This window comes from Pedobacter sp. BMA, from assembly GCF_001027745.1.
Classification (GTDB): Bacteria; Bacteroidota; Bacteroidia; order Sphingobacteriales; family Sphingobacteriaceae; genus Pedobacter.
Genome location: NZ_LECU01000005.1, coordinates 173,014 through 230,684 on the forward strand (window position 1 = coordinate 173,014; position 57,671 = coordinate 230,684).

General features: G+C 43.3%; 37 protein-coding genes (2 of these 37 only partly in view). 21 read left to right on the forward strand and 16 right to left on the reverse strand.

Annotated elements, in window-relative coordinates:
• The 6 genes from AB669_RS10260 to AB669_RS10285 form a co-directional block, all read right to left on the reverse strand.
• Nucleotides 1-1,417, reverse strand: the 5' portion of a protein-coding gene (locus tag AB669_RS10260; protein ID WP_197082393.1) for a glycoside hydrolase family 20 protein. It extends 884 nt beyond the left edge of the window; only the first 1,417 of its 2,301 coding nucleotides appear in the window; the start codon lies at nucleotides 1,415-1,417; its stop codon lies beyond the left edge, outside the window.
• An 18-nt stretch (nucleotides 1,418-1,435) separates the two neighbouring features.
• A complete protein-coding gene (locus tag AB669_RS10265) occupies nucleotides 1,436-3,070 on the reverse strand; it encodes an alpha-L-fucosidase (RefSeq protein WP_047799219.1) in 1,635 nt (544 codons plus the stop codon).
• 59 nt (nucleotides 3,071-3,129) lie between these two features.
• Complete coding sequence (locus AB669_RS10270; protein ID WP_047799220.1) at nucleotides 3,130-4,662, reverse strand: SusD/RagB family nutrient-binding outer membrane lipoprotein; 1,533 nt, start codon at nucleotides 4,660-4,662, stop codon at nucleotides 3,130-3,132.
• Nucleotides 4,663-4,671: 9 nt separating this feature from the next.
• On the reverse strand, nucleotides 4,672-8,085 hold the full coding sequence (locus tag AB669_RS10275; RefSeq protein WP_047799221.1) for a SusC/RagA family TonB-linked outer membrane protein: 3,414 nt from the start codon (nucleotides 8,083-8,085) through the stop codon (nucleotides 4,672-4,674).
• Nucleotides 8,086-8,172: 87 nt separating this feature from the next.
• Complete coding sequence (locus AB669_RS10280) at nucleotides 8,173-9,195, reverse strand: FecR family protein (protein ID WP_047799222.1); 1,023 nt, start codon at nucleotides 9,193-9,195, stop codon at nucleotides 8,173-8,175.
• A 68-nt stretch (nucleotides 9,196-9,263) separates the two neighbouring features.
• Nucleotides 9,264-9,890, reverse strand: coding sequence for an RNA polymerase sigma factor (locus AB669_RS10285; protein WP_047799223.1), 627 nt, complete (start codon nucleotides 9,888-9,890; stop codon nucleotides 9,264-9,266).
• A gap of 305 nt (nucleotides 9,891-10,195) precedes the next feature.
• Here AB669_RS10285 and AB669_RS10290 point away from each other — a divergent pair, with 305 nt between their 5' ends.
• Nucleotides 10,196-13,504, forward strand: coding sequence for a TonB-dependent receptor (locus tag AB669_RS10290; RefSeq protein WP_053058362.1), 3,309 nt, complete (start codon nucleotides 10,196-10,198; stop codon nucleotides 13,502-13,504).
• Between the two features lie 23 nt (nucleotides 13,505-13,527).
• Nucleotides 13,528-15,306, forward strand: a complete 1,779-nt coding sequence (locus AB669_RS10295) for a RagB/SusD family nutrient uptake outer membrane protein (RefSeq protein WP_047799224.1) — start codon at nucleotides 13,528-13,530, stop codon at nucleotides 15,304-15,306.
• Nucleotides 15,307-15,444: 138 nt separating this feature from the next.
• On the opposite strand, the gene AB669_RS10300 is transcribed toward AB669_RS10295, so the two are convergent.
• Nucleotides 15,445-17,703 (reverse strand): GH92 family glycosyl hydrolase, encoded by a 2,259-nt coding sequence (locus AB669_RS10300; protein WP_082120648.1) that lies wholly within the window; start codon nucleotides 17,701-17,703, stop codon nucleotides 15,445-15,447.
• A 356-nt stretch (nucleotides 17,704-18,059) separates the two neighbouring features.
• On the opposite strand from AB669_RS10300, the gene AB669_RS10305 reads away from it, so the two are divergent.
• The 11 genes from AB669_RS10305 (at nucleotide 18,060) to AB669_RS10355 (ending at nucleotide 38,160) form a co-directional block, all read left to right on the forward strand.
• Nucleotides 18,060-20,012, forward strand: coding sequence for a glycoside hydrolase family 97 protein (locus tag AB669_RS10305; RefSeq protein WP_047799225.1), 1,953 nt, complete (start codon nucleotides 18,060-18,062; stop codon nucleotides 20,010-20,012).
• Entirely contained in the window at nucleotides 19,987-24,060 is a 4,074-nt protein-coding gene (locus tag AB669_RS10310) for a two-component regulator propeller domain-containing protein (protein ID WP_156166725.1), read from the forward strand. The genes AB669_RS10305 and AB669_RS10310 overlap by 26 nt, the downstream gene beginning before the upstream one ends.
• A 248-nt stretch (nucleotides 24,061-24,308) precedes the next feature.
• Entirely contained in the window at nucleotides 24,309-27,440 is a 3,132-nt protein-coding gene (locus AB669_RS10315; protein ID WP_047799227.1) for a TonB-dependent receptor, read from the forward strand.
• 12 nt (nucleotides 27,441-27,452) lie between these two features.
• Nucleotides 27,453-29,285 carry a RagB/SusD family nutrient uptake outer membrane protein gene (locus tag AB669_RS10320; protein WP_047799228.1) on the forward strand — a complete coding sequence of 611 codons (1,833 nt, stop codon included), beginning with the start codon at nucleotides 27,453-27,455 and terminating at the stop codon, nucleotides 29,283-29,285.
• 8 nt (nucleotides 29,286-29,293) lie between these two features.
• Nucleotides 29,294-29,974, forward strand: a complete 681-nt coding sequence (locus tag AB669_RS10325) for a DUF3823 domain-containing protein (protein ID WP_053058363.1) — start codon at nucleotides 29,294-29,296, stop codon at nucleotides 29,972-29,974.
• 73 nt (nucleotides 29,975-30,047) lie between these two features.
• A complete protein-coding gene (locus tag AB669_RS10330) occupies nucleotides 30,048-31,970 on the forward strand; it encodes a family 43 glycosylhydrolase (protein ID WP_053058364.1) in 1,923 nt (640 codons plus the stop codon).
• A gap of 2 nt (nucleotides 31,971-31,972) precedes the next feature.
• A complete protein-coding gene (locus tag AB669_RS10335; RefSeq protein ID WP_053058365.1) occupies nucleotides 31,973-34,471 on the forward strand; it encodes a sugar-binding domain-containing protein in 2,499 nt (832 codons plus the stop codon).
• 146 nt (nucleotides 34,472-34,617) lie between these two features.
• Entirely contained in the window at nucleotides 34,618-35,421 is an 804-nt protein-coding gene (locus AB669_RS10340; RefSeq protein WP_047799230.1) for an SDR family oxidoreductase, read from the forward strand.
• 65 nt (nucleotides 35,422-35,486) lie between these two features.
• Nucleotides 35,487-36,398 carry an AraC family transcriptional regulator gene (locus AB669_RS10345; protein ID WP_047799231.1) on the forward strand — a complete coding sequence of 304 codons (912 nt, stop codon included), beginning with the start codon at nucleotides 35,487-35,489 and terminating at the stop codon, nucleotides 36,396-36,398.
• A 17-nt stretch (nucleotides 36,399-36,415) separates the two neighbouring features.
• Nucleotides 36,416-37,258: a helix-turn-helix domain-containing protein gene (locus AB669_RS10350; RefSeq protein WP_047799232.1), complete on the forward strand. Its 843-nt coding sequence runs from the start codon at nucleotides 36,416-36,418 to the stop codon at nucleotides 37,256-37,258.
• Nucleotides 37,259-37,368: 110 nt separating this feature from the next.
• Nucleotides 37,369-38,160, forward strand: coding sequence for an SDR family oxidoreductase (locus AB669_RS10355; RefSeq protein WP_047799233.1), 792 nt, complete (start codon nucleotides 37,369-37,371; stop codon nucleotides 38,158-38,160).
• A 424-nt stretch (nucleotides 38,161-38,584) separates the two neighbouring features.
• On the opposite strand, the gene AB669_RS10360 is transcribed toward AB669_RS10355, so the two are convergent.
• From AB669_RS10360 to AB669_RS10395, 8 genes are all read right to left on the reverse strand, one after another.
• Nucleotides 38,585-39,115 carry a GNAT family N-acetyltransferase gene (locus tag AB669_RS10360; protein ID WP_047799234.1) on the reverse strand — a complete coding sequence of 177 codons (531 nt, stop codon included), beginning with the start codon at nucleotides 39,113-39,115 and terminating at the stop codon, nucleotides 38,585-38,587.
• 80 nt (nucleotides 39,116-39,195) lie between these two features.
• The gene (locus AB669_RS10365; RefSeq protein ID WP_047799235.1) at nucleotides 39,196-39,669 is read right to left on the reverse strand and encodes a DinB family protein; all 474 of its coding nucleotides are present in this window, start codon (nucleotides 39,667-39,669) and stop codon (nucleotides 39,196-39,198) included.
• Between the two features lie 15 nt (nucleotides 39,670-39,684).
• The gene (locus tag AB669_RS10370; RefSeq protein WP_047799236.1) at nucleotides 39,685-40,656 is read right to left on the reverse strand and encodes an L-histidine N(alpha)-methyltransferase; all 972 of its coding nucleotides are present in this window, start codon (nucleotides 40,654-40,656) and stop codon (nucleotides 39,685-39,687) included.
• Nucleotides 40,657-40,702: 46 nt separating this feature from the next.
• Nucleotides 40,703-41,854 (reverse strand): ergothioneine biosynthesis protein EgtB, encoded by a 1,152-nt coding sequence (egtB, locus tag AB669_RS10375; protein ID WP_047799237.1) that lies wholly within the window; start codon nucleotides 41,852-41,854, stop codon nucleotides 40,703-40,705.
• Nucleotides 41,854-43,425, reverse strand: coding sequence for an ABC transporter permease/substrate-binding protein (locus AB669_RS10380; RefSeq protein WP_047799238.1), 1,572 nt, complete (start codon nucleotides 43,423-43,425; stop codon nucleotides 41,854-41,856). The genes egtB and AB669_RS10380 overlap by 1 nt, the downstream gene beginning before the upstream one ends.
• The gene (locus AB669_RS10385; protein ID WP_047799239.1) at nucleotides 43,418-44,377 is read right to left on the reverse strand and encodes an ABC transporter ATP-binding protein; all 960 of its coding nucleotides are present in this window, start codon (nucleotides 44,375-44,377) and stop codon (nucleotides 43,418-43,420) included. The genes AB669_RS10380 and AB669_RS10385 overlap by 8 nt, the downstream gene beginning before the upstream one ends.
• A 2-nt stretch (nucleotides 44,378-44,379) precedes the next feature.
• On the reverse strand, nucleotides 44,380-45,765 hold the full coding sequence (locus AB669_RS10390) for a mercuric reductase (protein WP_047799240.1): 1,386 nt from the start codon (nucleotides 45,763-45,765) through the stop codon (nucleotides 44,380-44,382).
• Nucleotides 45,766-45,860: 95 nt separating this feature from the next.
• Nucleotides 45,861-46,490 carry a TetR/AcrR family transcriptional regulator gene (locus AB669_RS10395; protein ID WP_047799241.1) on the reverse strand — a complete coding sequence of 210 codons (630 nt, stop codon included), beginning with the start codon at nucleotides 46,488-46,490 and terminating at the stop codon, nucleotides 45,861-45,863.
• A gap of 142 nt (nucleotides 46,491-46,632) precedes the next feature.
• Between AB669_RS10395 and AB669_RS10400 the strand changes: the two genes are divergently transcribed.
• The 4 genes from AB669_RS10400 (at nucleotide 46,633) to AB669_RS10415 (ending at nucleotide 49,225) form a co-directional block, all read left to right on the forward strand.
• Nucleotides 46,633-46,878, forward strand: coding sequence for a hypothetical protein (locus AB669_RS10400; RefSeq protein ID WP_047799242.1), 246 nt, complete (start codon nucleotides 46,633-46,635; stop codon nucleotides 46,876-46,878).
• Between the two features lie 7 nt (nucleotides 46,879-46,885).
• Nucleotides 46,886-47,635, forward strand: coding sequence for a DUF3667 domain-containing protein (locus AB669_RS10405; protein ID WP_053058366.1), 750 nt, complete (start codon nucleotides 46,886-46,888; stop codon nucleotides 47,633-47,635).
• A 163-nt stretch (nucleotides 47,636-47,798) separates the two neighbouring features.
• A complete protein-coding gene (locus AB669_RS10410) occupies nucleotides 47,799-48,491 on the forward strand; it encodes a hypothetical protein (RefSeq protein ID WP_047799244.1) in 693 nt (230 codons plus the stop codon).
• Between the two features lie 2 nt (nucleotides 48,492-48,493).
• The gene (locus tag AB669_RS10415; RefSeq protein ID WP_047799245.1) at nucleotides 48,494-49,225 is read left to right on the forward strand and encodes a hypothetical protein; all 732 of its coding nucleotides are present in this window, start codon (nucleotides 48,494-48,496) and stop codon (nucleotides 49,223-49,225) included.
• A 60-nt stretch (nucleotides 49,226-49,285) separates the two neighbouring features.
• On the opposite strand, the gene AB669_RS10420 is transcribed toward AB669_RS10415, so the two are convergent.
• On the reverse strand, nucleotides 49,286-49,528 hold the full coding sequence (locus AB669_RS10420; RefSeq protein ID WP_047799246.1) for a hypothetical protein: 243 nt from the start codon (nucleotides 49,526-49,528) through the stop codon (nucleotides 49,286-49,288).
• Nucleotides 49,529-49,861: 333 nt separating this feature from the next.
• On the opposite strand from AB669_RS10420, the gene AB669_RS21535 reads away from it, so the two are divergent.
• The 4 genes from AB669_RS21535 to AB669_RS10445 form a co-directional block, all read left to right on the forward strand.
• Nucleotides 49,862-52,444 carry a PAS domain S-box protein gene (locus tag AB669_RS21535; protein ID WP_053058367.1) on the forward strand — a complete coding sequence of 861 codons (2,583 nt, stop codon included), beginning with the start codon at nucleotides 49,862-49,864 and terminating at the stop codon, nucleotides 52,442-52,444.
• 130 nt (nucleotides 52,445-52,574) lie between these two features.
• A complete protein-coding gene (locus AB669_RS10435) occupies nucleotides 52,575-53,966 on the forward strand; it encodes a TolC family protein (protein WP_047799248.1) in 1,392 nt (463 codons plus the stop codon).
• Between the two features lie 12 nt (nucleotides 53,967-53,978).
• On the forward strand, nucleotides 53,979-57,263 hold the full coding sequence (locus tag AB669_RS10440; RefSeq protein ID WP_047799249.1) for an efflux RND transporter permease subunit: 3,285 nt from the start codon (nucleotides 53,979-53,981) through the stop codon (nucleotides 57,261-57,263).
• 12 nt (nucleotides 57,264-57,275) lie between these two features.
• Nucleotides 57,276-57,671, forward strand: the start of a protein-coding gene (locus AB669_RS10445) for an efflux RND transporter periplasmic adaptor subunit (RefSeq protein WP_047799250.1). The gene runs 702 nt beyond the window's last position; the window shows 396 of its 1,098 coding nt (coding positions 1-396); the start codon lies at nucleotides 57,276-57,278; the stop codon falls past the right edge of the window.

Sequence of the window (57,671 nt, forward strand, 5' to 3'; positions counted from 1 at the left end):
GCTGTTCTTCTGCATTCAATTCGGCAGGCATGGGTTCGTAATCATAAACCTTCCGTAGGGGCAGATAGCCACCTGCAGCAATTTGTTCACTTTTGTTGAGCGACTGATAGTAATCGAGATAAAGAAACTTTTCAGGCGTCATAATCACATCGTGTTTCAGTTTGGCGGCAGCAATGCCACCTTCCAATCCCCTCCAGCTCATTACGGTAGCATCGGGTGCCAGTCCACCTTCCAGAATTTCGTCCCAGCCAATAATCTTTTTCCCCTTAGCATTCAGGTATCGCTCCATACGGGCGATAAAATACGATTGCAATCCATGCTCGTCTTTAAGCTTCTCCTCTTTAATTCTTTTCTGGCATTTCGGGCAACCATGCCAGCGGGTTTTCGGACACTCATCGCCACCTATATGAATGTAGGCCGATGGAAACAACGGGATGACTTCGTCCAGCACCCCCTCAAGAAAGTGAAAGGTTTCTTCATTGCCTGCACAAAAAACATCGTCAAAAACACCCCAGTAAGTTGCGGTTTGATAAGGGCCTCCGGTACAACCCAGGTTGGGATAGGCCGCTAATACTGCCTGAGCATGTCCCGGCATTTCAATCTCCGGAATGGTCGTAATCTGGCGTGCAGCGGCATAACCAACAATGTCTTTTATTTCTTCCTGCGTATAGTAGCCACCATATCTTTTACCATCAAAACGGTGCGGATTAGCCCTTTTATGTCCGATAAGGGTCTCATTGCGATAGGCCGACCGGCTTTGAAGTAAGGGATATTTTTTAATCTCAATCCGCCAGCCCTGGTCATCGGTTAAATGCCAGTGAAAAGTATTGATCTTGTAGAAAGCCAGTACGTCCAGCCATTTTTTAATGACTTCAACACTGAAAAAATGCCGTGCCACATCCAGATGCATACCCCGGTAAGCAAAACGAGGTGCGTCCTCAATGTGATATCCCGGTACGGTAATAACCTTCCCTTCATTTCTGATTAGCTGCACCAGCGACTGTAAACCATAAAAGAGACCTCTTTCATCAATCGCTTTTATGGTAATATTTTGACTGGAAACATCGAGCAGGTACGCCTCAGACTTCAACTTCAATCCCGCATCAACGATCAGGTTGATACCCTTAGGCTCCGCTTTATTGCTTCGCAACAATGAAAAACCCGATAGATCTTCAAGGTACTGATCAAAAAATGAAGTACTCAGCTTCGTAGCACCGGCAACATACAACCGGGTTGTTTTCTGAATCAAAAAGCTACCCGACTGTCTCAGCTCAACAACAGGCTTAGGGATAATTCCTGAACCGCTAAATACTTGTGCACTTACCCGGGCTGTGAAAACCTGAACCCACAAAACCAAAAGCCAGGCCATGCATTTCACTTTATTCACCAGAAATTGATTCAGAAGGTACTTCATCATAAAACCTTTTACTACCACCTAAGGTAAGTTTAAAACTTTGTTTTCACCTTCTATAATTACATTTTGCTGTTCCACAATGGCTTTATATTCGTAAGCACCTTTCGGTAATGTGAGCGTTCCGGAGAAAGTTCCATCCGCCTTAATATTCACCCACGGGCTCATTTTCCAGTCGCCCGCATAAAGTGTTTCTACCTGCCCAAGATAAGGCCGGTAATAAAATCTTGCCCGCTGGGGTTTAATTTTAGTATAATTAAGCACCTTGCCATTTAGCGTTGCAGTACCTGCAGCAACCTTGTAGTCACCACTCTGAACCATCGCTGCGTCCGCAAAAACGGGTTCAACATTTTCCAGTTTAATCACAACCGGATTCGGCCACCGGTGATCATCGTAAATACGTTGTGCCTTCACCACAGAAAGCTCAAGTCCATTTGCTGTTTGTTTAAATCTTGAGGACACATCCAGATCGGGTTTATATTCTATAATCCGGCTGTTTTGCCCCAATACGCTAATCCTGGTTTCATTAGTGGCCTTTGCAGACTTCAGCAGAAAAGTCCTACGTTCGCCCTCTTTCCAGTTTTTAGCGTCCATCACAATGGCAAATAATGTTCCAGGTGCTTTTTGTGTAAAATAAATATTCTGCTCTTTACTCACCACCCAGCTGCGTACATCGTCCATAGCTTCATGGTTAATGAAATACCATCCCCCCATTTCACGCAAACGGTCCTCCTGCTCATTTGCTAAAGCACCATTTGCCTTGGGCCCAACATTCAGTAACAATGAACCACCTTTCGACCGGGCTTCAATCAGTAACTCAATTAATTGTGAACCCGACTTATACCGTTCGTTGGTGGGCTGGTACTGCCAGGCAGTACCGATGGTAATCGGCGATAACCAGGGTTGAGTAATCTTGGCGCCTGGCAGGGTTTGCTCCGGGGTTAAAATTGCACCACGGGTAATCAGAATATCAGGTTGCATTTTCCATGCAGTTTCCTTTACCGTTTCCTTGGGATCACCATCAATAAACAATACATCTATCTTACCATAATTCTGCATCAGCTCTTCCGTTTGTTTACGGTTGTATTCTGCATATTCTTTCTTTATACCTGCGTCAAGGTTGGTAATATTTCTGCTGATAGGAATCTTATGCTTATAAAGAAAATTGAAATCTTCCGGAGAAAAATAAAAGCCTACATCCAGTCCGGCTTCCCGTGTAGCTTTTACAAACTCTTTCAGCAGGTCTTTTTTATAGGGTGTATTGGTAATTTTAAAGTCTGTGGTTTTGGTATCCCAGAAACAGAAACCTGCATGGTGCTTAGTGGTAAACACAATGTATTTCATACCAGCCAGTTTGGCCAGTTCGGCAATTTCTTTAGGATTAAAAGATGAGGGATCAAAAGTTTTAGGCAGCTCGCTGAAATAACGATCCGTGTAATCATCAGAGGCGCCAACCAGTGAGTGACTGATCACTACACCCAGCTGGGCATCAACATTAAAGTGGATAAATAAACCTGCGCCGGTGTTGCGCAACCATTCCTCACGCTCAGGTTTGTTTAAATTATAACTGCTCGAGGTTTCATCTTCCACCACATCATTACGCTGCGCAGAAACCGTACCCGCAAAAAACAGGCAGATTAAAAATATTCGGTATATCATTCGGATGTTTTAATCAATCCGGCAGCGCCTGTAAAGCCCTGCCGGATATCATGAATATATTACAGTTTATCCCACCAGATGCGGGTCATAAAATCATCAGCTCCCTGACGGGCGATAGCAGCATCAAGCGATGCGCGGTTTAAATTCTGCTCAGAAAGCGGGTATAACATTCTTCTGAAGATCCTGCCTCCCGTTGCATTACCTACATACACAACCGGTACCAAAGCCGGGTAACCGGTTCTTCTGTAACTGGCAAAAGCCTCCTGCGCATCCGGAAAGGCAGCCAGCCAATACTCGGTGTAAATCTGCTGCATTTTAGCCTCAAAAGTTCCCGCTGTATTGAACGGATGGTATTTGATATAGGTATTGATCTGCAAATCGCTGATGATGCCATCCGCCGGTGCGATAATCGACCATTGCTTCATGGCAGCCCGGATACCTGTTTCATATAGCGTAGCTGCAACACCTCCGGTATACCAGCCCCGTAAAACAGCCTCTGCCAAAAGGAAATTGGTTTCAGCGGTGGTATAAATCAGTTTTGCACCACCCTGGGCGAGCACTGTTTTCTGGTTGGGCTCAGAATAAGTCACGAAATCAGCAGGTTTGGCACTTAAGGTAGCCGGCATTCCCTTTTGTACCGCCAGTGAAGTATCTGGAACACCATTTACATAAACAACCGATAGTATACCTAAACGCGGATCCTTGTTGTTTTTCATATAGGTAATAAATGTATTCTGGTATTTCCCACCCTCCGCATTGCTCACACCATCAGCCTTAATATAATCACTGTTATACAAACTTAAAGCAATCGGGTTTTTGTTAATATCCTGCCCGGCACTCATATAGGTAATTTTAGCAATGTCAGCATCATCAGTAATCACACCGCCAGCTATCGCTTTCTTCACCCAGGTTTCAGCTAAGGCAACATCTACTTTGGTTAAACGCATGCCTAAACGAAGCATCATTGAATAAGCAAATTTTTTCCATTTAACGGTATTACCGGCATAAATCAAATCAGCCTGACCGAAGGTACCTTTAGCTGCATTTAAACTTAATGCCGATTCGTCCAGTTCCTTAAGCAGATCCAGATAAATACTCCGCTGTGCATCGTAAGCAGGTTTATAGTTCGAGTTGGTATAGCCTTGAGCCGCTTCAGAATAAGGAACATCACCATACAAATCGGTAATGCGGCTAAAGCAGTATGCTTTCCATATTCGTGCAGCAGCCAGTAAATTTACCTGCTCCGGATTGTCTTTCACGGCATTAATTACCAGTGCAAGCTCATTAATTTCCTGATAATAAGCATTGCTGAACTGCGCCGCAGATTGCTGACTCTGACTGGAAACATACTTTGAACCGAAACCAGCAACATCATTGAAACTCGTCGTGTATTGCATGGTACCCAATAACAGATTAAGATTATTCTTGGCGCCGTCATATTGCGCTTTCGTGAAAACGAAAGCAGGCTGAACAGATGTTGAAGATTCAGGATCAGTATTAATTTCCTGAAAGTCTTTTGTACATGATGCTAAAAGCGCACTTAATAACACTACGCAAGCAGCTGATTTATATTTATTTGTAAACTTTTTCATCGTTCATTATTAAAATTTGACCATTAAGTTTAAACCAAAGGTACGTGTGCGTGGTAGTCCGATTGATTCGAAACCCTGTGCATTACCATTTGTATAACTCGATTCAGGATCGAAATTGTCGGTTTGTTTATAGAAGGTCAGGATATTGCGCGCAACAAATGAAATACTCGCCGATTGAATCTTTAAGAAATCCAGTTTTTTAACCGGAATATTGTAAGATAAAATGGCCTGACGGAGCTTGATAAACCCTCCATCATGCACAAACAATTCAGAATAATTACGCATATCATTGTAGTAGGCACGCAAATCGCTTACCGGAATTAAAGCCGAATAAGGATTACCGGCCTGGTCAACACCTGAAATGGTTAAGCCATTTTCCCGACCGGGTAAGGTACTCTTCATTAAACCCAAACGGGTAGCGTAAACCTCCTTAATCGAAAATACTTTATTTCCGAATTTACCATCAATCAGAAAACTCAGGTTAAAATTACCGAACCTGAAATCCTGAGTTAATCCCATGGTTAACGGCGCTACGCCATCTCCAAGTTCCTGTAAACCTGTTGCAACCGGACGCTTCGTTGCTGAATTATATACAATATCCCCCGCGTTATTCCTTAATATCTTAGTCCCCACTATCGTTCCATAAGAACTACCAACCGTTTGATTAATGTAACCCCAGTTACCTACAGAAGTGGCCATTTGAAAAGTATTAGTACCTTCAACCAGCTTAATTACTTTACTTTTATTGTAAGCAACATTATAGCTGATGTTCCAGCCAAATTTATCACCCTGAACCGGAGACCCTGTTAATAAAAACTCAACTCCTTTATTACTCAGTTCACCAACGTTCAATACAGCATTATTATATCCTGAAGTAGATGAGATGGCTGCATTGAGAATGTCATCACTGGTTTTGCGGCTATAGGCCGTAAAATCTAAACCTAAACGGCCTTTAAACATTTTCAGTTCTACACCAGCCTCATAAGTGGTAGAGGTATAGGGTTTCAAACTCGGGTTGGTAATGTCGTTAGTCGTCACATTCTGGAGCGGCTGTCCGGCACTTGGAACATTACTGTAACTTAAATTAATTTTATACGGATCGGCAGCGCCACCACCTACTTCAGCCCATGATGCACGGACCCTCAGAATATCGATGGATGAAGGAAGCTTAAACGCATCAGAAACCACAAAACTGCCCCCGACACTTTGATACAATATACTGTTGTTATCAGGACTTAAAGTAGAAAACCAGTCATTACGTGCCGTATACGTTAAAAACAAAATGCTTTTATAATCTACGTCAGCCGACCCGAATACTGAATTTGTCCTCATTCTTTGATACGTAGGAATGGTACTCGCAGTAGCCAGGTTTTTATAGCTGTAGAAATATGGAATGGTAAAAGTATTGCCATCCATATTCAACTGTTTATTTTCAAAACGGCGGCTGTTCGCTCCACCCAAAATGGAAATTCCGATTTTATCAGCAATGCGGTTTTTATAATTTCCCGTAACAAGTGAGTTTGTCTCCGAAACGTCCGATTTAATACCCGAATACTGACCCTTAGGAATATAAATATCGCCCGTTGGCAAAATATTCACATAATTATAGTTGTAAAAGTCGCGGCTGATTACCCCCTTTAACTGAAAGTTCTTAACAATATCATAGGTGATAGATCCCTGGCCTATAAATCTGTTCTTCACGTCATTCTGCTGATATTTGTTCATCACAAAATACCCGTTTGTGGCAATACCGGCATCGTTCCACGGGGTTTGATTTCCCGCAGCATCGTAACCCGGAGCCAGCCAGCGCACATCTACGGTATTGGCTACTTCATACGGCGTCCAGTTCGGGTTACCCAAAGCGTCGCCCGCAAGGGTTCGTCCATAACCTCTTTCCAGGTTGTATTGGGCCAAACCTTCAACTTTGATCTTATCGGTAATCTTTGCATTGATATTTAAGTTGGCCGTTTGTCGTTTAAATTTAGTTGTAGAGATGATCCCTTTGCTATCTAAATCCGATAAAGATAAACGGTAAACAATGCCATCAGTACCTCCCGAAAAAGCAATGGTATTCGTAAAGTTCGTGCCCGTAGAATAAAAGTTATCAATGTTATTTTTTACCGCACTATAGGGATGGGTTAATCCGTCGGCAGCCACATAGTCAGAACCGTCTATCTTCGCTCCAAATGACAAACGACCCGTTGCAATGGCATCATTCTTAGTCATCGGCTTTACGCCGTTTAATCCCTGCCCATATTCATACTGGTAATCGTTATCGTTAATCGCATTTTCAATTGTAAACGTCGAATTGTAATCTACACCAATGCCTTTTTGCTTGGTTCCTTTTTTAGTGGTAATTAAAATTACACCATTACTCGCACGAGAGCCGTATAAAGCCGCTGCAGTACCGCCTTTCAATACGGTTATGCTTTCAATATCATCAGGATTGATGCTGGAAATTCCATCACCCCTGTCAACATTTGTTGCCAGTCCGTTTGTAGTCGCAGCACCTCCTGGTACACTATTATCAATCGGCATACCATTCACTACGTAAAGCGGTTGATTGTTACCATTAAATGAACCATTACCACGGATAATTACCCGGCTCGACCCACCCGGACCGGTTGACAAACCAGTAGCATTCACACCAGCAATTTTACCGGTTAAAGCGTTGGCAACGTTATTTTCCCTGGCTTGAGTAAACTCCGATCCTTTCACTTCTGTAACGGCATAACCCAATGCTTTGCTGTCACGTTTGATTCCTAAAGCCGTAACCACCACGTCGTTTAAGCTGCTGGCACTCTCTTTCAACTTCACACTCACAGGCGATTTGAAATCAGTTACCGGAACTTCAAGCGTTTCATAACCTACTGACGCAATGCTTAAAATGATGGGTTTTCCAACCAGTTCGTTTGGGATAGTAAGGCTGAATTGTCCCTGTGTATCAGTCGATGCACCCGTCTTGGTTCCTTTAATATAAACGGTCGCGCCGATCAATGGAAGATTGTCGCTGGCTGAAATCACTGTTCCTTTAATCACATCAGCTGCATTAGCCACTGTGGCATTTACAATGATGTACTGCGAATCGCTGATCTTATTAAAATCAAGCGTTGAGCCATCAAGAGCAAAAGTTAAGGCCGTCTTGGCATCGCCAAACGCCATCAGCTGTGTTTCAGTAAGGTTGCTGTCTTTGTTCTCCAGAATGCCAGCCTTGTAAGCTATTTTAATATCGAACCGTGTTTTAATAATTTGTACGGCGTTTTTAAGTGATATTTTATTAGTATTAATGGTTTGCGCTTTTACGCCATTCGCATGGGCCACGTTGCGGGCCATCAGCTGGGCCGAACAAAATAACGTACACGCGCAGAGCATCATAGTCAGGCAGCCGTATTTAGCCACCCTCCTAAGGTAGAGTAATCTCATAATCCTGTTTAGTTTAGGTTTTGTTGGTTAATTGTTTTGTTGTTTCTATAGCCAGGATAGGATTCAAGCGCTTAAATCCTACCCTTACTACTGGGTAATGGTTATTTTCTTATTGTGTGTTGTAATATTTACATGCAAGGTGGTCGATAAAATCTGAAGCAGTTCTTTAACACTGCCTACATTAATTTCTCCTTCAACCCTGAGCCCGTTGAGCTTCTCATCGCCCAAAATAACATCGTAGCCCAGGTCGTCTTTTAATACGCCGATCATCTCTTCCAGACTGGCATTTTGAAATACCAGCTGACGGTTGATCCAGGCGGTTAAATGTTGCGGGTTAACCATCTTCTGATGAACAAGGTTGCTTTCGCCACCATACTTTACCAGGTCACCAGGCTTCATCACAAACTGCTTCCGGTTTTGGGCTTCGTCATCGTAATCCACCCTGATCTTTCCCGTCAGCAGCCCTACACAGGTTTTTTCATGCCTGCGCTTTACATTGAAGGTGGTTCCTAATACTTCAATGTTCATGTCGCCGCTATGCACGATAAATTTTTCTGAGGGCTTGATATTGTTCGTATCAATGTTGATGTGCTTAACCTTAAATAACGCTTCACCGTCAATCCAAACTTCCCTTGCCCCCTGCCCGAAGTCTGCGGCATAACTGATTTTCGAATTACCGTTCAGCGTTACTTCCGATCCGTCAGGCAAAGTGATGGTTTTGATCATGCCATAATCGGTTTTTACCGCATCCTTATTCCAAAAAGTAAAGTAAAGGACAGCCGGTAAAATCACTACTGCGAAAATTGCAGCAACCCTGAAGAAAGTGGAGAAAGAAAGTTTTTTGACTGTTGGCTGGCTTGCCGTGATGGTCTCAGCTATTTTTTCGAAAACAGATTGCTGGGCAGCATCGTTGCTAAATACTCTTTGATTGCGATAAGTGGAAATGGTATCGAATGCCGCAAGAGCTACTTTGCTTTTATATGGATATTCCGCTCTGAATTTTTCCCAGGCCAATAAATCCGAAGCATTTTGCACGAGAACAAATGCCACGAAGACATCATCGTTCAAAAAATCCTCAAAAGTATAATGTGTAAATCTAGAAAAATCCATATCAGCAAGTTATTATACTCCCTATATACATGAACCCGCCTAAATTATCCCTACTTTTTTAAAAAAAATTAATTAATTTCTAAAAGTGCTTTTTTTGACGCGAAAACAGTAAAAATCATCAACAAATCAACCAGTTTAACACGTTCCTGAAGTTTACCAATGGCCTTATACAGCAGTTTATAGGTAGAACTGATATTTAAATTCATGATATCTGCAGCCTCTTCATAACTCAAACCCTCATAAAATCTCAGATAAATAATTTCCTGTTGCCTGGCAGATAAGGTTTGAATCGCTTCCTTTAACTTCCTCTGTAAGTCTTTTTTCGACTCATCGGCTATAAAAACCGTATCAAACGATACTTCGAAGTTGAAAGGATAATCTTCATCGGACTCTATCTTTACAAAGCGCTGCTGCGTTTCCATCTTCCTGAACAATAAGTTCCGCAGTGATTTATAAAGATAGTTTTTTACCGAAACCGGGTCCCCCAGCTGACTTCTTTTGGCCCATAGATGAACAAAAAGATCGTGTACTGCATCCTCAATCAGGCTTACATCCCGGGTAAATTTATAGCCATAGTTATTAAGCGCCTTAAAATGAGTATTATAAAGTTGCATATAGGCATTCCAGTCGCCCTCCTTAAAGGAGCTCCATTCCATACTACTGGTTTCGTGATGTTGGACTTTTTTTAACGGCATAAGGATATTTCGATTTACTAACATAATAAAATTAACCTACTAAAGAAATAGAATGGAAAATTAGTTCACGCTCACCTTAATCCTGAATGCTGAACCAGGCCAGTCTTAATTTCGAGCTTGCTGGCCCCCTTTCTATTTCTGCAGTTAAGACATTTTTTGCACGGAAGTAAATCGATTTAAACTAAAATTACAAACCCGTAAAGATAAAAGTAACTTAACCTCCCCTTTACACAGGTCCCCTAGCTTTGCAGCAATTCCAAGGAAACCGATAACAAATTTCCCTTTTTAACTAATTATTAATTAAAATGAAAAAACCTTTACTGTCTAGGCAGAGGGTTGTGGTTTATGCTTCCATTGCATGTATGCTCTTGAACAGTATTCCCGCCTCCGCCACGACTAACGTGAATTTACCAGTCAACAACCATGCTGCCGATAAGCTTGCCACAGGAACCATTAGTGGAAAAGTAGTCGACGAAAAAGGAGAACCCCTTCCCGGAGCCAGCATCCTGATCAGGGAATTATCCAAGGTAGTACAAAGTGCTGGCGACGGATCATTCAGTGTGAATGTTCCGGCAGGTACCTATAACATCTCTGTTTCATTTATTTCCTACACCACACTCACTTTCAATAAAGTGGTGGTTAAAGACAATGAAAACACGCCTTTAAACATTACCCTGAAAGGCGAATCAGGCACACTGAACGAAGTGCTGGTAGTAGGTTACGGTACGCAAAAAAGAGAAAACGCCACGGGGGCCGTGGATCAGATTACCGCAAAAAGTATCGAAAACAGACCAATCACCAACCTTTCACAAGGCCTGCAGGGTTTGCTGCCAAACCTCAACCTGAAAATGATGGATGGTAAGCCAACCCAGTCACCCAGTTACAACATCAGAGGAACAACCTCTATTGGCCAGGGTGGTAATGCCTTAGTGCTGATCGATGGTTTTGAGGGCGATCCGTCACTGTTGAATCCAAACGACATCGAAACCGTATCCATTCTTAAAGATGCGGCCTCAGCTGCCATTTATGGTGCAAGAGGTGTGTTCGGAGTAGTTCTAATTACAACAAAAAAGGGTGAAAAAGGACGTACCAGCGTTTCATACACCTCAAACTTTGCCTCTAAATCTCCCATCGTACGGCCTGATCTGGTAACAGACGGCTATACCTGGGCAAAAATGTTTGCCGAAGCATTTGTAAATGGCGATGGTGCCTTTCCACAAAATGCCAATAAAACACAGGTGTTCTCGCAGGCATATCTCGATGAATTTAAAAGACGCGTTGAATCCGGACAACCCTACAGTACGATCGACGTAAACCCAACTACTGGTCAGTATACTTACTATGGCAGTACCGATTATTACGGCGAGTTGTATAAAGACAATACTAATGCTTTCGAAAATAATCTATCTGTAAGTGGCGGAAGTGACAAGGCCACATTTCTGGTATCTGGTCGCTTTTTAGATCAGGACGGATTGTTCAGATACAACAGCGATGATTACAGCATGAAAAATATCCGTGCCCGCGGAACCATTCAGGTTTTCCCATGGCTGAGCGTAGAAAACAATGCAGATTATTCAGTAATGAATTACCACAACCCAATCAACGTGGGTGAAGGTGGTGGAATCTGGAGAAATATTGCAGATGAAGGCCACCCTACCATGCCCTTGTTTAATCCCGATGGCTCACTTACATTCTCATCTGCCTACACCGTAGGCGATTTCTTCTATGGCAAAAATGGAATCGATACCAAACGTGCCGTATTCAGAAACATCACCGGATTAAGAAGCAATTTCTTCAATAACAAATTTCGCGTAAACGCCGATTTTACATTCCGCAATACCAATAACAATATCGAACAAAAGCGGGTTCAGGTACCTTATAGCAATTCCCGCGGGGTAACAGCCTTTGTAGGTACCACCACAAACGACTTATTATTCGATACCCGGGAAACCAATTACATCGCTACAAACATTTTCGCTGAATTTGAAAACAAGTTCGGAGCAGACCACTACCTTAAAGCAATGGTGGGTTACAATTATGAGCAGTCTACCTACAACCGCGTAGCCGTTCAACGAAATGGGATCATTTTCGAAGACGCTACAGATTTAAACCTGGCCTTAGGGCAAGCAATTACCACGAATGGTGGCTATGAGCAATGGGCAATCCTTGGCGGCTTCTCAAGGTTGAACTACGGCTTTAAGGACCGTTACCTGATTGAAGTAAATGCACGCTATGATGGATCGTCAAAATTTCCGTCCAATCAACGTTACGGATTTTTCCCTTCTGTATCAGCCGGATGGAGAATCAACAAGGAATCATTCTGGAAGGTATCTGATAAACTTATTTCTGACCTCAAAATCAGAGCATCTTATGGCTCATTAGGAAACGGTAACATTGCGTCCTATGCTTTTCAGGATCAGTTCAATGTGACACAATCCGGGGTCATACTAAACGGCTCACGCCCGCAAACAACCAAAAACCCGGTGGTTCTACCAGATGGATTAACCTGGGAAACCTCTACCACCACCAACGTTGGCTTAGATTTATCCATGCTCTCTGGACGTTTGAATTTCACTGGCGATGCCTATGTGCGTAAAACCACTGATATGTTTACCACCGGACTTACCCCTCCGGCAGTATTCGGCGCTAATCCTCCAAAAGGTAATTATGCCGATTTAACCACGCGCGGCTGGGAAGCCTCAATATCCTGGGCCGATAGAATTGGTAATGATGAGAAACCATTTAAATATAACATCCGACTCACACTGGCGGATAACAAAACAAAAATTGATAAATACAATAACCCGGATAAACTGTTAAGTGATTACTATGAAGGACAAACCCTTGGTGAAATATGGGGTTATGAAACCGAAGGATTCTTTATCGATGCGGCAGATATCGCATCACATGCTAAACAGGATCCACAAATGCGTGCCTCTCCTTCTGGTCTGTGGTTCCCCGGTGATATTAAACTGAAAGACCTGAATGGTGATGGCTTTATTAACGTCGGCGAAAATAAGGTAGGTAAATCGGGCGACCGTAGAATCATCGGAAATTCAGCACCAAGATATATGTATGGTGTAAACCTGGGTGCAGAATGGAATAACATCTCCTTCTCAGTTTTCTTCCAGGGAGTTGGAAAACAGCAATGGTACCCGAGTACGGAGAGCGAAATGTTCTGGGGCCAATACAACAGGCCATATAACAACATCCCGACCTTTCATTTGGGGAACATGTGGACACCAACTAACACCGATGCCTATTTCCCGCGTACCATGTCAAGGGCAGCGTCGAGCAATACCAATCGTACACTCGGTGTAGCACAAACGCGCTACCTTCAGAATGTAGCCTACATCCGTATGAAGAACTTACAGGTGGGTTATACCTTACCAAATAAATGGGTAAATAAAGTAGGTGCACGTTTTGCCAAAGTATTCTTCTCAGGCGAAAACCTCTTCACTTACTCACCAATGTACAAAATCGTAAAAAACACAATAGATGTGGAGAATGCCGTGCCTTCTGATCAGGATTTGAATGCCGGTAGTACCAATGGTGATGGCTATAACTATCCTTTAATGAAAAGTTTCTCACTGGGTTTAAACATTGGATTTTAATTAAGGATCATTACACAATCAATATGAAAAAATTATCTATATTCTTTTTATTGGCCTGCACAGTACTCGCGGCCTGTAAAAAGCTCGATCAGCAACCCGAGGCTACACCAACAAAACAAGCTGTTTTTGGTACCGAAAACGGATTGAAATTATATACCAATTCCTTTTACGGAATGGATTTTATGCCGAAAAACTCTACTAGCAAAGATGCCATGTCTGATTATCTGGCTGTAAAGGCAGTTGAAGATTTTATTCGTGAAGGTGGTTTCAGTGCAAGCAACAGCTCTGGATGGACCTGGACTGATTTAAGAAACATCAACTATTTTATCCAGAACTGTAACGATCCCGCAGTTCCGGCAACTATCCGCAATAACTACATCGGTATCGCACGCTATTTCAGGGCTTACTTTTATATGGAGAAAGTAAAACGCTTTGGCGATGTGCCCTGGATTAATAAAGCCTTAAACGCCGACGACCCTCAGTTATATGCAGGTCGCGATAAACGCGAACTGGTGATGGATTCAGTATTGGCCGATCTTAACTTCGCTATCGCAAACATTTCAGCTCAGGATGATGCCAGCCGCACAACCGTTACAAAATCGGTAGCCAGTGCTTTCAAATCAAGAGTATGCCTTTTCGAAGGTACTTTTAGAAAGTATCATGATGAGCTTGGTCTTACCGCTACAGCAAACAGATGGCTACAGGAATCAGTTAATGCTGCCGATCAGATTATCAAAAGCAAAACTTATTCTATCAATACCAACGGAGGCCCCGGTGTTTCTTACCGACAGGTATTCAACAGCAATACCCCTGTTGTAGGCGAAGTAATCCAGTCTGCGGTAGCCGACCTGAACCTGGGTGTACTCAATGAAGCCAACTGGTGGTGGACAAGTGGTACCTACGGTGCCAAAGCCAGCTTCACGCGCACCTTTATCAATACCTATTTAAATCTAGACGGAACGCCTTTCACCAACAACCCGGCTTACCGGACCATGCTGTTTAAAGATGAAGTAAAGAACCGCGACTTGCGCCTGAAACAAACCATCCGTCTGGGTGATTATAAAAGAATTACAAATGGGGTGGCAGTGCCCGCTCCTCCTGTTTTCTCTTACACCTTCACAGGCTATCAGCCCATAAAATGGACACTTGATGATACCTATTATGATGCTGGTGCCTTAAATACCAATGCCGTTTCGCTATTCCGTTATGCAGAAGTACTTTTAAACTACGCCGAAGCAAAAGCTGAACTCGGAACATTAACGGATGCCGACTGGGCGTTAACGGTAGGTGCATTAAGGTCGAGAGCAGGAATTACGGCAGGCCTAACCACCAAACCTACAATAGTTGATCCTTATCTGGTAGCTAACTATTTCCCCGGTATTAGCGATGCTACTATTCTCGAAGTGAGAAGAGAACGCGGTATTGAACTGAGTCTCGAAGGTCTTCGTTTTGCGGATTTGTTAAGATGGAAAAGAGGCCCGCTAATGGAACAGGAATGGAATGGCTTTTATGTTCCGGCTTTAACTACCCCACTCGATCTAAATGAAGATGGCGTGCTCGACGTAGCTTTCTATCAGGGAACCGTTCCCAGCCCGGCTGTCAATGGTGTAACTTACGTCAACGTTTCCCCAAGAACCGCAACTGCCGTAAACTCACAGCTATTGAAAAATGGAACTTCAGGCGAATTAACCTGGATGAATGAAATCCCTAGAAAATGGAACGACCGCAATTACTACTACCCGATTCCATTGAATGACTTGCAGCGTAATCCCAATCTGAAACAGAACCCGGGATGGCAATAGAATATAACGGGATGGCAGAAGATGCCAGCCCAATCGATCTGTAATTAACGCGCTAAAAAAAAATCCTGTAAGCAAAAACTTACAGGATTTTTTTGTTAAGCAACCTGGATCTCATTCATCCAATGACCCAATTAACATTTACGGCCTCGCCCCGGCACCTACACCGTAAACACTCCCCGGCTTAGCACCCATGTAGAATGTCAGCTTGCCACCTTTCAACACATCTTTATGCAGAATATAGGTGTAAGGATGAGGCTTTCCGTTTAATTCAACCTTTTGGATATACTTGTTTTGAGCGCTATTATTCACCGATGTGATCATAAAAGTTTTCTGGTTTCCCAAATCGATCGTTGCACTGTTAAATAACGGCGAACCAAATACATACTTTCCTTCAATAGGATTAACAGAGTACATACCCAGAGCACTAAAAGCATACCAGGCACTCATTTGTCCCACATCCTCATTACCGCTTAAGCCATCGGGCTTAGTGGTGTAAAACTTATCCATCACCTCACGCACCAGTTCAGCTGTCCTCGAAGGTTCGCCGATATAATTATAGAGATAGGTAATGTGGTGACTCGGTTCATTTCCATGTGCGTATTGACCAATCAGCCCCGAAATATCAGGTGCCGCACTGGCATGTTGCTTAGACGACATGGTGAACAAACTATCCAAACGCTTTTTGAAATCCTGTTTCCCACCAAGCACATTAATCAGGCTATTCAAATCCTGAGGAACAAAAAACAAGTATTGCCAGGCATTTCCCTCAGTAAAGTCCGAAGTTTCAGGTTTTGAAAATACAGGATCAAGTGGGCGCTTGAAAGAGCCATCGGCTAAACGACCATTGAAAAAGCCTGCGGCCTTATCAAAGTAAAGCTTGTAAAGTTCACTTCTTTTCGTAAAGTATGCCGCATCTTCCTTTTTCCCTAACGCCTTCGCCACTTTTGCAATACCTGCATCAGCAACAGCATATTCCATCGCCCATGCTACCGATTCATGCATTTTATCCGATGGGATATAGCTCAGTTTATTCAAATATTGAAGCCCCATCGAATCCCGCGTAGCTGTATGTTTCATGGCCTGATAAACTTCTTCTTTTTGTGAAGCATCAATAAGCCCTTTTCCAAAGGCATCGGCCAGAATAATAATCGCCGGATTACCCACCATACAATCGGTTTCACTACCCACCAAAGGCCAAACCGGAAGCCGCCCTTGCTGTTGATGAATGGCCAGCATCGACTTGGTAACCTGTTTAACCATGTCAGGCTGAACAATAGTCATAAACGGGCTCCATCCACGATAAATATCCCATAACGACATGGTGGTGAGGTTTTTAAACGGCGCGCGCGAATAAACTTTCTTATCCGTGCCCCGGTAATCCCCATTGGCATCATTAAATAAAGTAGGACCATAATACATATGGAAAAGTGCCGTGTAGAAGATTTCCTTATTGCGGTCACTTTTATCGCTTACCTTAATTTTAGATAAGGTTTTTTCCCAAACCTGATCAGCCTGCTGCTGGTACTTACTGAAACTCCCGCTTGCAGCCTCAGTCTTCATATTAGCCAGTGCATTTTCTTCACTAACGGGCGACAAGGCTACTTTAACCGTCAGATCAGGATTTTTAGCGGCGTCGAAAAACAAAGCCACTTTCGAATGCAAACCTTCAACCTGCTGTGAAGCCTGAAGCGTGCTGTCGGCATAAAAAGCCGACTTAGTAACAGGCTGCGAGGTTCTCACCGCAAAATACAGGCGCTGATCGCTTGACCAACCCTTAGAAAACCGATAGCCGGTGTAGGTCGAGTCATTTACTTTTTTAATAAATGTCTTTACCGGTTTATCCCAGTTCATGGAAAATCCCAGATCAATCAGAATGTGGGCATTATCTGTTTTATTGTAATGATACTGATGAATCCCCACACGCTCTGTAGCCGTTAGCCTGGCATCAACATCATATTTATCCAGGTGAACAGCATAGTAGCCCGGGTGGCATACCTCCGATTTCTTGCTGAACATTGAACCGTAACCAGTTTCAGGTTGATCAAACTTCATTGGGTAAAGCTGTACAGCGCCATTTGCGGGAACTACCATAATGTCGTTCAGGTCTCCTATTCCCGTACCACTCAAGTGGGTATGCGTAAAACCAAGAATCTCCCGACTCAAATAATTGTAGCCCGAACACCAGTCCCAGCCATTAAATTTATCCCAGCTACGCCCTATTTGCGTAGGACCAAGTTGTACGGCACCGAAAGGCACATTCGCACCCACAAACACGTGACCGTGGTCTTCAGAACCAATAAAAGGATTTACGTAACTCGTTAAGGATTTTTGCTGTGCGTAAACTGCGGCTGAGGTCATCAAACCAGCAATACACATCGTAATTGTTTTCTTTAGCATTTGTGTAAGTTATTATTCGGAAAATGAGCGCTGTTAGACTCGCCTAAAATAAGAGATTTCATTTATAAAATGACCTGATTTGGAATTTTTGTTTAAACGTTTTAGTAGATGGCAATATTGGCCTCACAACCTCTAAACCCACATTGTAAACAATGCCTCTGATCAAAAAGCAGAAAAATTGTTATAAACGTTACAATAACATTTAAAAATAATCCTAATATTTGTCTCTCAAAACTGATCAAATAACAAAACCAAATATTACCGGAAAAAGGGTAAAAATCATTCAATGCGAAGATCATTTGCAACCGCGTTAAACTGATGAAATCCTTCGGAACCATCCTAACCGATACACTAAAATGAAACACCTGAAATTCATCCTCTTCGCTCTTGTGCTCAACTGTTCATACACGCTGTCATTTGCGCAGGACCTGAGCGTCACAAGTCCGGATCAAAAACTCCTGGTCAAAATCAATATTGAACAGGGAAAACTTTTTTACAAGGTAAGTCTCGCCGGCAAAGAAATGCTCGAATGGTCGCCATTAGGACTTAAAGGAAAACAGATGGATTTATCATCAGGTCTAAAGCTTACGGATAAGCAGTTACGCCAGATCGATCAAAACTACACCGAGCCCAAAATTAAAATCAGCACGGTAAGATACCAGGCCAATGAGCTCACCTGCAAATTTGAAAATGAGAAAAAGAACAAAATTGAACTCGTATTCCGCTTAAGCAATAACGATATTGCTTTCCGGTACCAGATCCCACAAACAGGCGAATCCGCCAATTTTATTATTGATGAGGAACTGAGCGGATACAAATTTCCTGCGCAAACCACTACTTTTTTAACCCCGCAGGCCACGCCAATGATCGGCTGGATGAAAACCAAACCCAGTTATGAGGAAGAATACAATCCCGATCAGGCTATGGGCGTTCCATCGAAATATGGTGTAGGCTACACCTTCCCTGCCCTTTTTCACCTGGGCGACAAAGGATGGGTATTGCTCTCCGAAACAGGAGTGAATTCGCTATACTGCGGATCGAAATTGAGCGAAGGCACAAAAGACGGCAATTACAAAATCGCTTTCCCGGAGCCTGGTGAAAATAATGGAATGGGCCGTGCAAATCCAACCATTCCCCTTCCCGGAAACACGCCCTGGCGAACCATAACCGTAGGTAGCACCCTAAAGCCAATTACAGAAACAACCATCCCTTTCGATGTAGTTGAACCTCAATACGAGGCTTCAAAAAAATATACCTTCGGACGCTCCACCTGGAGCTGGTTGTTATGGCAGGACGCCAGTATCAAGTACGATGACCAGAAAACATTTATTGATCTGGCCGCTTCAATGGGTTATGAATTTGCACTCATTGATGGTGGCTGGGAGAAAAATATCGGCTATAAAAAAACGGAAGAGTTGATCGCCTATGCAAAAACCAAAGGCGTAGGCATATGCCTCTGGTACAACTCCAACGGATTCTGGAATGATGCTCCTCAGGATCCTAAAGGCAGGATGAACACCGCCTCAGCGAGAAAACAGGAAATGGCCTGGATGCAACGCATGGGTGTTAAAGGTATTAAGGTGGATTTCTTCGGTGGCGATAAACAGGAAACCATGAAACTATACGAAGACATCCTGTCTGATGCCAATACCTTCGGATTGACCGTAATTTTCCACGGCTGTACCCTTCCACGCGGATGGGAACGCATGTATCCCAATTATGTGGGTAGTGAAGCGGTACTGGCTTCTGAAAACCTCGTCTTTACCCAACATGCAAATGATATGGAAGCATTCAATGCCACCCTACACCCCTTTATCCGTAATGCTGTTGGGGCAATGGAATTCGGACCCGTACTTTTAAACAAGCGCCACAATAAGAAAAACGACGGTGGCACCACCAGAAAAACCACCGAAACCTTTCAGATTGCCACCGCTGTACTTTTTCAGAGCCCGGTGCAAAACTTTGGCATTACCCCAAATAACCTCACAGATGTATCCGCTCCTGTAATAGATTTCATGAAAAAAGTACCCACAACATGGGACAATACCCTTTTCTTAGACGGATATCCTGGGAAATATTGCGTTATCGCCCGTCGTCACGGAGATCAATGGTATGTAGCAGCAATCAATGCAGAAAAAACAGAAAAAAATATTACCGTAACGCTTCCATTTCTAACCGGTAACGACCTTTCCGTGTACGACGATGCTGCAGACCGCACACCCCAGCTGAAACAGATGAAGCTCAATAAAGCCAGACAGGTTAAGTTGAAACTGCTCCCTGACGGTGGAACAGTATTGGTCGGAAAATAGCCGGGAAAACTGGTTGCAATGTATTGAAGATATGGAAATGAGGTTGAGGTTGATCATTGTTCTTTGCGTGTACTCCCTTTCGCTTTGGGCCCAGCCCAACCAGGCGAAATATCTTTCCCTGCAGGAAGGTTTGTCCAGTCAGCAGGTAATTGATGTAGTGCACGATCACGATGGCTTTGTGTGGATTGCCACCGAAATGGGACTCAACCGTTTTGCGAGCAATTCCTTCAAGCATTTTTACAAGTCTGAAAAATCTGATGGTTCTTCTGTAAACAGCAACGAAATCAACACACTGCTGTACGATAACGATAAGCTCTACATTGGTACCCGTGCTAACGGATTAAATGTTTACGATACCAGAACCAACCAGTTTTCCTATTACCTGCACAGCGATAAAGATCCCCAATCGCTGGCTACAAACGACATTACCGACATCATCAAATCGGCTAATGGTAACCTATGGCTGGCAACCTACCATCAGGGGGTACAGCAATTCGACCCGGTAAAAAAAATCTTTAAACGTTTCAACAGAAAAAATATTCCGGGTTTACCCGAAAATAGTATCTGGTCGCTGGCAGAAGATCAAACAGGTAAACTATACATTGGCCATGTCAATAAGGGCGTATCCATCCTGGATCCCAAAAACCACTCGGTTACAGTGCTCAGCACCGCTGGAAATTTGCTCCCTGATAACGAAGTCAAATCACTTTTCTGCGACAACTTCAACAACATCTGGATTGGAACCAGAAAGGGACTGGCCATCTATCATCCTTCAACCCGGCAAATTCAAAGGGTCAGCCTCTCAGAAAAAAGCAGAAATGGCCTCGAACCATTTGTCTACTCCATCAAAGAAATTAACGGGGACATATGGATTGGCGCAGAATCATCGCAGCTGTTCATCCTCAAAACAAATGACCTTGCAAAGGCAGTGATGCCGAAAATCACCTCCATCACCCCTTTCTATCTTAAAAGAGGAAATACCTCATCTGTGCAAAGCATCGATCTCGATCAGTTTGGCAATATTTGGATGGGCATATACAGCGGTGGTATTGCGTTCGTCAGTCACGTAAAACCTTTCTTCTCCATATTATCAACAGAAAATTTGATGCAGGCAGAAGGCAAACCTGCTACGGTGACGAGCATACTTAATAATCGCGACAATAGTGTCTGGTTAGGTACTGTTGGTGATGGCATTCTCCAAATTGATGCCAATGGGAAAGTGAGCAGGAAAAATATGCGTAACAGTGGCATCGCTGACGACTTTCTGCTCTCCGGCTTGCAGGATAGCGATAACAACAAATGGTATGGTTTACAGAATGGTGGTGTATCCTTTTATGACCCAAAAACCCAAGCCTGGAAAAAAATCAATGCCGGAGAAAAAATGTCTTCCGTAAGGGCCATCGTTGAAGACAAAGAGGGAAATATTTGTTTTGCAGCCGAAGAAGGGCTTTTCATTCACAATCCCCGCACCGGATCTTTCAAAAAAATTGTAACCAACACACCCATGCTGGGAGATTATGCCCCCCGCACACTCATAGAAGACAATAAGGGAAACATGTGGATTGGTACCTATGGACAGGGGATTTACATATTTAACCACGATGGAAAACTGATTCAAAGAATTTCTAAGGGTCAGGGCATCAACAGCAACACCATCAACCAGCTCTTTGCCGATAAACAAAATAACATCTGGATTGCCACCAACGAAGGTATCGCATTCCACAAAGCCAATACCTTACCAGGTCATATCCAAAACATCATCCCACCGGGAGGCGATGCCTGGCTAACCATAAACGCCATTGCAGAAGATGCCGGTGGAAACATCTGGTGCGCCACACGCTCAGGAATTTTGCGTTATATTCCAGGAAAAAAACGGTTCTTAAGCTATGATCAGGCATTCGGTTTACCACTAGGTGGTTTCACCATTAACAGCGTGGGGAAAGACCCGGCAGGACAAATCTTCTTCGGAATGCCGGCTGGCGTGTGCTATTTTAATCCTTTAAACATTCCACTTACCCTGCCAGAATCCCCTATTAAAATCAGCCGCTTCATGGTATTCAATACCGGTGAAACGCATGCACAATCCGAAAAATACCCGGGAATTTCCGAAGAAATCGCGCTTAATCATGATGAAAACAGCTTCCGTGTGGAACTGGCGGTAATGGACTATGCCCTGCACGATATGGTGGAATTTAGCTATCAGCTTCACGGACGCGATGAAAAATGGGTATTTCTGGGCGATGAGAAAAACCTCGATTTCAGGAACATCCCACACGGCAGCTATGAACTTCGCATCCGTACCAGGCTAAAAAATGAAACCTGGTCGCAGGATTACAAAAAACTCCTGATCAGGGTTTCCCCTCCTTTTTACCTCAGTACCCTGGCCATGATAATCTACGCACTGGTGCTTATCTCAGTTATCATCACCCTGGTTTTATTTCACATCAGAAAAGTATATGCCGAGGCCGAGCTTCGGGTAAAAAAACTGCAGATAGAGCAGGATGGGAAATTAAACATGGAAAGGATGAATTTCTACACCAACATCACCCACGAACTGCGCACACCCTTAACCCTCATTCTTGGGCCACTCGAAGACCTCCTTCATGAAGAGAAGCTGGCCACAAAACATAGAGAAGGCGTGCTGATGGTTCAGAAAAATGCAAACAGGCTGTTCTCACTGGTAAATCAGTTGCTTGAATTCCGTAAGGTAGAATCACAATATAAACCATTGGTTTTGGGTGAAGATTTTTTAGGTGAACTGGTACAACATATTGTGCAGAAATACAGCGAAGCCAATACCAACAGCAACCTGGAAATTCGCTGCAAAATTGAACAGGAAGATATTAAAACTATTTTCGACGCAGAAATTGTGCAATTGATTCTGGATAACCTTCTGTCCAATGCCTGCAAGTATACCACATCGGGAAGTATCGAAGTCCGCCTGCGATACGAACAGGATCCGCTCAGTACCAGTGCCCTGATTTGTGTAGAGGATACAGGTTGCGGAATTGCCCCTGAACATCTTGGTAAAATATTCGACCGCTATTACCAGGTTCCAAAGTCAGTGAGTCACGGCACAGGCGTGGGCCTCTCCCTGGTTAAAGAACTGGCCGCGATACACCATGGCAAAATATCTGTTAAAAGTGAGCCTGGAAAAGGAAGTGAATTTTGCGTACGCTTGCTTACCAATGCCGTTGCACCTGCCTTACCGGAAACCGGAATTGTAACAGATTTACCTGCTCTGGCAACAAATGCCGATAGCCGCCCGGTTATCCTGCTCGTTGAAGATGAAAACGATCTCCGTGATTACCTGACCACTGTACTCGCTGCAAACTATGAAGTAATCACTGCCGGAAATGGCAGTCAGGGCTTTGAACTGGCAAAGGGCCACATCCCTGATTTAATTTTAAGTGATGTAATGATGCCAGATATGGATGGCTTTACCATGCTCGAAAAAATGAAGCAACAAAGGGAAACAAGTCATATCCCAACGATATTTTTAACCGCAAAAGACACCGAAGCCGACAAGGAACGGGGATATAGCCTCGGCGTAGATTCCTACCTGACCAAACCCGTGAGTCCAAAACTACTCCTTAAACGGATAGAAAACCTGCTTCTCAAACGCAAAGCCGTATATGCTGAAGTACTGGGCCGGCTTTCTACCGATAAAAAAGGTGTCACACCTGCAAGTGCCGAAACGGAACAAAACCTTTGGCGTGAAAATGCTTTTGTACAGGAATTTGTTAACCTCGTAGAAGGATGCATTCAGGATGAGATACTCGATGCAGCAACCCTGGCCGAAAAAATGAACATGAGCCAGTCTACACTCTACAGAAAATTAAAAGGACTTACCGGTAAAAATATCAACCAGCTGGTACGCAAAATCAGGATTCAGAAAGCTGCTCAGCTGCTGCGTTCAGGCCAGTATAACGTAACCGAAGTAGCCCTGATGGTGGGCATCAACAGCTCCATTTACTTCCGGCAATGCTTCAGGGAAGAATTTGGTCAGCTACCCTCCGAATACCAGAAAAAGAAGCCCCAAACGTAGAAAACACCGTTTTTGACGAAATATTAGTCCTTAATTGACGGATTTGTATATGTCTGCAAATCGGTCAATGGCCTATGTTTGATTCCGATAACCAATTATAAACCCTTCACAGATGAGTCGTTTGCTTCTTCCCCTGGAAAGCTTTCCTGTTGATCAGATTCCCTTAATTACGGAATGGAATCAAACATCGCCTGTATGGATAAATAATGCATAACCAGTACCGCTTTTAAACAAAAACCAAATATAACATGAGAATCCTGAAAATTTTCTTTTTCTGCCTGATGGTATGGGGAATCCCTTCATACACTTATGCGCAACGCAAGATTTCCGGACAAGTACTGAGCGACACCAATGAACCCCTAACCGGCGTAACCATTGTTGTTCCTGGTGCAGTCCCGAAAGAAATTACAACAACAGATGGTCAGGGACGATTTACCCTTAACGCAAGCAAGGGTACCTTCCTGGTAACCTACATTGGCTTTAAAAACCAAACCATCACTATTGGCGACAGAACCCAGTTTACCATTAAAATGGAAAGCGACGATCAGGGACTGGATGATGTAGTGGTAGTAGGTTACGGCAAACAATCCAAACGAAACATCACCGGAGCGGTAAGTAACCTGAAATCAGAAGATGTGGTACGTACCTCATCAACTTCTACCGCAGGGGCACTTGCCGGTAAGGTACAGGGTATTTCTGTTCGTGCCAAAGATGCACGCCCCGGACGTGGTGCCAGTATCGAAGTCCGCAATATGGGTAATCCATTGTTTGTTATCGATGGTGTTGCCTACGGCGGCCAGACCGGAACAGACTGGGTAGGAACTCAAAATGCTTCAGGCGCAGATATTTTTAACTCTTTAAACCTGGAAGATATTGAAAGTATATCCATCCTTAAAGATGCTGCCGCAGCCGTTTATGGCTTCAGGGCTTCTAAAGGCGTTGTCTTAATAACCACGAAAAAAGGTTCAAAAGATGAGTCGGTAAAAATCAATGTAAATGGATACCTGGGCTGGCAAAACCTTACCCGTTTCCCTGAAATGGCAACAGCTGCCCAATACACCAGAGGTTTGGTAGAAGCAGCACAGAATGAAGGCCGCGATCCGAATGCAGTATACACCCGCGCAGAACTCGCGAAATGGCAGGCCGGTACGGAACCAGGTTATCAGGGTTACGACTATGCCGACATGATCATCCGTAAAGACATCCCTCAAAGATACATCAATGCCAACATTACTGGTGGAGGCAAAAAATCTAACTATTTTGTATCGGTAGGTAATCTGCAGCAGGATGCAATGATCAAGGATTTTAACTACAAGCGCACCAATTTACAGGCCAATCTCGAAGCTACAGTCCTTGAAGGCCTTACCATAGGTACACAAATCTCAGCGCGTCAGGAGAAGACTCAGGATGTGGGTCTACCTGGTGGAGATGGTTATTTTTCTTCGATCCTGGCCATCTTCAAAAACCGACCAACAGTCGGGCCTTATGCCAACGATAATCCGCTTTATCCTAACCAAACCAATGAGTTTGCTTATAATCCGGCTATTTTTAGCCGCGATATTGCAGGATACAAAGACAATAGCTTCATGAGCGGAAATGTGAACATGACCGCAACCTATAAAACCAAATTTGGTTTAACAGCAAAAGGTATCGTATCTTACAATTACACCAATAACAAATTTGATGGTTTTCAATACAGCTACGACGTTTACCGGTATGAAAATGGCCAATACGTACGCAGTAACGGAACCAATTCAAGATGGCGCTACAAAACCGACCGTGTTGCCGTAGCCAGATCCGGACAATTTCAATTCGATTACACTAAGCAAATCGGCGATCATAACTTCTCCGTAATGGCAGGATATGAACGCTCTGATTGGGACCGAACACTTACAACCATCGGCTCCAACCCAACCAACAACTATATTCCTTTGGTAAACACCATCTCCGAACTTAGTGGAATTGGCGATGAATGGTTATATGAAGCAAGAGCAGGTTTTATTGGTCGTTTGAACTATAACTATAAAGGGAAATACCTGTTAGAAATACTGGGTCGTTATGATGGTTCTTACTTATACTACTCAGGCAAAGAGTGGGGTTTATTCCCTGGAGGTAGTTTGGGCTGGCGCATCTCTGATGAACCGTTTTTCAAACCGTTAAAAGGAGTAGTAAACGACTTGAAACTTCGTGTATCGGTAGGACAAACCGGATTGGAAGAAGGTGTAGGTATGCATGGTTACCTGTCAGGCTACAACTGGAACTCAGGAAATGCAGTATTAAACGGAACCTATTACCCTGGCATTCAGCCTAAGGGTCTTCCGGTGCGTAATCTATCCTGGGTAAAAAACACCAATTACAACGTCGGTATCGATGTAGGCATGTTTGATAATAAATTAACCTTCACAGCGGATGCATTCAAGATTATTCGTACAGGATATCCGGGTACAAGATATGATGTATTACTGCCTTCCGAAATCGGATATACCTTACCGAATGAAAACTTAAACAGTAATGGATACTATGGTGCAGAAGGTATTATTACCTATGCCAGTAAAGTAGGTGAACTGAACTATACGGTAAGTGGAAACTTTACTTTCTCAAGGTATAAAGTATTGGATTCCTACAAACCACGTTTCAGCAATTCATATAATGAATATACCAACTCAAGCGAAAACCGTTGGGGAGGTATCTGGTGGGGCTACGAAGTGGTAGGTCGCTTCCAGTCTGAAGAAGAAATCAGGAGTTATGGCATCAACAATGATGGTCAGAACAACAGAACACAGCTACCAGGTGATTTTATTTACAAAGATGTAAACGGTGATGGTGTGATCAACGATCTTGATCAGCGACCGATTGGTTACCCTACAGGCTGGGCACCAATGATGTCATTCGGCGGACGCATCGGCTTAAGCTACAAAGGAATTGACCTGAACATTGATTTAGCAGGTGGAGCCATGCAATCCTGGAACCAGGATTATGAATTAAGAAATGCTTTCCATGGCGGCGGAAACTCTCCTGCCTATTTATTGGAAGACAGATGGCACCGTGCCGATCCTTACGATCCTACAAGTGCATGGGTTCCGGGATACTACCCTGCCATCCGCAACGGCAACTCAGGTCCAAACGGTAGAAATAACAGTTTCTGGTTAAAAAATGTAAGGTACCTCCGCGTAAGAAACATGGAGCTCGCTTATAGCTTTCCTAAGTCGCTTGCCGAAAAAATTAAAGCGCAGAAAATCCGCTTCTATGTAAACGGGTCGAATATGATCTCATTCGACAATGTAAAAGATTTCCAGATCGATCCGGAAATCGAGGCAGCAGCAGCGGTGGTATACCCGCAGCAAAGAGTATTTATGGCAGGATTTAACATCACATTTTAAACAAAAATTAAGATGAAAAAAATTTATATAGCTTTTGCACTGTTGATTGGCTTAACCATGAACAGCTGCAAACACGATGACTGGTTTTACCGTGAATCAAAAACCACCATCACCGACGAACAGTTGTGGAACGACCCCAATTTGATTACCTCGCTGCTGGCGAACTACTATAACCGCTTACCATCTCTCCACGGCGTATTTAATACCGGTGGGATGACAGAAATTGACGACGCCATGTGGTCGGGTACACGCGATCAGAACGGCAGAAATGATTTCCAGTATGGAAACGACTATGGCCGCTATTGGGATTATGGATTAATCCGCGACCTGAACCTTTCACTCGAAAACATCAATGCTTTAGGCGGCAAGTTAACGCCAGCACAGAAAAACCAGTTTATCGCTGAAATGCGCTTTATCCGTGCTTTCGTTTATTTCGAAATGGTAAAACGCATGGGTGGTGTACCTTTAGTAACCAAACAACTCATTTACGACTTCAGCGGCGACCCTACCCCATTACAGGTACCCCGGGCCAAGGAATCAGAAGTTTATGATTTCATTTACAAAGAACTGGAAGAGATTAAAGCTGACCTGGCCCCTAACAACGGCGTTGCAACACGTGCCAACCGCTACACCGCGCTGGCACTGGAAAGCCGCGCCATGTTGTATGCCGCTTCTATTGCAAAATACAACAGTTTAATGGCCGCACCAATCAGCACTGCCGGTGGCGAAGTAGGTATTCCCGCAGCGATGGCAGCCGATTATTACAATAAATCACTTACCGCTTCAAAAGAAGTAATTGCAGGCCCCTATGCATTATACAATACCAATCCGGATAAAGGCGCCAACTTCTATGATATGCTGAACAAAAAGCCGGTAAGTGAAATCATTTTTGCAAAAGATTTCGCCTTAGGTACAAAAGTACACCGCTTTACCTATGATAACATCATCAAAAGTATGACAGAAGATAACGAAGCATCATCAGCCATTTCTCCATCCCTGAGTCTGGTAGAAAGCTTTAACTATTTAGATGGAAGCAGAGGTACTTTAAAAGACAAAGACGCAAACGGCAACTATATTGCTTATACCAATCCGGCCGACATTTTTGCCAATAAAGATGGTCGCTTATTTGGAACCGTAATTTACCCGGGAACCACATTTAAAAACAATCCGGTAAGGATACAGGCAGGTGTAGCAGTATATAACAATGGTACCTATCAGTTAACCACCTCAGCAGTATTAGGTGGCAACTACACCGACGGGCAGGTGTGGACGGGCTTTGACGGACCTAAAGATGATGCTGTAGATGTAAGCAATACCGGCTTTTACATTCGTAAAATGGTGAGCGATGCACCCGCCGCAAGTACCCGCGGAACATCAGCAGTAAACTGGTGGCCATGGTTCCGCTTAGGTGAAATCTACTTAAATGCCGCGGAAGCTGCTTTTGAGTTAGGCCGCCCCGAAGCATTAGGCTATGTCAATACCGTCCGTGCACGTGCGGGATTCCCGGCTAACAGTTTGAGCGCATTAACCAACGACATCATCCGTAATGAACGCCGCGTAGAACTTGCCTTCGAAGATCACCGTTATTTCGACCTGAAGAGATGGCGTATTGCCCATCTGGTTTGGGATGGTACCGAAACGGATCCTAACGCTGTAGTAATGGGCCTTTATTCATACCGCGTGGTAAGACCAGGCCATCCCGACAATGGAAAATACATTTATGCACGCGTACGCCCAACCCGCTTCCGCCGTGCAAGGTTGTTCCGTATGGCAAACTACTACTCATCAATCGATCAGACAGTGTTAAACAACAACCCGAAAATTGTTCGTAATCCATTCCATTAATCCCCAGCATGATGAAAACTAAATTTTTAACGATAATAGCAGCAGCCAGTTTATTTCTGGCCAGCTGCGCTGAATACGATAACTTTGATGCCCCTGAGTTAACTTTATCAGGTAAAGTGGTATATCAGGGCAGAGCATTAGGCGTGCGCAATAATGGTCCGCAACTGGAATTGTGGCAGGATGGCTACCCCCTGAAATCCCCTATTTATGTCTACATGAACCAGGATGGAAGTTTCTCGGCAAAGTTATTTGCAGGCCAGTATAAACTTACACGACGCCCTGACGCTCCATGGCTTCAGCAAGCTACCGATACCATCAGGGTAAACCTCACAGCAAATACAAATCTGGATGTACCGGTAACACCCTATTTCTCCATCACCAATGAAACCTTTACAAAATCCGGAAATACCATTAACACCAGTTTTGTAGTGAATAAAGTGGTGCAAACGGCAAATGTTGAATTGGTTCGCCTTTACCTGGGCAAATCAGTGTTAACCGACCAGGTGCTACGCGATGTGCGGATAGATGGAAATGTATCTTCATTGGTATTTGGTGCACCAACCAGCTTGTCTGCCGACATCCCCGACAACCTGAAGACCCTTGATTTTATTTACGCAAGAGTCGGGGTGAAAGCCACAGTTGCCAGCGAATATGTATATTCACAAGTACAAAAAATAGCATTAAAATAATCAGTTCAAATACGGGTCATGCAGATACGTACCCAGTTTTTTAAGAAGATAACCCATTTAACGACCCAAACCAATGATTAAAAACTATCGAAGCCTGTGCTTTATTTTACTAGCCACTTTACAGTTAGTTTTTGTTAAAAAAACATCGGGCCAGACTTACAAGTCTGGCCCTGCTGATAAAGATTTTGCAGGATACCTCTTTACCTATTTTAAAGGAAACGCCGTAAAAGATGAAGCCATTTGCTTCGCCATCAGTACCGATGGTTACAATTACCGCGCCCTCAATAATAATGAACCTGTAATTGACTCGAAAAACATCAGTTCAACCGGTGGTGTTCGCGATCCCCATATCTTACGTGCAGAAGATGGCCGGTCCTTTTATATGGTGGTAACCGATATGACCTCATCCAAAGGGTGGGATTCTAACCGGGCGATGATACTAATGAAATCAGATGATCTGATCAACTGGAAACACACCGTAATCAATATCCAGAAAGATTATAAGGGACACGACGACCTTAAACGGGTATGGGCGCCCCAAACCATTTACGATCCCGCAAAAGGGAAGTACATGGTTTATTTTTCCATGCAACATGGCAATGGTGCCGATATCATTTATTATGCCTACGCCAACGCTGATTTTACAGGTTTTGAAGCCGAACCCAAAGTGCTGTTCAATCCTAAAAACGGTAAATCATGTATCGATGGCGACATCATCAACAAAAACGGCCTGTTTTACCTTTTCTACAAAACCGAAGGTAATGGAAACGGAATTAAACTCGCCATTACCGATTCACTTACGTCGGGAAAGTGGCTGGAACAACCCGGATATAAACAGCAAACCAGAGACGCCGTTGAAGGTTCTGGCGTATTCAAACTGAACCGTTCAGATAAATACATCCTGATGTACGATGTATATGGCAAAGGCAAATATCAGTTTTGCGAAAGTGCCGATCTCGATAGGTTTAAGGTCATCGATAACGAAGTAAAAATGGATTTCCACCCCCGCCACGGCACCATCATTCCGGTTTCCCGTACTGAACTCAGAAATCTAACGGCCAGATGGGGCCTTCCTCAGGGAATGGAACTCAAACTGGCGAAAAACCCCGTACTCGATGGCTTTTATGCCGATCCCGACGTCCTCTATTCAAACAAGACTAAAAAATACTACATCTACCCTACCAGCGATGGTTTTGATGGCTGGGGAGGGTATTATTTTAAAACCTTTTCTTCCACCGACCTTACCAGCTGGAAAGATGAAGGGGTAATCCTCGACTTAAAAAAAGATGTTCCATGGGGCAACCGCAATGCCTGGGCACCAACCATTGCAGAAAAGAAAATTGGAAAGGATTATAAATATTTCTACTACTTTACGGCGGCACAGAAAATTGGAGTGGCTTCAGCTGATCTCCCAACCGGCCCTTTTACTGATTCCGGAAAACCCCTGGTTAACTTTAAACCCGAGGGCATTAAAGGAGGACAGGAAATAGACCCGGCCGTATTCACCGATCCAAACAGGGGAAAAAGTTACCTCTATTGGGGCAATGGATACCTGGCAGTTGCTGAACTCAATAAGGACATGATTTCCCTTAAACCTAACACCACCAAAGTACTGAACACCGATAAAACTTTCAGAGAAGGATGTTATGTTTTCTATAGAAAAGGAACCTATTATTTCATGTGGTCGGAAGACGATACACGCAGCGAAAACTATCGTGTTCGCTATGGAACGTCCAAATCACCTTTAGGACCAATCACGACAAGTGAAAATAACCTGGTGATTCAGAAAGATCCAAAATCAGGTATCTTCGGAACTGGCCACAATTCAGTCCTCCAAATTCCCGGAAAAGATGAATGGTACATCGTTTACCACAGATTTAACTACCCAGATGGAATTAACATGGGCGATGCGGCCGGATTTAACCGTGAAGTTTGCATGGACCGCATGTATTTTGATGAAGCCGGTCATATAATTCCTGTAAAGCCAACACACTAACAATGATAAAACTTTTTAAATTCCCCATGCTCGCAATTGCGGTAAGTTTACTTACTGCATTCAGCGTTTCGGCCCAGCCCGGTTTTGGTACAGCCGAAAAAATAAATGCCGACTGGCGTTTCCATCTCGGAGATATTGATCCCAAGAAAGAACCGGATCAGCGCGACAGATCCTGGAGAACAGTACAGCTCCCGCACGACTGGACCATTAAACAAACGTATAGCCCAACTTATGCCAGTGCTACCGGATACCTTCCCGGAGGTATAGGATGGTATCAGAAAAAGCTAAACATCACAAAACAAGACCAGGGAAAGAAACTATTCCTCTATTTTGAAGGCGTGTACAACCGCAGTGAGGTTTTCCTGAACGGGAAATCGCTGGGCAAACGGCCTAACGGCTACATCTCTTTCAGCTACGACATCACCTCTCTTGTAAAATTCGGAGAAGAAAATCAAATCACCGTTCGTGTAGACCACAGCCTGGATGCTGATTCACGCTGGTATACAGGCTCTGGAATTTATCGCGACGTCTATCTGGTACGGTCAAATCCGGTACACCTCGAACAATGGGGAATTTATGCCTTCCCGACAGTTGATGGCAATAAAGGAACACTGAACATACAGGCGGATTTAAAAAATGAATCCGCAGCAAATACATCATTAATCGTAGTAAATGAACTATTGGATAAAAGTGGTAAAGTATTGGTCAAAAAATCAGACAAAATCACACTTGCAACCAGTGCCAGTCAACAGATTAATACCAGCCTAGCACTCAGCAATCCCCAACTCTGGAGCATCGATGCTCCAAATCGTTACCGCTTACGTACCACGGTGCTGCAAAACAATAAAATTATCGACAGCGCTACGATCGTCACCGGTTTCCGTAAATTCACTTTCGATCCCGACAAAGGCTTTGCACTGAACGGTAAACAAATGAAGGTAAAAGGCGTATGCCTGCACCACGATGCTGGTGTGTTGGGTGCTGAAGTATATCCCGAAGTATGGCGCCGCCGTTTACTGACCTTGAAATCGCTCGGCGTAAATGCCATCCGGACCAGCCACAATCCCCAGGCCTCATCCCTGTATGACCTTTGCGACGAATTAGGTCTTCTGGTGATGGATGAAGCTTTCGATGAATGGGAATTTCCAAAACGCAAATGGCTTCAGGGATGGAATGTAGGTACACCTGGTTTTCAGGGTTCATTTGATTTCTTTAAAGAATGGGGAGAGAGAGACCTGGCCGACATGATCAAAAGAGACCGAAATCACCTCTCGATTTTTGCCTGGAGCATTGGCAATGAGGTAGATTATCCAAATGATCCCTACTCCCACCCTGTTCTGGCAGGCAATGGCGAGGGTGGTTTTACACAGCCCATTTTTGGAGGTTACAAAAAGGATGCCCCTGATGCCATGCAACTGGGTATTATTGCTAAGAAACTGGCTGCTGTAGTCAGAAAATATGACACCAGCCGCCCGGTTACAGCTGGTTTGGCCGGCGTAGCCATGTCGAACGAAACAGATTATCCCGGAACGCTCGACATTGCCGGATATAATTACACGGAAAGCCGTTACCAGCAGGACCATAAGCGCTACCCTAAACGTGTGATTTTCGGCAGTGAAAACCGTCATGATTTCAGCGCCTGGAAAGCAGTGCAGGATAATGAGCATATTTTCGGCCAGTTTCTGTGGACAGGCATCGATTACCTTGGCGAATCCGGACGATGGCCTTCACGTGGATTTTATTCCGGCCTGCTTGATTTTGGTGGTTTTATCAAACCTCGTGGCTATTTCCGCCAGTCGCTATGGTCTGATAAACCCATGGCGTACCTCGGTACTTATCCGCTGAAAGGCGGTGGCGCTGCGTCCGATGTATGGTCGGTACTTGAATCTGAACAGGGACAGTCTAAAAACGAAACGCCATCAATGGATGCATGGGCCTCATGGAACTACCAAACCGGACAAATGATCCGAGTGGTATGCTACACCAATTCGGCTAAAGCCCACTTGGAACTGAATGGATCTGTGGTCGGAAAAACAAAAGACTACGACAATAAAACCGGCATCATTTTCTGGGACATTCCTTATGCGGAGGGGAAACTCGAAGTAGTTGGCCTCGATACAAAAGGACAGGAAACTGTCCGCCATCAAATCCAGTCGAGCGGTCGCCCTCAGGCTATTAAAGTGCTGCAGGGGGAACAAATCGAACTGAAGGCAAAAGATGGTCTTGCCCAACTCGAACTGCAACTCGTAGATGAAAATGGTGTCATGGTAGCAGGTGCTGATGATGAGATTACCTGCGAAATAGCCGGAAACGCCCGCTTATTGGGTATGGAAGCCGGAGACAATGCCGACAAAGGGGATTATACCGACAATAAACAACGGGTATTCCACGGTAAAATGATTGTATATATCCAATCAAAAGCTAAAAAAACAGAAGAAGTAACCGTGCGCTTCAGTGCACCATGGTTAAAACCTGCAATCGTAAAAATAAAATTGTTGTAGTCACCAGATATCTGATCCCCGGATATAAAGCATCGTCCGGGGAAACAGATCATCTTCCTCCGTTTTGAACACATCATTCAGTAATACGGACACGCCAGGCCCCCGCTATAAAACGAATTTTGTCTTATCATTTAATTAAATATAAAATGCAAAAGACAATATTTATCACAGGTGCCTCATCAGGCTTAGGAAAAGCAACCGCCATATACTTTCAGCAGCAAGGCTGGAAGGTAATTGCTACCATGCGCAATCCCGAAAAAGAAACGGAACTGAACGCAATGGAAAACATCACCCTGTTACCGCTCGACGTAACAAATTCAAATCAGATTAAGGAAACTGTAGAAACCGCCCTCGCAATCACTCATGTCGATGTAGTTTTTAATAATGCCGGATATGGTTTAATGGGTGCGCTTGAATCCCTCAGCGATGAACAGATTTTAAACCAGCTCAACACCAACCTGATTGGGGTAATCAACACCACAAAAGCATTTATCCCCTATTTCAGAAAAAGGAAGTCAGGCCTCTTCATCAGCACCACATCCATGGGTGGTTTTCTTACCTTCCCGCTTCATTCCATTTATCACGCCGCAAAATTTGCTGTTGAGGGATGGTCGGAAGGTATGTCTTTCGAATTAGCTCTCCACAACATTGGAATCAAAACCGTTGCTCCTGGGGCTATTGCTACAGATTTCACCACGCGATCGCTCGACAGGAGCAGCCATCCCGAATATCAAATCCTGGAAGATAAATTATTTGGAATGGTGGACCATATGATGGATCAGGCTGCCGACCCCGCGAACATCGCAGCTATTGTTTATGAAGCCGCAACCGATGGGAAAGATCAGCTCAGATATGTTGCCGGGGCCGATGCCAGTCAGATGTACGCACAACGAATGTCCGTAGGTTCCGAAGAGTTCCGCAAAAGCATCGCAGCTCAGTTTCTGGGATAAAAGCCAGATTAATCAATAGTTTTGTAAACATCACGCTGCCTTTTGCTAACTTTATACGATAGAACATGAAGCACATCAGGTCAATCATCGAATTTCATAAGCTATTATCGCTACCCGAACCGCAACATCCTTTGGTAAGTGTGGTCCGGGTAGAAAATATACACTTTTCAGATCCTGAAATATGGAATCACTTCTTTCTCGATTTCTATACCATATCGCTTAAAGATGGAGTGGAAGCCAGAGTTAAATACGGCCAGCAGTATTATGATTATGATAAAGGCGTGATGACTTTTACTGCCCCCAAGCAAGTGAATTTTCTTGATCTGGAGCGTACCGATAAGCCATATATCAACAGCGGATCAGGCTATGTATTGCTGCTTCACCCTGATTTTCTGCATGGCTATAAGCTTGCCGCCGAAATGGCAAATTATGGTTTCTTCGCATATGCAACCAATGAGGCATTGCACCTCTCAGGACGGGAACAGGAGAATATAATCCAGATTTTTAAGAAAATAGAACAGGAATATGAGTATATCGACAGGCATACCCAGGATATCATCATCTCTCAGATTGAATTGATGATGAGCTACAGCATACGCTTTTATGAACGTCAGTTTTTAACCCGGAAAGCCGTTAACAGCGATATCCTCACCAAAGTCGATCAATTATTGGATCGCTGTTTTCAGGATTCCGCTGCCTTAAAAAATGGTTTACCCACAGTCGAGTTCATGGCCGGAGAATTGAACTTATCAACCCATTATTTAAGTGATCTGCTCCGTTCTCTTACAGGCTTAAGTGCCCAGCAGAAAATTCACAGTACACTCATCGAAAAAGCCAAGATTAAACTGTCAACCAGCAACTTGTCCGTTAGTGAAATTGCTTTTTCCCTCGGCTTTGAATACCCGCAATCCTTCAGCAAACTGTTTAAGAAAAAAACGGAAATGTCACCCAGCGATTTCCGCAAGGCCTTTAACTAGGTATCTAAGGTAATCGAATGATGATGAAGCACAACGAAATCCCACTCCATATCCTTCCGGAAATCGACTTTCTGGCCTCCGAAAAACGGACTGCATTTGGGGAACATGCCATTAACCACAGGATAAATTTTTACGCCATAATCTGGTTTACGGCCGATGGGGGAACGCATTACATCGACTTCGAACCTTATCCTGTCCGAAAAAACCTCGTTTACCTGCTGGCCAGAAATCAAATCCACTCCATCCCAACAAATATTCTTCCTGATGCCAGAGTAATTGTGTTCTCTTCCGACTTTCATTTATCAATCGAAGAAAAAGAGTTGAAACTGTTATTCCTGCCCATCAACAAGCGGGCGATAGAAATTCCGGATGAGTTGGAACTCCACCTCAATAACCTTTTCTCGCTCATCGTATTAGAATACTCAACCCTCGCTGATAACCGGTTGTTGCATAAATACACTTCAGCATTTCTGACTCAGTTGTACCGCCTAGCCCGCCACCAGCTTCCTGTACTACTCAGTAAAGATCTGCGGCTTATTCGATTAATAGAACTGATCGAAGAACATTATACCGAACAGCAGCCGGCAGCTTTCTATGCCCGGCAAATAGGCTTAACTACCAAACGTGCCAATGAAATTATGAAACGCTACGCAGCAACAACAATTGGTGAGTTAAGTTATAAACTACTGCTTACAGAAGGAAAAAAGGAATTGCTCAAAGGTAAAAAATCAATCAAAGAAATAGCCTACTATCTGGGTTTCAACGACCAATCTTACTTTTCCCGTTTTTTTAGAAAACGTACCGGCCTCACCCCGCAAGCATTCCAGAAGCAACTCCTGAGGAAAGTCGCATCACCGTAAAATAACCGAAATGTTCGAATAGTGCTAATCAATCTCCGGATTGTGCTGATCATTTGATGGTATTCCCCTCAACTTAGTCTGATTAAATCAGTTTATAATAAAAAGAGAATATGGAAACCCTTAAAAATCGAGTGATATTAATTACAGGTGCAGCCATGGGCCTGGGATATGCAACAGCAGTAGAAGCAGCCAAAGAAGGCGCAAAATTGTCGCTGATTGATTATAATGGCGAGCTCCTTGAAAAAGCAAAGAAAGAGATTGAAGCCTTACATCCGGAAGTGGAAATACTATTAACGATTGCCGATGTATCAGATGAAAAAGCAGTTAAAAATTATGTAGATGAAACTGTAGCAACCTACGGCCGTATAGACGGTTTTTACAATAATGCAGGAATTGAAGGCAAACAGGCTCCCTTAACAGAATATGATCTGGATGTATTTAAAAAAGTCGTAGATATTAATCTGATGGGAGTGTATTACGGACTCAAATACATCATTCCGGTGATGCAGAAGCAGGAATACGGCCGTATTGTAAACGTCGCTTCAGTGGGTGGAATCAGAGGTGTAAAAAACCAGACTGCCTATGTAGCCACCAAACATGCTGTAGCCGGAATCACCAAAAATACTGCTCTTGAATATGGAAGTTTTGGCATACTCACCAATGCCATCGCTCCGGGTGCTATCCTTACACCAATGGTGGCAGAAGCCTTTAAACAGGTAAATCCCGAAAATCCAAAGGCAGCAGAAGCAGAATATGCACAGGCCAATCCAACCAAAAGACTGGGCTTACCAGAGGAAGTGGGGAAACTTGTGGTGTTTTTGATGAGCGAAAATTGTAGTTATGTAAATGGTCAGATCATCGCCATTGATGGTGGCCAGTCTAATGCCTATGGAATAGTGTAGAAACAGTTGATCAAATTATCATTGAACAGGCAGCCATCCGGTAAATCAGAAGCAAATAGCTCTTTTTTATCAGGTGGCTGTTTTGCGAAGAAAAATTATTAATTTAGTGAAATCAAGGGATACCCCAATTCCCTGCCTCCAAAAAATTCAAAAAAATTTCCCAAAGTCCACGTCAAGTCTACCTCCAGTCTACCTTTTCTCTACCTCCAGTCTACACCAACTGGCAGAGAACTCCGGGAAAACTCCGACGCAACTGCGGGAAGGCTCCGAAAAAACAGCCATTTCCTTGACCAAAGTCTGCAGGATTCCGTCTCAAATCCTTCAGCCGGCACCAAAACAATCCCCGAATACCACCCGAACTTTTCCCGAATTTGATATGAATTTGTCTGGGAGTCTTTTTAATCCGTTACCTATGAAAAGTCGATCACCCCATCTCAAATTTTTTGCCTTCCATCTTGCCCCGCTTTAAAACAAAGAAGTAAAGATCAGCCCCACGCCTTACAATATTGCCCGTACGGACAAATCCGGCTTTCTCCAATACCCGCTGCGATCCGATATTATCAGGATGAGTAAGCGCCGTCAGATCTCCAGTCTCTGTGTGTGAAAAAGTGTAGGCCACAAGTGCGGCCGCAATCTCGCTGCCTATGCCCTTACCCCAGTAAGCTCTGGCAATGCTATACCCGATTTCATAGGCCGATGAATCCTCCTCAAAAACCCTTAGCAAGCAATTCCCAATGCAGAAACCGGTTGTAGCGTCAAATACACCCCAGCGGCCAAAGGGACCATGCTCATAATCATCAAACACTTTCGCAAACAACGCTTTGTAGTCGCTGATACTAAATGCTGGTAAATAACGCATCACTTCCGGGTCATTGAAAAAATCGCAGAAAAGTGACTCCTCTGATTTAGCAAACTGTTTGATTACAATGGTTGGACTTGAATAGATAACAGACATAGGCTTCTTAAAATAAATTTTAGGTATCCAAATTTATCTATAAATAAAGAAAGCATAGTAAGGAAGCCCTTTTTTTGTTGTTATGATTTCCATGCACCCAGTAATCGGCGCACCACAATGATTTCAGCAATGTGGTAAGCGTTATGATCCGCTACCTGTAAGGCTTCCCGTAAAATATTCTGACCAGTACCACGTGGAATGGAAGCAAATAAATCTTGTGTATCAATCAGATTGATAAAAGCCTTTCTGTCCTGGTCAATTTGCTTCAAACAGTTTTCCCAGGCTTCTGAATTTGCCGGTGCGGTTTCTTTGGGCCAATACTCTTCCGGCCACTTCGGCGACTGGTGATTTCCATCCTTGCTAAATTCGAGCATATCCCATTGTGCAATCCGTATATGCTCTGCCAGCTGCCAGATACTGTAAGGCAAGCCATAGGGGCGTTCACCTGTTAATTCAAAAGGTAAATCAGCAACAGCATCTTCAAAACCCGCATGGGCTGTGCCACCATTGATAAGCTTTTTTAATTCGGTGATTAATATGTTTTCGTGTTCCATAACTATTGATCATGATTAAGCAACCTTCCAGATTGCATCTACAAAATACTGACGGCTGTCGAAGAAATATTGCTGCACTTTAAATCCAGACCGGTGTGCCAGCCTTTCAATTTCTGCAATGGCATATTTTTGTGAAATTTCCATATAAACATACTCGTTTTTTTGAAACTGAATGGCGTGTTCGCCGATGTTTACCACCTGGTTCTCCAGGCTAATTAAATAGCTTTTGCATTCGCCCGTTTCAGGATCGTAAGTGGCATAATGCTCAAAATGATCCAGGTTAAAATTCCCTTCCAGCTCGCGGTTGATGCGGTTCAAAAGGTTTAAATTAAATGAACGTGTAATGCCGCTTTTATCATTATAAGCATCAAGAATCTGCTTTGGATTCTTCTTCAGATCAAAACCAATAATTAACAGATCATCGGGTGACAACAGGGCTTTCACCTTCACACAAAATGCTTCAGCTTCATCAACGTTCATATTGCCAATATTAGCCCCCATAAACAAAACTACTTTCTGTCTGTCTGAAGTCTCATTGGCAGCCTTTAGCATATCAAAATAGTCACCGTTCAATCCTGTAAACTGCAATTCGGGCAGCGCCTGAGGCAACTTCACACTTAAATCTGAAATGACGTGCGCTGAAATGTCAATCGGAAAGTATTGAAAATTCAATTTCTTATTAATGAGCTTGCGAAGCAAATGAATGGATTTGGTCGCATCCCCCGCCCCAAGTTCAATCAGATCAAAGGCATCGCTGCCATCCGATATCACATTTGCAATCTGATCAGCCTGATATTGCATAATTTCCATTTCTGCATCAGTCAGGTAATATTCTTCCATATTCATAATCTGCTGGAAAATGTAATCACCAGCCTCGTCATAAAAATATTTAGAGTGCATATATTTTGGCTTTGCACTCAAGCCAGTAATCGTTTCATTTAAAAACTGATTGTTAACCTCAGTATTCGTTTCGGTGGTGAGTATCATAGATTTGCTAAATCAGGGATGAATATTTGTTTTGTTATTGTTGTTCTTATTGAGCTAAGCGGATTCCGGTATATTGCCAGCGAAGATGTGGATGGAAAAAATTCCGGTAAGTCATACGGCTATGCTCATCTGGTGTTGCCACAGATGCGCCCCTTAATACCTTCTGATTCACCATAAATTTACCGTTGTATTCGCCTATCGCTCCCGGCGCTTTATTAAAACCCGGATAAGGCAAATAAGCACTTTCCGTCCATTCCCATCTTTCGCCCCAGTTCAATTGCCTGGCAGCAACCTCCCACTCAAATTCAGTAGGTAACCGCATCCCTTTCCAGCTCGCAAAAGCATAAGCTTCATAATAATTGATATGGGTTACCGGCTCCTTGAGGTTAACCTCTTTTAAACCGCCCAGGCTGTAGTGAAACCACTTGCCCTCAATTTTATACCAGTACAAGGGGGCAATGATATGCTGACTATTAACCCAGTCCCAGCCTTCGGCGTGCCAGTAGTTAAAATTCTGATAGCCACCTTCTTCAATGAAACGAATAAATGTACCGTTTGATACCAGTGTCGGGCTGATAGTATAGCCTTGCAGATACACTTGATGACGGTTGTGTTCATTATCGAAACTAAAACCATCTCCTTCAAATCCAATTGTATATATCCCCTCATCCACCTTAAGCATTTCACCATCATCTTCAATCAGATTGGTAGATTCAGCAACAGTAGCATCGTAAACCGGAAACAATGGATTATTCCCTAAAATATATTTAATATCTGTAAGCAATAACTCCTGATGCTGCTGCTCGTGGTTAAAGCCAAGTTCAATAAGCGCTACTATTTCTCCAGTTGGTTCGGTGGAAAGAAAGCGCCTCATGGCTTCATCAACATAAGCCCTGTATTGATACACTTCGTCAACACCCGGTCTGCTCAGGTTACCCCTGTCGGTGCGGATAACCCTGTTCCCTATGGTTTCGTAATAACTGTTGAAAACAAAGTTGAAATCGGCATTGAAAACCTGATATTGATGGCTGTATGGGATTAGGATAAAGGTTTCGAAAAACCAGGTGGTATGGCCCAAATGCCACTTTGGAGGACTAACATCCGCAATTGGCTGCACCACATAATCTTCAGTTTGCAATGGCGCGCAAAGCTGCTCAGAGTATTTCCTGATACGCTGATATTTTTCAATAAGACTCATTAATTTTTATCGAGATGGTTCTTAAGTTCTGTTATGGTATTAACATTTAGTTCCTTCGATTGTTTTTGCCGCATCATTAAAGCATAAGAATTGTTAAAACCAATAGGTTTAAGCCATTTGATCTGATACTTTTTTAAAAACTCCTGTTGCACATATTTGTAGGTTTTATCCTTATCCCCGGTAATCGCCGCTATGGTTTTTCCATCAGGCTTTAAGATGGCCAGCAGGCCCGTTCCGGTGTATTCGGGATAGAAGTCGATCTGGTTATTCGTCAAGGCATCAAAACAGATTTTAGTTCCGCCAAGTCCGGTTTTAGTTTCTACCCCATAGCGGGTATAACCTCGAATCAGCATGCTGTAAATCTCGGCCAGAATGTACTGCTCACCGAAAATCTTTGAACCGATTTTTACAGTTTCTGCTCCGGCTTGTTTTGGACTACGATAAAGTTTCTCCCGGATCAGAAAATCCCTGGCGACCCTGGCGGGCGATTGATGAAGGTAATCTGTACGGTAGTTTAACTCTGTCATCACCGAATCGGTAATCTTTCCTGCCAGGAGATTCAGTGTGCTTTCAAGTTCAGGAAATTTGTGGAGTGCTTTTTCGCTCACAATGGGCGCAGCATAATAAGGTGGAAAAATGCCCTTATCATCTCTAAGAATCTTAAGGTCGAATGCTTTCAGGCGGCCATCTGTGGAATATCCGCTAATCACGTCGAGCGCTTTTGAATAAGCCGCTTTATACATCACCGCATCACTAATCACTACCGTTCTGATCTTGAGTCCGTAAGCCGATTTCAGTCCCAGATCCCCATCCTGGCGTCCCATAAATTCAGGCGTAAAGCCCGCCGTTAATGCAGAACCATAAGCGGATGGCAGAATATAGAAAGCACTTAACAAAATAACCAAAACAGGAAAAGCAACCAATGCCTTCCGAAGCTTTCTGACATTCATCTTCTGAATGAGGGCCAGCAACGTATCCAGTACAATAGCCAGCAAAGCTGCAGGAATGGCTCCGGCCAGAATCATGTTACTGTTGTTCAACGAAATTCCTCCGAAAATAAATTCACCCAGCCCGCCCGCAGCAATATAGGATGCCAGGGTAGCTACCCCCACATTAATAACCGTTGCCGTCCGGATACCCGCAAGTATTACCGGCATAGCTAGAGGCAATTCTACCTTAAAAAGCATTTGAGAACGGCTCATCCCTAAACTTTTTGCAGACTCGGTGATGGAGCGATCGATACCGATAATACCTGTGTAGGTATTACGGATAATTGGAAGTAGCGCATAAATCAGCAAGGCTACAATTGCAGGTTTCGCACCGATTCCCAAAACCGGAATCATGAAGCCGAGCAAGGCAATACTGGGTACCGTTTGCAATACGCCCGCAACCCCGAGCACCAGACCCGACCAACGTCTTTTACGGGCAATAAAAATTCCCAGGGGTAATCCAATACCCACCGCCAGCAGCAACGATATAAAGGTTAAACCGATGTGCTGGAAGGTCTGACTGAGCAGTTTGTCCGATTCCATCGACATAAATTGCCAAAGGTTTTGTTGCTGATCATTCATAGCTTCCGGAAGTTTTATATTGATTGAATGCCCTGACTAAATGTTCCAGATTAAATGTTTTGGTTTTCCCCTCCGGGCTAACCACCTGAAGTTCGCTGAATTCACCTGAACGAAGCTTCTCCATCGCATGCCAAACACTGGTATCTACCGTTATATTATAATTTCCCTTTGCCCTGTCATCGGGCAAACTCTTCCAGATATCATATAGCGTAACTACTTTAAACTCCAGCGCCAGGCGCTGGCTGTCCAGAAAAGAACGGGCAAAATGATTCACAGGATCAAAAAGAAGCTGTTTTGGACTACCCATCTGTACGATCGACCCTTTATCCATTAAACAAATCCGGTCGCCTAAAATAAAAGCCTCTTCAACATCATGGGTAACCATCACAATAGTTTTCTGCTGTAATTCTTGCAGCTCAAGGAACTCTTTCTGAATACTGGATCGGGTAACATTATCAAGTGCTCCGAAAGGTTCATCCATCAATAAAACAGGTGGATCGGCAGCTAGTGCCCTGGCGAGTCCCACCCTTTGCTGTTGGCCTCCGCTTAGTTCAGCAGGGAAAAGCTGAAGCACATTTTCGGGCAAATGAAGTTTCGCAATCAGATCGGCTACTCTGCTCTTGATTTTATCCTGTTCCCATTTCAGTAACCTGGGCACAACAGCAATATTCTCTTCAACGGTATAATGCGGAAATAATCCGATATGTTGCATCACATAGCCAATGTTCCGGCGTAACGTTTCAGGCCGCTGACTCGAAACAGGTTGTCCATTCATCAGGATTTCTCCCGCGTCAGGTTCTATCAGCCTGTTGATCATTTTCAATGTAGTGGTTTTCCCACAGCCACTGGTGCCCAGCAAAACCAGGTTCTCTTTTTCAGCCACTTTAAACGAAACCTCGTTTACAGCATTCACGGAACCAAATGTTTTTGTTACTCCATTGAGCTCAATCATAATCAGTCTTCCATTTTCATAAAAAGGTTGTTCAGTGATTCTGAATAGGTAGGGTGTGCGAAAACACAATAGCGTATTCTGTCGTATGTGATGCCACCTTCCATGGCCATCTGTAATACCGACACAATCTCCCCCCCCTCTGATGCAAGAATGGCAGCTCCAAGTATTTTCTTGCTTTTAGTATCAACTATCGCTTTCATTAAGCCCTGCGTTTCGTTGGTTTCAATTCCCCTCGCTACTGACGACATCGGCAGCACGGCAACCTGATAATCAAGTTTCTTTTCCTGTGCCTCCGTTTCAGAAAGGCCAATTCTACCCAATTGCGGGTCGGTAAACATGCAATAGGGAACAGGACGGTCTTTTATCGAATAATCAGTACCCTCTATCAGGTTACGATAAACAATAGTATAATCATTATACGCAATGTGCGTGAATGCAGGTCCCCCTTTTACATCGCCCAGCGCATAAATCCCTTTGATATTGGTCTCAAGCTTATCGTTAACCAGGATGTGCCCTTTCTCATCGGTTTTAACCCCACATGCATCCAGCCCCAAATGCCGGGTTTGAGGTGTGCGGCCTGCGGCTACCAGAATGTGGCTCGCTTTTAACTTACTTGTTTTACCTACAGTTTGTACATCAACCTCAAGTGAGGATTTACCGTTTACCTTAACCTTTTTAATTTCAGCCGATGTGAGTATCGCTATCTTCTCCTTTTCCAGTATTTCTGTGAGTGATTCGGAAACATCCTGATCTTCCTTTGCCAGAATCCGGTCCGACTTCTCGATGATGGTCACCTGGCTACCAAAACGGCTGAACATTTGTCCAAATTCAAGTCCGATGTAATTGCCGCCGATCACAACCAGGTGTTCAGGTACTTCCGTAAGGTCAAGAATAGTGGTAGAGGTAAGATAATGACTTCCCGACAAGCCTTCAATATCAGGAATGGCTGTTTCGGCACCGGTATTGATAAAAATCAGTTCACCTGATATCTTTTGTTCCTTTCCGTCTTCAGCCTTAACCGTAATCTCCTTTTCTCCGGTAAACCTGGCCGCGCCCATCAAAACGGTTAAACCTTTCGTGGAATCTAAACCATCTTCAGCACCTTTTCTAAATTGATCTACAATCTCATCTTTGCGTTTAATGATTTTTTTTATATCCACCTTTACGGGGCCAACATCTATTCCAAGATCCGCGGATTTACTGGCCTGATAAGCCATTCGGGCAGAAGCGATCATCGCCTTGGTTGGTGTACACCCATCGTTAATACAGGTGCCGCCAATCAGTCTTTTTTCTATTATGGCCGTTTTTTTTCCTGCCATAGCAAGTTTTTTGGCAAGCGGAACGCCGGCCTGACCTGCACCTATAATAATTGCATCGTAGTGTTTCATTGATTTGTTGTTACGCTTATAAACTGAGATTTAAGAAATAACCACAATAACAGGCCAATGTTTTTGAATTTGAAACTGTTTAGGGAATAATCACCTTATCTATCGTCATACGTTTTATCAATAAGAAAAGTAATGGCTTCTTCAATTTCCTTTCTGCCTTCATTGCTTTTAAGATCGAGGCCGCAGAAAGTTGCGGTTTGGGTGCTGGCATAAATATCAAGATAATAAATACCGGCCACCATCAGGGCAGTTACCGCCCGGTAGCGCTTCGCCTGGTCTCCAAAATGAGGATCAGTAATGGCTTCAAAAATCAAAGCACCACTATCCTCCCTGGCCTGGGCAAGTTTTTTAAGTTCATTTCTGTCCTCTAGCAGTCCCCACAATAAAATCTTCTGCATCTCCTCATTTTTAAATACATATTCAAATTGAGATAAAAGCATTGATTTCGAAAACTCCCTGCCACCATCCTTTGGAAGAGGATTTTCAGAATCACCTTTCACATTTGTCCAGAAATCTTTTGTTCGGATATATTCATCAATAAGCTCATCACGTCCGCCAAAATAGTTATACATCAGCTTTTTGTCCAATCCCGCAACACGCGCAATATCATTAACCTTAAGTCCGGAGAACCCTACAGTATTGATAATTTCACCAACTGCATCTAAAAATCGCTGCTTACTTCTGGCCTTGTTTCGCTGGCTTCCTGCTTCTGGTTTTTCTTCCATTGATAAACGTTTTTGATAATGTGCTCAAAATACACAATCATTTTCAATTTTATTATCACCTTTTGGTGATAAGTGTTTATATTTGCATTAAAGGATGATTTAACCACTCACCCGACCGACAAGAACCAACAGATTTCAAAAGATGAAAAAAGGAAAAGCGCTCTCAGAATTCACGCTCGACGAGCTAAAAGAAAGAAAAAAGACAATTACCGGGATTGTACTGGGTTTAGGCATTGTGATGCTGATCAGTAGCGTTACCCTCATCTATCTTGCTGTGAAAACACATAATGTCAGCCTCACTGGTATTGCAGTGGCTTGTCCGCTAACATTTTTGCCAACGCTGATTAGCCTGACTCAGATCAACAACGAAATTAAAAAGCGAAATTAATTTCATCATGATGTCGTCAGAATGCCTGAACTGCGCTTCGCCTGTATCGCAGAATTATTGTTCGCACTGTGGGCAGAAATCGAGTACGCACCGTTATTCCATTAAACATTTTCTGCTGCACGACTTCGTACATAGTGTATGGCATGTAGACAAAGGCATTTTTTTTACCTTAAAAGAACTTTTTACGCGACCTGGAAACAGTGTCAGAGAATTTATTGAGGGCAAACGTGTCCCATACTTTAGTTTTATAACGCTCATCCTGCTCATTCTTACGGTATCAGGTCTGTTGGCTCCGTATATCCATATTACGGCTACAGATCTGGTACCTGAAGTGAGTAAAGCCATGACGAATGAGTTTGAAAAAACGATCTCGCGCTACCCAAAACTCTATCTCATCATTACCATTCCAATTTACTCATTACTCAGTTTCCTCTGGTTCAAAAAGGCTAAGTTTAACTATTCTGAGCATCTGGTGATGAATTCTTACCGGATTATTCCGGAAATGTTGTTTAACTTATTTGGATCTGTGGTATCCATCTTTTACGCTAATAAACAGGTATTGATCGTATTGTGTATCATGATCCCCGCTGTTTTTGGATTTATCTACAGTATATGGTTTTATTATCAGTTTTTCTCTAAAAGCGCATACGGTGCAAAAGGTCGTTTATTAAGAAGTGTGCTCATACTCATTTCTTTTTTCATGATTCCAATGATCATGGGACTCATCGCAGGAATGCTGATGGCGAAAGCACACTAAGTAATCTGCCTACCACGGGTTCTTTGGTGATATCCTTCTTGATAATGGATCTGTTATTCATTATGTTCAATACAAATAAAATAGAACCATTTATTCTTCAAAGTGTTATCCCAGTAATTTGCTAGTCATTACAGCGTTATTAATGAGCTAATTACTGTTTACCATGAAAAGAAGATCACTCGTAACCTTTTTATTGCTTGGTTTAATTTGTAAAGAAACCAATGCCCAAACCGATAGCAGTTTCCAATCTTTAAAAGGACAGCAATCACTTCAGTTAAATCTGGGTACCCAGGGGATAGGCGCCGAATATGTTTACGGCGTGTTGCCCGAACTGGCGCTTCGCGGAGGATTGAATTTCATACCCCTTAAAGCCAATAATGTATTCAAAATTTCAGGATTTAATTCCACCTCCAATCTGTCGGCCGATTTCTATAATATTCATGTACTGGCCGACTATGTACCCGCGAAAAACCTTTCATGGTTTAGAGTTGTAGGCGGCTTTGCTTATTTCCTGAAAGCACGTGGCGATATCAGGGTAATCCCGTCTGATGATTACAAATATGGCGACCTGGTGCTAAACGAGGATCAGATCGGATATGTTGACCTCACGGTAGACTGGAAGGGATTTGCACCCTATTTAGGGATTGCACTGGCTCATACTTTCCCGAAGAAAAATTTCAATGTGAGCGTTGATTTGGGCACCTATTACCTTACTAAACCGAAAGCCGACATTACCGGAACAGGATTGCTGGAAGGGAACTCCTCACAAACACCACAGTTTCAGTCAAACATTAAAGACTACCGCTGGCTTCCTGCCATTCAGGTGAACTTCAGTTATAAATTTAAAAATAATTAATTATGTCAACAGCAAGAATAACTCCCTTGGTTTTGATGCTCCTGATCTTGTCGGCATGTAAGAAACCTACAGAAAATATTAAAATTGTAGTGGATACGGATGTAATCAAATATACGGCAATGATTAATGTTACTGACGCCTCTACCGGCGCTTCCGCACCAGCCAATACTACCATTACCATCTCGGGCGACCAGGCATCAAACATTTATGAACTGTCAGGCAAGAAAGACATCCGCCTTACTTCAGGCATGGTGACCATTGGCTTACAGCCGAATGTAGTACCTGCAGAAAACAATCCGATTACCATCAACGTTGGCATAGCTTCCAGTGGATATAACACGGCTTCTAAACAAATTACATTTACCACGTCCCAGAAACAACAGGTAATCAATATTCCGATTACAAAAACCGGTTCAACCACACCGCCAATAGTAACCCCACCACCACCCGTTTATAACAATACTTCTCTAACCTTTACCGGAAGGTGCCCAAGCCGTACAGATATCGAAATCAGGCCAAGTGTTTACATTTATTTTAAAAAAACCGGATCGCTTGATGCTTTCCAGTACCTGGGTTACATGGATAAGGGAAATATTACAACCAATTTACTACAGCTGAATGAAACTTACGATTTTCAGATTGTATATGGTGGCGACACTTATAAAGTAAACCAGAAAATTGAACAAACCAGCTATAACCTCACTATCGATATGCCCGCGGCATGTAATTTTTAAGGGATCTGATCAAAAGCAATCGTAAAACAATAAAGGCTTCCTATTGGAAGCCTTTAACTGTTAATTTTCAATAATCTGATAGTTCACATTCACCCTTTTCGGGTAATTGCTCTCCTCAAAATTTAAAGAAACGAAAGCTGCATTTTGATGCAGTTCATTCCTAAGTGCATCTTCAAAATGAAACTGAAGTTCTTTCTCTGCGCGCTCCCTTGGTTCAGTTAATAAATTCCTGTCGCTTAAATTTTCCGGCAATAAGGTGATGTCACAATTTCCCTCACTTATTTCTTTGACTAAGTATTTCATTTGTTCGGCTCGTTCTTCCTTTTATGTGTTATCAAAAACGCGGTCAAAAATATGTGAATAGATGATTGTTCCTGTAATCTCAAAGTTAATTTTAAACGGTACCTGCATTAACAACTGTATACCAAATAGATACAAACGAAAAATTAAAGTAAATAAAACCAAATGCATCAGCAATACGTTCATATCCGTTTTAAGATACATAAAAAATTATCCTGCAGCCGCCTGAAAAGCCTATTTTCCATCCCCGTACAAGGTGAAAGTGTTTGAATGATATAGAATAATTTGTATGAAGATGTTATATTCGTTAAAGTTTTGTAAGCATCCCCCCAATTAATGAACGATTTAAATTCTCCCTTGTTTAAGGCTATTTTTGAAACTGAGATACCCAGAGTTGTATTGAAAGCCAATGCGCCGGATTTTACTATTTTGGCATATAATCAGGCTTATGATGATAGTACCCATAACCATGGCAGAAATTTAACAGGACTTTCGTTGTGGGAAGCTTATCCCGATAACGATTCTCCTGTAGGAAAAATGCTGCTCTCAGAGGGTTTATTAACTGTTACAAGAGATAAAAAAAACCTCAAACTTCCTGTTTTACAATACCAGATCCCAACAGAAGAGGGATCTCAAAAAGAGGACAGCTGGTGGCAGATTGAAATTATTCCGGTGCTGGGTGCTTCCGGAGAGGTTGACCTGTTAATTACAAACAACCGTAATCTTACTGAACAGATTTTAAGTGAACGAAAACTGAATTCTTCTTTAAAACGTGAAGAAGATTTAAATATGGCCCTGGCCGAAACACATGAAGAGCTTGCCGCTTCAAATGAAGAGTTACAGGCAAGTGTGGAAGAACTATTGAATGCAAATGAGGCATTAAGTCAATCGCAGGGAGACCTGGAATTCCTCAATATTGAACTTGAAGAACGGATAGCCTTACGCACGAAAGACCTGGAATCCAATCGGCATCTCCTGGAGAATATTATTCAAACCACTCCTGTTGCCATGACTTTGTTGCGCGGAGATGATTTAATTATTGAACATCCTAATCCTCACATGCTGCACATCTGGCAAAGAAGTCGTGAGCAAACCGTTGGAAGAAAAATAACCGACGTATTTCCCGAACTTCACGAGCAGCAATTTCCCGCTTTGCTGGCGGAAGTTTTTAAGACAGGCAAGAAAATTGCTATGCCGGAGGTACCTGTAGACATATCATATACCGATGGTAGCCGCAAACTGATCTATGTTAATTTTTCATACGATCCAATTTTCGATGATGCGGGAAAAGCGGAATATATTCTGGCAACAGTAATAGATATTACGGAAATCGTAGAAAACAGAAAACTACTGGAAACCAACCGCTTCGACCTTCAGGTAATCGGAGAAGAACTCGCAGCTTCCAATGAAGAACTGGCTGCTACAAACGAAGAGCTGGCAGCAACAAACGAGGAATTGCAGGAGTCGCAGGAAAACCTTTTCAAAAATAACGAAGCACTAAGCAACGCTGAAGAAAGTCTGCGACTGGCTTTGGAATCCGGTAATTTAGGAACCTACAGTGTAGATTTATCCAGCAGAAAGTTTAATATTTCTGCAAGAGCCAGAGAATTTTATGGGCTTGAACCTGATGGAGATGTCTATTGGAACGAAATCACAGCAACGGTTGTGCCCGAATACCTTCCTGTGATCGAACAGGCGAGGAAAGATGCAATTCTTAATGGACTACCTTATGATGTTCAATACCCTATTGTTCCCAAGTCTGGCAACCAGATCAGATGGATCCGGGTAGTTGGCAAGAGTATTAGCGCTACAGAAGCCAAATCCGGAAGGTTTATTGGTGTCATCATCGACATTACTCAGGAGGTGGAACACCGGAATGAAATTGAGGAAAGTGAGAGACGATTCAGAACGATGGCTGAAGGTACCGATGTGCTGATTTCTGTAGGTGATGAAACTGGAGACGCAGTGTACTTTAACCAGGCTTGGATAGATCTTACCGGGATTGAAATGAACAAGCTTTTAGGCACGCAATGGACTAAGCTCATTCATCCGGAAGATAAAGACCTGTTTTGGGGAGTTTACCTTTCCGCTTTTGAAAAACAGATTCCTTTTACCGGAGAGTTCAGAATTTTAAATAAAGAGGGTGATTATCGCTGGCTCTTGGCCAAAGGCCCTCCGCGGTTTAATGAAGACGGATCATTTGAAGGCTACATTTGTTCATGCATTGATATTACTGATCTCAAAAGAGATGAGCAACGTAAAAATGATTTCATTGGAATGGTGAGCCATGAACTAAAAACGCCTTTAACGGCTATAAACGGCTTTGTACAGGTTCTGCAAAGCAAAGCAAAAAAGGAAAGTAACGATTACTTTTTGCTCGCCCTGGATAAAACACTAAATCAGATCAGAAAAATGACCACCATGATCAATGGATTTCTGAATGTTTCGAGGTTAGAATCTGCACAGCTTGTCATTCAGAAAGGTGAATTCAACCTGAACAAACTCCTTGCTGAAATGGTTGAAGAAAGCGACCTGATTCAATATTCGCACACCATTACATTATCAGTAAAAGAAAACATTACCATTAATGCCGACCGGGATAAAATCGGCAACGTTATTTCCAATCTGTTAAGTAATGCAATAAAATACTCAGCAGCAGGCACAGCTGTTCATGTCAGCTGTAACATTACCGGGAATGAAGTAACGGTGAGCGTCGCTGATCAAGGTATCGGAATCAGCGGCGATGATGCGAAAAAGTTATTTCAGCGCTATTATAGAGTTGGCAGCAACCAAACGATATCTGGCTTTGGTATTGGCCTATACCTGAGTGCTGAAATTGTTCAGCGTCATGGCGGTAAGATATGGGTTGAAAGCATAGAAGGTAAAGGAAGTATCTTTATGTTCAGTTTGCCATTATAACCATCTTTGTTGTCTTGAAATCATCATTAAGTAACAATTCGAATATTATTTGATTTAAATAAGTTTTGATTTGAACTACATACTTTGATATTGCTGTGAAAAATTACATTTGCCGTGTAAATTATACACTATGTCACGTAGATTCTTATTTTATCCACTACTATCATTAATTCTTTTCTCATCAAGCTACTGCGGCGCTCAAACCTTATCGTTAAAAGAAGCTGTAAATACCGCGTTAAAGAATTACGGCACGATAAGAGCAAAAGAAAGCTATGCCAATGCATCCAAAGCAACCATACAGCAAACAAAAAGAGAATACCTGCCTAATCTTAACCTGAGTGCGCAGCAGGATTACGGCACAATCAATGGTCAGAACGGCCCTCAATACGGGTTAGGAGGTCTCGGTACGGCTGCCTCCGGACCAGCCCTTGATAAACAGAACTGGAATGCTGCCTTTGGTGCGTTATATCTAGCCAACATTAACTGGGACTTCTTTACTTTTGGCAGAACGAGGGAGCGCATCCAGGTGGCCAATGCAGCTTACCGAAGAGATCAGCAAGACCTGGAACAGGAAAAATTTCAGCAGGAAATAAGGGTTTCCGCAGCCTACCTCAACCTCCTTGCCGCACAACGCATTACACGCTCGCAGGAAAAAAACCTTTCTCGGGCCGTTACCTTCAAAAACACAGCTACAGTCCGGGCTAAAAACGGATTGAATCCAGGTGTGGATTCTTCTTTCGCGAATGCAGAAGTATCAGCAGCAAAAATATCGTTGACAAAGGCCAGAGATTTGGAACAGGAACAAGCCAACAGACTGAGCGTGTTAATGGGATCAAGTGCGGTTTCTTATCAGCTCGATACCAGTTCCATTACCCGCATACCAACAAACCTGCTCACTGATACCACCGGAAAATCCGGACACCCGCTTTTAAAATTCTACCAGAACAGGTTCGACGTAAGTCAGCAGCAGGTGAATTACCTTAAAAAACTTTATTACCCTAGTTTTTCACTCTTTGGTGTGCTACAAGGCAGAGGCTCAGGCTTTAGTTCTGGTTATGCCCTTGATCAAGCGGCATTCAGCACAAGCTACGCCGACGGAATTAATCCAACCCGTGGAAACTATTTGATTGGAATAGGAATGACCTGGAATATCAGCAGCCTGCTCAAGAACCACCCGCAGGTAAGGGCACAGGAATATACCAGTCAGGGATTAAAAGAAGAATATAATCTGGTTGATCAGCAATTGAAAGCTCAGCTACTCTTGGCAGAAACCAAGCTAAATAACGCCCTTCAAAATTATCGTGAGGCACCTATACAGGTAAAAGCTGCATCCGATGCCTACCTGCAAAAAAGTACCCTATACAAGAACGGGCTAACCAACCTTGTAGACCTTACCCAGACATTATTTGCTTTGAACAGGGCAGAAACCGACCGCGATATCGCCTACACGAACGTTTGGCAGGCGCTGCTGCTAAAATCGGCTGCAATTGGCAACTATGAAGTATTTATTAACGAATTTTAACAGGCTATATCAATGAATTTAATACGTTTCGCACTACGCAAGCCCATTTCCATACTCGTTTTGGTGGCGGGATTATTTTTCTTCGGGATAGGTGCAATCAACCAGATCAAGGTTGATATTTTACCACAGATGAATTTGCCTGTAATCTATATTGCCCACCCATTTGGCGGTTACACTCCATCGCAAATGGAAGCTTATTTCGGAAAGCAATATGTGAACATCCTTCTTTTTGCAAATGGCATCAAAAGCATTGAAACTAAAAATACGCAGGGTTTAATGCTGATGAAACTCACCTACTATGAGGGAACCAATATGGCGCAGGCGGCGGCAGAGCTTAGTGCCCTTTCTAACAGAGCCCAGGCGATATTCCCGCCGGGATCACAGCCCCCTTTCGTCATCCGTTTTGATGCCTCATCTTTGCCTGTTGGGCAGCTGGTATTGAGCAGTGCCACGCGAACCAACAATGAATTGCAGGATATGGCAAACACCTATATCCGTCCGGGCTTCTCCGCAATTCCGGGTTTGTTGTCCCCCGCCCCTTTTGGTGGAAGTCCGCGTACAATTGAAATAAATGTTAATCCTTCGCTGCTGCGTTCACACAACCTTACGGTAGATCAGGTGGTAGAAGCCATCAGACTGAATAACCAGACGGCCCCATCAGGAAATGTTAGAATTGGCGATAAAAACTACCTGACCCCAACAAACTATACCATCAAAAAAGTTAAAGATTTTGAAACTATTCCACTCTTTAAAGGTGGCGTCCAAAATTTACAGCTGAAAGATGTCGCCACCATCAAAGACGGTGCAGATCTGGTTGCAGGCTATGCACTGATCAATGGCAAACGTTCGGTATACCTGAGCATTGCAAAATCTGGTGATGCTTCCACCTGGGATGTAGTAAAGAACCTGAAGAAAAACTTACCGAATATTCAAAACTCCCTGCCCGAAGACGTAAAATTATCCTACGAATTCGACCAGTCAGTGTATGTAATTAATGCTGTCAAGAGTCTGGTGAGTGAGGGTGCAATCGGAGCAATTCTCACCGGCCTGATGGTATTGCTCTTTTTGGGTGATAAACGGGCCGCATTAATTGTAATTTTAACTATTCCAACCTCCATTATTGCCGGCGTTTTATTCCTTAAGCTTTTTGGGCAAACCATTAACATCATGACGCTTAGTGGTCTGGCTCTGGCCATTGGTATTCTGGTAGACGAATCAACGGTTACCATTGAGAATATCCACCAGCATTTCGACATGGGAAAACCCAAGGCATTGGCCATATGGGATGCCTGTAAGGAAATTGCATTTCCAAAGCTTTTGATCCTCCTTTGTATTCTAGCCGTTTTTGCCCCTGCATTTACCATGACAGGCATACCCGGCGCACTATTTTTACCACTGGCACTGGCCATAGGCTTCTCCATGGTCGTATCCTTTTTACTGTCGCAGACTTTTGTCCCCATTATGGCAAACTGGCTGATGGTTGCCCATCCTAAAAAAGGTGCTGAACATCACCCGGGGATGACTCAGGACGAAGCAGATTTCAAAGCTACCGGAATTCCCCTCGAATCAGAAAAAGACACTTTAAATCAGAAGAAAGTATTGGTAGAGCGTGAAGATTTTAACGATGACGGAAAGATCAGTTTCTTTGATAAGTTCAGAAACAGATTCATGCGCTTTATCGACAGGATTATGCCGTACCGGAAGCCGGTAGTAATCATATACCTGATCGCCATCGTTAGCCTTGCCGCACTGCTGCTGATGAATATCGGTCGCGACGTACTACCCAGAGTAAACTCAAGCCAGTTCCAGCTCCGGATCAAAGCTGCCGATGGCACACGTCTGGAGCGTACAGAAGAGAAAGCAAATATTGTATTAGCGGAGCTTAAAAAAATGGTAGGCGCTGAACACGTTGGCATATCATCTGTTTATGTTGGTCAGCATCCTGCTCAATATTCAGTGAATCCCATCTATCAGTTTATGGCCGGACCGCATGAAGCTGTTTTTCAAGTGAGTTTAAAGGATTTTGAAGAAGATATGGACGATTTCAAGGATGAATTTCGTGCACGTATCAAAAAGGCATCACCTGATCTTCAGCTTTCATTTGAACCGATAGAGCTGACAGATAAAGTATTAAGTCAGGGCTCCCCGACGCCTGTTGAAATCCGCATCTCGGGAAAAAATAAAAAGCTCAACGAAAAGTACGCCGACAAGGTATTGAAAGAGTTGAAAGAAATCTCTTACATGCGTGATGTTCAGATTGCACAGCCGATTAAATACCCATCACTGAATATCGACATCGACAGAACCCGGGCAGCACAGATTGGCGTGGATATGGCTGACATCTCCAGGTCGCTGATTGCATCTACCTCTTCATCCCGCTATACAGATAAAAATATATGGCTGGATGAAAAAGCTGCACTACCTTATAGTGTACAAGTACAGGTACCACTAAACCAGATGACAAGTAAAGATGATATTGGTGAAATCCCCTTGTTAAGAAACACGGCAAGGCCGGTGTTGAGCGATGTGGCGAAAATTACTCCCGATACTACGTACGGTGAAAACGATAATGTGGGGGCTTTGCCTTTTCTATCTGTTACCGCCAACCTATACCACAAAGATCTGGGCAAGGCTTCGGTAGATGTGGATAAAGCGATTAAAAATTTAGGTGAATTGCCCAGGGGTCTAAATGTTTCAGCTGTAGGCTTAAGTAAAGTATTAACCGAAACATTGGATAGTCTGCAATCGGGTTTACTGGTAGCCATTGTGGTGATCTTCCTCATGCTCGCTGCAAACTTCCAGTCATTTAAAGTTCCATTAGTCATCCTGGCTACCGTTCCGGCAGTAATCCTGGGCTCATTATTATTACTAACGCTAACAGGTTCAACCCTCAACCTTCAGTCGTATATGGGGATCATCATGTCGGTAGGTGTATCCATTGCCAACGCTGTTCTACTCATCACCAATGCCGAACAGCTTAGAAAGCATAATGGAAACGCACTCGAATCAGCAAGAGAGGCAGCGGCTTTGCGTTTACGTCCAATTATCATGACCAGCATCGCCATGATTGCAGGTATGCTGCCGATGGCCATTGGCCATGGCGAAGGCGGTGGTGCAGTATCTCCGCTGGGCCGCGCCGTAATCGGAGGTTTGCTGGCATCAACATTCGCGGTATTAATTGTACTCCCGCTTGTATTTGCTTGGGTACAGGGCAAACAGGATACCAATTCATTGTCGTTGGATCCTGAAGATCCGGAAAGTTTACACTATATTAAAGGTTTAGCAGAAAACGAATAACAGCACAAACAAATGAAAAATAACACATTCTCATCATCCATTACCATTACTGCCTTAATCATTTTAAGCGCAATCTACGGCTGTAATCATTCAGAAAAACAAGAGGCTAAAAAAGAAAAAGAACCAGCAATTGCCACCTTTGATCTTAAAAAAGATAAATTGTCTACTGCTCTCAGCCTCCCCGGTGAACTGATTGCTTTGCAGCAGGTAGATCTATATGCAAAGGTAAGCAGCTTTGTAAAAACACTTAAAGTGGATATTGGTTCAGAAGTAAGCAAGGGACAATTGCTAATGACACTGGAAGCACCGGAAATGGTTTCTCAAGCGGCTGCAGCACAATCACGATTAAAAGCGCAGGAGGCGGTTTATACGGCTAGCAAAGCGAATTATAACCGTTTGTATGAAACC

Coding starts and splice junctions, on each gene's coding strand:
- AB669_RS10390 (WP_047799240.1), bottom strand. CDS start 45,765: ATGAAACACTACGATGCAATTATTATAGGTGCAGGTCAGGCCGGCGTT.
- AB669_RS10305 (WP_047799225.1), top strand. CDS start 18,060: ATGAAACACCTGAAATTCATCCTCTTCGCTCTTGTGCTCAACTGTTCA.
- AB669_RS10415 (WP_047799245.1), top strand. CDS start 48,494: ATGTCAACAGCAAGAATAACTCCCTTGGTTTTGATGCTCCTGATCTTG.
- AB669_RS10320 (WP_047799228.1), top strand. CDS start 27,453: ATGAAAAAAATTTATATAGCTTTTGCACTGTTGATTGGCTTAACCATG.
- AB669_RS10395 (WP_047799241.1), bottom strand. CDS start 46,490: ATGGAAGAAAAACCAGAAGCAGGAAGCCAGCGAAACAAGGCCAGAAGT.
- AB669_RS10300 (WP_082120648.1), bottom strand. CDS start 17,703: ATGCTAAAGAAAACAATTACGATGTGTATTGCTGGTTTGATGACCTCA.
- AB669_RS10340 (WP_047799230.1), top strand. CDS start 34,618: ATGCAAAAGACAATATTTATCACAGGTGCCTCATCAGGCTTAGGAAAA.
- egtB (WP_047799237.1), bottom strand. CDS start 41,854: ATGAGTCTTATTGAAAAATATCAGCGTATCAGGAAATACTCTGAGCAG.
- AB669_RS10385 (WP_047799239.1), bottom strand. CDS start 44,377: ATGATTGAGCTCAATGGAGTAACAAAAACATTTGGTTCCGTGAATGCT.
- AB669_RS10420 (WP_047799246.1), bottom strand. CDS start 49,528: ATGAAATACTTAGTCAAAGAAATAAGTGAGGGAAATTGTGACATCACC.
- AB669_RS10355 (WP_047799233.1), top strand. CDS start 37,369: ATGGAAACCCTTAAAAATCGAGTGATATTAATTACAGGTGCAGCCATG.
- AB669_RS10280 (WP_047799222.1), bottom strand. CDS start 9,195: ATGGATTTTTCTAGATTTACACATTATACTTTTGAGGATTTTTTGAAC.
- AB669_RS10365 (WP_047799235.1), bottom strand. CDS start 39,669: ATGGAACACGAAAACATATTAATCACCGAATTAAAAAAGCTTATCAAT.
- AB669_RS10330 (WP_053058364.1), top strand. CDS start 30,048: ATGATTAAAAACTATCGAAGCCTGTGCTTTATTTTACTAGCCACTTTA.
- AB669_RS10405 (WP_053058366.1), top strand. CDS start 46,886: ATGATGTCGTCAGAATGCCTGAACTGCGCTTCGCCTGTATCGCAGAAT.
- AB669_RS10325 (WP_053058363.1), top strand. CDS start 29,294: ATGATGAAAACTAAATTTTTAACGATAATAGCAGCAGCCAGTTTATTT.
- AB669_RS10315 (WP_047799227.1), top strand. CDS start 24,309: ATGAGAATCCTGAAAATTTTCTTTTTCTGCCTGATGGTATGGGGAATC.
- AB669_RS10350 (WP_047799232.1), top strand. CDS start 36,416: ATGATGATGAAGCACAACGAAATCCCACTCCATATCCTTCCGGAAATC.
- AB669_RS10275 (WP_047799221.1), bottom strand. CDS start 8,085: ATGAGATTACTCTACCTTAGGAGGGTGGCTAAATACGGCTGCCTGACT.
- AB669_RS10335 (WP_053058365.1), top strand. CDS start 31,973: ATGATAAAACTTTTTAAATTCCCCATGCTCGCAATTGCGGTAAGTTTA.
- AB669_RS10270 (WP_047799220.1), bottom strand. CDS start 4,662: ATGAAAAAGTTTACAAATAAATATAAATCAGCTGCTTGCGTAGTGTTA.
- AB669_RS10265 (WP_047799219.1), bottom strand. CDS start 3,070: ATGATATACCGAATATTTTTAATCTGCCTGTTTTTTGCGGGTACGGTT.
- AB669_RS10435 (WP_047799248.1), top strand. CDS start 52,575: ATGTCACGTAGATTCTTATTTTATCCACTACTATCATTAATTCTTTTC.
- AB669_RS10410 (WP_047799244.1), top strand. CDS start 47,799: ATGAAAAGAAGATCACTCGTAACCTTTTTATTGCTTGGTTTAATTTGT.
- AB669_RS10370 (WP_047799236.1), bottom strand. CDS start 40,656: ATGATACTCACCACCGAAACGAATACTGAGGTTAACAATCAGTTTTTA.
- AB669_RS10285 (WP_047799223.1), bottom strand. CDS start 9,890: ATGCCGTTAAAAAAAGTCCAACATCACGAAACCAGTAGTATGGAATGG.
- AB669_RS10360 (WP_047799234.1), bottom strand. CDS start 39,115: ATGTCTGTTATCTATTCAAGTCCAACCATTGTAATCAAACAGTTTGCT.
- AB669_RS10290 (WP_053058362.1), top strand. CDS start 10,196: ATGAAAAAACCTTTACTGTCTAGGCAGAGGGTTGTGGTTTATGCTTCC.
- AB669_RS10440 (WP_047799249.1), top strand. CDS start 53,979: ATGAATTTAATACGTTTCGCACTACGCAAGCCCATTTCCATACTCGTT.
- AB669_RS10400 (WP_047799242.1), top strand. CDS start 46,633: ATGAAAAAAGGAAAAGCGCTCTCAGAATTCACGCTCGACGAGCTAAAA.
- AB669_RS10295 (WP_047799224.1), top strand. CDS start 13,528: ATGAAAAAATTATCTATATTCTTTTTATTGGCCTGCACAGTACTCGCG.
- AB669_RS10345 (WP_047799231.1), top strand. CDS start 35,487: ATGAAGCACATCAGGTCAATCATCGAATTTCATAAGCTATTATCGCTA.
- AB669_RS10380 (WP_047799238.1), bottom strand. CDS start 43,425: ATGAATGATCAGCAACAAAACCTTTGGCAATTTATGTCGATGGAATCG.
- AB669_RS21535 (WP_053058367.1), top strand. CDS start 49,862: ATGAACGATTTAAATTCTCCCTTGTTTAAGGCTATTTTTGAAACTGAG.